This window comes from Cellulosimicrobium funkei (assembly GCF_001019615.1).
GTDB classification, from domain to species: domain Bacteria; phylum Actinomycetota; class Actinomycetes; order Actinomycetales; family Cellulomonadaceae; genus Cellulosimicrobium; species Cellulosimicrobium cellulans_E.
In genome coordinates, this window is sequence record NZ_JNBQ01000034.1 from 1 (window position 1) to 41,787 (window position 41,787).

Consider the following 41,787-nt stretch of genomic DNA (forward strand, 5'->3'; position numbering starts at 1 on the left):
GGCGGCGCGCCCCCGGCGTCGTGCGCCGCGGGACGCGGACTGCGCAGGCGCCGCAGCGCGGCCGAGACCCGGGGCGCCGTCCCGACGCAGGCGCGCGCGACGGGTCCGCGGACGGCGACCATGAGCCCGACGAGGTCGCGACGCCCGGGGTACAGGGTCGACGGGACGGTGAACTTGGGGTGGATGCACGGGTCGAAGAGGGAGACGTCGCCGCGCGCGGCGACGTGCTCCTGCGTCATGACCCGGCCGATCACGCCCGGCCCCAGGTCTGCGTGGTCCTCGTCGTAGGTGTCGAGGTAGCCGAAGAGCCCGCTGCCGGAGCGGATCACCGCGCTCGCGTAGACCGTGGTCCCGCCGCCCACGAGCTCGAAGACGTGCAGCCGCCCCTGCCGCCGCATCTCGTCCGTGGCCTCCTGGAACCACCCGAGCTGGTGCGGCTTGTTGCGCTGCGCGGCCCCCTTGCGCGACCGGTCGCCCTTCCATCCGGACGCCTCGAGGTCCAGCAGACGCTCGGTCGCGGCCGGGTCACCGCCGTTGTCGACGATCGTGAGCTCACCGCCGAGCCGCTCGGCCAGGGCGGCCGCGTCCTGCCGGACGTGCCGGCGCCGCCGCCTGCTCAGGTGCGCGACGGGGTCCTCGCCGGGGACCCGGAGGCACGCACGCTCCAGCCGGTAGCGCTCGAGGACCGGGAGCCGACGGTCCGCGCAGGCGTCGAGGAGCGCGGACAGGAGGGGGCCGTCCGGGAACAGCGTCAGCTCGAGCAGCCCGGGCAGGCCGCTGCGGCGGCGTCCCACGGCGTCGAGCACGGCCTCGAGTGTCGCGCGCGTGTCGTCGCGGTCCACGAGCGGGGCGCAGACGGAGGCGTTCCGCGCGAGGTACGGGGTCGCGGTCGTCGAGTACGCCACCGGGAGCCGGTGGAACCCCCGCTCCAGGCCGAGCGGCAGGACCAGGCGCACCCGGTCGGCGTCCTCGGCGAGGAGGAGTCGCAGGTCGCGCGCCGCGGGGAACCAGCGCGTCGCGGGCAGGAGCCAGCCCGGGTCGAGGAACGCGTTGGGCTCCGCCGCGCGTGCGGCGAGGTCGGACCAGCCCGCGACGTCCGCGGGCGAGAGGTCGTCGAGCGCGACGACCCGCACGGTGACCGTCATCGGTACGCCTCCAGCACCTCGTCGAGACGGGCCGCGGCCGCCGCCCAGGTCCGTGTCCGCGCGGTCGCCCGCGCCCTCGCCTGAGCCTGGCCGAGGGTGTGCGCGTCGCGCAGCCCGTCCAGCGCCTCGGCGAGCCGGTCGACGTCGCCCGGCGGGACCAGGAGCCCGCCGTCGCCGACGGCCTCCGGCAGCCCGCCGACGTCGGACGCGACGACGGCGGCGCCGGCCGCCATGCCCTCCAGCGCGGTGAGCCCGAACGGCTCGGGCCAGGTGGAGGGGACGACGACGACCGAGGCGGTCGCGAGGACGGCGGGCAGCGCGTCGCGGGCGAGGAACGACGCGAACCGGACCGGCGACCGCAGGCCGGCCGCTGTCCGGCGGAGCTCCTGCTCGTAGGGCGTCAGCGGGTCCCGGGCGTCGAACCCTGGGCGCCCGACGACCGTCACGCGGACGTCGGCGCGGTCCAGCGCCTCGACAGCGGCCAGCAGCACGTGGACGCCCTTGTCGGGGATGACCCGGCCGACGTACACGACGTGCAGGCCGTCGTCGGCGGAGTCCGCGCGCGGGACGTCGAGGAGCGTCGGGTCCACCCCGTTGCGGACGGTGCGCACCTGGTCGCCGAGCTCCCGCGGGAGCCGCGCCCGGACCTGCTCCGCGAGGAAGTCGCTCACGCACACCACCGGGGCGTGCGCCAGCGTCCGGCCCGCGTCGCGGGCCGTGTAGGTCCGCAGCACCTGGTTGTGCGCGTAGAGCACGGGCACGTGCCGCGCGTCGACCAGCGGCACCAGGGCCGGGGCGTTGTGGGCGAGCACGAACGACGGCCGCCACTCGTCCTGGCCGCCGACGACGGCGGCGAACGCGCGGCGCGCCGCCATCCGGGGGGCGCCCACGCGCGCGAGCGCCGAGTCGACGTAGCGGTCGCTCCGTCGGGAGCGCCGTGGCGCGTACTCGACGACGTCGGCGCTCGTGTAGCGGTCCGGGTAGGTCCCGCGCGCGACGAGGACCGTCGGCCGCGGGCTGCCCTCGGGCCGGTGCCGCGAGAGACCGTCGACCACGGTCGGGACGGCGCTGCCCGTTCGCGGGGAGAAGTGGTCGCCCGGCGTGATCGCGTGGACGAGCGGCCTGCCCGCCCCCGGGGTCATGGCGTCGCGAGCCCTTCCGCGCGGTCCTGCCGCGTCGCGCGCACGGCGGCGGGGACGCCCGCGGCCAGGCCGACCAGCTCCGCCACCGCCCGCGTGAGGACGACCGGGGCCGTGACCCGCTTGCGCAGGGACCGGCGCGTCCCGTCCGACTTGGTCGGCCCGAGGCGCCGCGCGGTGGTGCGCAGGTAGTCGCGCTGGTCGCGGACGGTCGTGCGGGCGTACCGACGCACGATCGGGTCCCGCCACCCGAAGTTGCGCACGAGCATGACGAGGTGGTTGCGGCGGGCGTAGTACAGGTAGCGCCGGTCGAAGCGCTTGCCACCGATCCCGTACGGCGCGGCCATGTGCCGCACGACCGCGCGCGGCGTGTAGAGCAGGCGCCCGCCCGTCGCGCGCAGGCGCAGCGAGATGTCGGACTCCTCGCACAGGCAGGTGCCCGGGTAGTTGCCGCGGATGCCGCCGATCGCGTCCAGGGCGCTGCGGCGGAACGACATGTTCGCCCCGAGCAGGTGGTCGACCTCGACGACGCGGCCGGGGTCGGCGGCGAAGCTGCCGGTGAGGCGGCCGTCGGGGAGCAGCCGGCCGATGCGGTCCAGCCCCTCGTGCTCCTCGCCGGGGATGCCGTTGTCGGCGCGGCCACCGACGGCGACGACGTCCGGGTCGGCGTAGGGCGCGATGAGCTCGTCGAGCCAGTCGGGCGCCGCGTAGGCGTCGTCGTCGACGAAGGCCACGACGTCGCCGCGGGTGACGGCGAAGCCCATCTGCCGCGACTCGGGCGTCGTGCCGCGCCCGAGCGTGCTGTGCAGGAGCCGCACGTCGGGGAACTCCTCGCGCACGAGCCGGCGCGTCGTGTCCGCGGGGGTCGAGTCGACGACCACCACCTCGAGCGGCGGGGTGTCGAGCCGCTCCAGGTGCTCCAGGCACGCGCGCACGCTCTCGGGGCGGCCGTACGTCACGACGACGACGCTCACGGTCGGGCTCACGGCGCGCCTCCCGGCGGCTCGGGGACGGTCACGAGGCGGAACCAGTCCTGGCGGCGGAGGGGAGTGGTGAGCACCGTGCGGCGCGGGCGTCGCGACCGCCCGACCCACGACTCGTAGACCCCCGGGCGCGAGTAGTGGGCCGTGTGCCCGGACCACCCGAACTTCTGCCGCATGGCCTCCGGGCGGCGGACCCAGGAGAAGTGGAGCACGGCCTGGTCGGGGCGCACGACCTCGTGGACGACGGTGTCGTGCGGGTGGCTCGGGTCGGTGTTCCAGGGCCGCAGGTCGACGCGGTAGAGCGGCACGTCGGCCTGCCGCGCGTGGGCGAGGGTCGTGCCGGCGCGCACCGCCAGCGGCCCGGGGTACGACGCCGCGGGCCGGCCGAGACGCGTGCTCGACTCCAGGTAGCGCCCCGGCGCGACGCGCGAGTAGAGCCAGCGCGCGGGGTAGTGGAGCCCGCCCGCCCCCGCCCGCTCGGCGGCGTCCAGGGACGCGCGGAACGCGGCCGGGTCCAGCATGACCTCGTCCGTGTCGAGCTGGAGCACCCAGTCGGCACCCTCCGACGCCGCGTCGAGGGCGGACTGGCGCTGGTACGTGTCGTTGTCGAGGGGGTGCTCGTCGAGCCGGGCGAAGCGTCCGGGGGCGTGCACGCACTTGCCGTCCGTGTCGATCTCCTCGACGACCGCGAGGCACTCGTCGACCGGCAGCGGGGTCCCCGTCCACGACGTGCTCGTCTCGTCGTAGGACAGGACGACCCGGTCGACGAGGTGGTAGTACGCGAGCAGGCTCGCGCGCAGGAAGCTCGGGTCGGCGAGGAGGACGTACGCGGTGACGCGCATCAGATGAAGTCCGCGAACTCGCGCTCGTTCTTCTGGAACACGAGCGTCCCGGCGAGGAAGATCAGCGGGGCGGCGACCACGAGCGCCACGACCTGCCACGTGGGCGGGAAGTCGGTGCCCAGCAGGGACCAGCGGAAGCCCTCGAGGAACCACGTCACCGGGTTGATGTCGAAGAGCCAGCGCAGGTTCTCGGGCACGGACGACAGCGCGTAGGCGACCGGGCTCGCGTAGAGGAGGATCTGGACGAGCCAGGGCAGCACGTACCCGACGTCGCGGTACTTGACCATGTACGCCGCGGCGGCGAGGCCGAGCCCCGTGCCGATCAGCAGGATGAGCAGCACCCAGACGGGCAGGAGCAGGACCGCCCAGCCGGGGTTGATGCCGTAGACGAAGAGCAGCACGACCGCGAGCGCGAGCGCGACGAGGAAGTCGAGCACGACGGAGGCGAGGCTCGAGATCGGGACCAGGAGCCGCGGGAAGAAGACCTTCTGCACGAGGGACTGGTTGCCGACCATCGAGCCGGACGCACGGCCGAGGGCACCGTTGAACAGGTTCCACGCGAGCATGCCCGCGAGCGTGAAGAGGAAGGTGGGGATATTCCCCGTCGACAGCCCCGCGATCTCCCCGAAGACGATGGTGAAGATGCCGGCGCTGACCAGCGGCTGGGCGATGACCCACGTGATGCCGAAGATCGTCTGGCGGTAGCGCACGATGACGTCGCGCAGCGCGAGCCGGACGGCGACCTCGCGCGCGTTCCACAGCTCGCGCCAGGACGGGAGGTTGAGGCGCCCCGGCGGCGTGATGACGGTGCGCTGCACGGTCTGCTCCACGTCAGGCCCCCTCGTACTCGAAGTTCACGAAGACCATGCCCTTCTCGGTGCTGGACGCCTCCGTGAACTCCGGGTAGGGAAGGTCGGGCAGCACCTCGAAGCGCCACGCACCCTCCCACGCGTCGAGCACGCCGGCCTGGCACGCGTACACGTCGACCGTGTACTGGCCGGGCTTGAGCCACAGGTCGCGGACCACGAGGCGGCCCTTCTGGGGCTGCTCCGGGTCGAACCACTTCCCGACGAGACGCGAGTCGCACTGCGCGATGACGGTCCCCTGGTCGTTGTTGATGTGCATCGAGACGAAGTAGGTCCCGACGAGCTTCTTGCTCGCAGGCGCCTCGAAGTCGACGACGATGTCCTGGGACGACTTGACGAACTCGTCCTCCATGCGGACCGAGGAGAGCCGGACCTTGCCGTTGCCGGGACGCTTCTTGGGGTCGGACTGCGCCGCGGCGAAGCTCTCGAAGCTGTCGCGGTAGGCCTGGAGCGTCCCCTCGACCGTGCCCGAGTACTTCAGGGTCCCGCGGTCGAGGAGGACCGCGGACGTGCACAGGGCCTGGACGGTCTGCAGCTGGTGGCTCACGTAGAGCACGGTGCGACCGCCCTGGGCGGCCTCGCGCATCTTCTGGATCGAGCGGCGCTGGAACTCGGCGTCGCCGACCGCGAGGACCTCGTCGATCGCGAGGATCTCCGTGTCGAGGTGGGCGGCGACCGAGAACGCGAGCCGCACGTACATGCCGGAGGAGTAGCGCTTGACGGGGGTCGCGAGGAACTTCTCGATGCCGGAGAACGCGACGATCTCGTCGTAGCGCTTGGTGATCTCCTTGCGCGTCATGCCGAGGATCGCGCCGTTGAGGAAGATGTTCTCCTTGCCCGTGAGCTCCGGGTGGAACCCCGTGCCGACCTCGAGGAGCGACCCGACCCGCCCGGTGAGCTCGATGCGCCCGCGCGTGGGCGCGGTGACGCGCGTGAGGATCTTGAGCAGCGTCGACTTGCCGGCGCCGTTGCGCCCGACGATCCCGAGCGCTTCGCCCTGCGGGACCTCGAAGGAGACGTCGTCGAGCGCGTCGAACAGCGTGTACTTCTGCTTGCCGGTCGACCGCACCCACTGGATGGCGGCGGCCGCGGCGGTGGACGGTCGCTCGCCGAACGCACCGAGCCGGTACGTCTTGCCCAGCCCGGCGACGCGGATCGCGGGTTCCGTGGTCGCCTGCACAGATGAAAGATAGTCGTCCTGCTCGCGCTCGCGGTCGGGTCGAACGGGTGAATCGAGCCCGGAACCGGACGAACGCGGGTGAAAGTGCCCGCCGGCCCTCGGTGTCGACCCCCCGCGGACCTACGCTCGCGGGAGCGGCACCCGAGCAGCAGGGCCCGACGACGACAGGGCGGCGAGATGGTTTCGGACGAGGACCGGGAGAGGCCCGAGGGCGGTGCAGACCTCACGGTCGTGGGTGGCGTCGTCGCCGCCGTCCTCGGGTTGGTCGCGGCCGTCGCGATCGGCGGCACCGGGGCGGGGCGCACGTCGGACGCGCCGCCGTTCACCGCGTCCCCGGTCCCCGCGGCCGCGCCCGTCACGCAGGCGGGCGCGCTGCCCCTGTGCGGGTTCCCCCGCCTCGAGCAGGTGACCGACGACGGCGTCGACACCGAGGCGCTGGACGGGGTCCGCACGGTCGTCGACGACGTCGTGACCCTCGAGGACGGCGAGCTCGTCACGTTCCGCGTGCTCGACGGCGCGGCGTACGTGCTGGAGTGGGACCGCGAGGCGACGTACACCGTGACGCGCTACGACCTCGCGACCGGGGACGTGGAGGCGACGACGCCGGTCGAGCTCGACTGGGACGGCGCGAGCGAGACGTTCCGCACCGACTCCTTCGAGGTCGACCCCGACGGGAGCGTCTACCTCCTCGACACGCTCATGCACCGCCGCGACCTGCTCAAGGTCGCGCCCGACGGGACCACGACCTGGTCGGTGACGATCCCCGAGGGGGAGCACACGGCGGGCGACCTGCTCGACCTGTACGGGACGGTGCGCTGGACGGGCGACGGCGGGACCGTCGTCGGCGTCCAGGAGGGGGGCGAGGTCCTGCACGAGGTGTCGGGCGACGGGGAGCTCCTCGCGGAGACCCCGTTCGAGGGCGCCGTCCTCGCCCAGCTCCCGGACGGCACGGCCCTGGTGCAGACCGACGTGCGCGACGACGAGCGCCGCACGCTCGACCTGCGCGCCGTGGGGCCGGAGGGCGACGACGCGTCCTTCCACCTCGGCGCCTCGTGGGAGCGCGGGCGACCGTTCGGCGTGCCGCGTGTGCCCTGGCTCGACGACACGACGGGCGCGACCACCGGGCCCTCCTCCGGGCCCGAGGGCGACGGCCTCGTCGTCGCCGACGAGAACCTCGGGTTCCGGTGGTGGGGGAGCGACGGCGTCTTCCGGGGCGTGTGGCCGGACACGCACAAGGACCTCGAGCAGCCGTTCGCGCTGTGGGAGAGCACGCCGGTGCTGCGCGACGGCACCGCCGGGGACGCGCCGTACTACGTGCTCACGCACGGCGAGGACGGCGGGTTCGCCGTCACCGAGATCACGGCCGACCGCATGGCGTACCAGCTCGGCGCGCCGGTGAAGTACAACGCGGCGAACGAGGAGCTGTTCGGCGGCCTCGGGCTCGGTGCCGGGCTGCTCGTGGACGCGCCCTACGGCGTCTTCCCCGACGGGACCGCGCCGCGCGTGGTCGCGGCGTTCGACGACGCGTGGGGCGCCTCCTCCGGGACGTACCGCCTGCGCTACCAGGTGCGCGGCGACCCGCGCGTGTGGGACCCGGTGGTCGGCGAGGAGACCGTCGTCGACCTCCCCGCGGACGGCGGCGACGTCCCACTCGACCTGCCGCCGACCCGACCGGGCGTGTACGAGGTCGACGCCGCGCTGGTCGACGCCGCGACGGGCGAGGCGGTCTCGGGGACGTGCCTGCGCTACACCGTGGCCGCCGCGGGCAGCGGGCTCGACCCGGCGGCGCTCGCGGACGGCGCGGACTGGGGCGGTGCCGGCCCGCTGCGCGGCGTGCAGCTCGCCGGCCAGCTCGGCGTGGGCAGCCACCGTACGCAGCTCGACTTCGGCGCGATCGTGCCCGACCCGACCGCCGAGCCGGACGCCGCCGCGCTCGTCTGGGACTCGCTGCCGAACGCGGCGTTCGCGCCCGACGAGGAGGAGGGCGAGGAGCCCGCCGACGTCGACCCGTTCACCGAGCTCGCGGCCGCCGCCGAGCTCGCCGAGGAGACGGGCGTGATCCTCACGCTCCAGCTCGGCTCGGGCGGCGAGGCGGAGCAGGCCGCGGTCGAGGCCGGCACCTGGGAGGGGTGGACGCGCGAGATCGTCGCCGCCGTCCACGAGCACGCGCCGCAGATCCGCTCCTGGCAGCCGTGGAACGAGCCCAACAACACGGGCTACGAGGACGCGGCCGCGTACGAGGAGGAGGTCGGCGCGCCGTTCGCGGCGGGCGCTCGCGACGCGTCGGCCGACGTCGTCGTGGTCGGGGGCAACACGCTCGGGATCGAGCCCGCGTGGTGGGCCGACCTGGTCGCGGCGGGCGGGTGCGACTCGCTCGACGTCGTCGGGATCCACCCCTACACCGGGTTCAACCGGTCGTGGGAGGAGGAGGGGTTCTCCGCGGACGGCGCCGAGCTGGACCGGCTGCGCGAGGCGATCGGTCCGTGCGGGGACGTCCCCGTGTGGGACACCGAGTCCGGGTGGTGGTCCGACGGCGTCGCGAACTTCTGGGCGGGCGGGTCCGACGTCGTGCGCAAGCTCCTCTGGTACGGGCTCGAGGGCGTCGACGAGTGGACGTACTTCTTCTCCGAGGGCGGGTTCGGCGAGGCGGGGAACTCGTGGTCGCTGCTCCAGTACGGGCAGTACGTGAAGCCCGCCGGCGCCGCCTTCGCGGCGAGCGCGGCGTTCCTCGACGGGTTCGGGCCGCCCGAGGCGGTCGAGACCGGGACCCCCGGGGTCCACGCCGTGCGCGCGCCCGGGACGGGCGAGGTCGAGGGCGCCGAGCTGCTCGCCCTGTGGGGCGAGGACCTGTCCACCACCGTGCGGCTGACGGCGCCGGACGGTGCGGTCACCGTGACCGCGCGCGACCCGTACGGCGCCGAGCGCGGCCTGGAGGTCCCCTCGGGGGGCGTCGAGGTCCCGGTGGACGGCGCGCCCGTGCTGCTCGTCGCGCCGGCGGGCACGGCGCTCGAGGTCGCCCCCGCCGAGCCGTTCGCCGACGACGTGCTCGAGGGCCGGCCGGTGACCGCGACGTCGACCCACGAGGACGCGAGCGGTCCCGACGTCGTGACGTCGGGGACCTTCGCCGTGCGCGAGCCGTGGCGGTCCGGGCGCCTGGCCGACGGGTCGGTCGACGAGGCCCCCGGCGTCGAGGTCACGACCGACGGCCCACGCACGATCGACCGCGTCGCCGTCGCGACGGCCGGCATCCGGTGCTGCACGTCGGGACTGCGCGACTACACCGTCTCCGTGCGGACGCCCGACGGCGACTGGCACGACGTCGCGCAGCAGACCGACCAGTTCCTCGACCGCGTCGCGCTCTTCACGTTCGAGCCCGTCGAGGTCACGGCGGTGCGCGTGACGCTCCCGATGACGACCGAGCGGGACGTGCCCGTGCTCGCGGCGAACTACACGGGGATTGTCGGCGGGCTGCACCCCGACTTCATCCCGCTCGCGACGGAGAGCGAGTGGATCGCGACGATCAGCGCGGTCCGGGCGTGGGAGCCGGCAGGGTGAGCGCCGTCGCCCGGGTGCGGGCGCGGTCAGCCGCGCGCGGCGACCGCTCGCCAGATCGCCGCGTGCTGCGCGGCGCTGCGCTCCCACGTGAACGTGGCGGCGCGCTCGCGCCCGCGCCCGACGAGCGCCTCGACCTCGGCGTCGCGCGTCGTCACCCACAGCAGCGCTTCCGCGAGGCTCGTGCCGTCCGGCTCGGCGAGCACGCCGCCGTCGCCCACGACCTCGGGCAGGGAGCTGGTGCGCGCCGCGACCACGGGGACCCCTGCCGCCATGGCCTCGAGGGCGGGCAGCCCGAACCCCTCGTAGCGCGACGGCACGACGACGGCCGCGGCGCCCGCAACGAGCCCCGGCATGAGCTCGCCCGGCAGCCGACCGACGAGCCGCGTGCCGGGCAGGTCCGCGAACAGCGCCGTGCGCCGGGGGTGCGGCGGCCCGCTCATGACGAGTGTGAGGTCGGGGCGCGCGGAGCGGACGGCGGTCCACGCGACCGCCAGCTCCTCGAGGTTCTTGCGCCGCGACGCACCGCCCGCGTGCAGCACGTACGGGCCGTCGACCCCGAGCGCCGCGAGACGCTCGCGGGGGAGCGGCTCGGCGGAGAAGTAGACCGGGTCGACGCCGTTGTAGGCCACGGACGGTCGCTCGGCGAGCCCGAGGACGTCGGCTGCCTCGTCCGCGCTGAACTCCGACACGCACACGACGGCCGCCGCGCGGCGGACCTCCTCGGCGGCAGCGCGCACCGGCGCGGACTCGTCGTCGTAGCGCCACGACACGACGTCCTGCACGGCGACGACGTCGCGCGTCGGGTGCGGCGGCAGGTCGAGCCCCACGCGGTGCACGACCGCGCCGCGCGGGTAGACCGCGCGGCCGACGGCCCGGCGCACCGCAGGGCTCGCGGAGCCGAGGCGTCCGAGCGGGAGCCGGTGGGTCCCGGCGAGCGGGGAGCGCAGCGAGCGGAAGACGGCCCGGTCGACGGACCAGCTGCCGGTCGCGCCGGTCGCGCCGGCGGAACCGTCCGCGAGCGCTCCCGCCGCGCGCGAGGCGACCTCCTCCTGGTACACCTGGGCCCCCATCGGGACCTCGACCGCGACGGTCGCGACGACGAGCTGCGGCATCGGGAGGGTCCCCCTCGGGGCGTGGTGCGCGGCGGGCGCGGCACGGTCGGGACGACCGGAGCGGTCGGTAGAGTGGCCCACTCTAGTGGCGCGGACGCCCCGCCGGACCTGCGGGAGCGGGTGATGAGCGGGTGATCGTGGACCGGGCGCGGGCAGTCCCGCGAGAGGGTGAGGGGCGCATGGCGGGACGTCGTGTGGCGCTGGTCGCGAGCTCGTTCGACCCGCACACCGGGGGCGTCGAGTCGCACGTGCGGCACGTCGCTCGGGTGCTGGCGGCACGGGGGACCGCGGTGGAGGTCTGGACCGTCGACCGCGGCGAGCGGCTCGGCACGCGCCGCGTGGACGGCGTCCTCGTGCGCTACCTGCCGACCCCGCAGCCGTCGAGCCGGCCCGGCGACGTCGCCCGGTTCGCCCTCGCCGCGCCGTCCGCGGCGGTCGCCTGGGGCCGGGCGTTCCGGGCGTTCCGGCCCGACGTGCTGCACGTGCAGTGCTTCGGCCCCAACGGCGCGTACGCCCTCGGCCTGCGCACGCTCACGCGCACGCCGCTCGTGGTCAGCTCGCACGGGGAGACCTTCGCGGACGACCACGCGGTGTTCGAGCACTCGCGGCTGCTGCGCGCGGCGCTCGAGCGCTCGATCGGCGTCGCGGGCGCGGTGACGGGGTGCTCGCGCGTCGTCGCGGACGACCTGGTCCGCTTCGGGGCGCCGGACGCCGTGGTCGTCCCGAACGGCGTCGACCTGGCCGGGCACGACGCGGCCGGGCACGGCGTGGCCGGGCACGACCTGGTCGAGCACCGTCCGCAGGACGCCGCGGCGGCGGAGGAGCCCGCGCGGTCGGGCCCGGTGCGCGAGCCCGTGGTCGTCGCGGTGGGGCGGATCGAGCACGTCAAGGGGTTCGACCTGCTCGTGGACGCGTTCGCGTCGTCGCCGTTGCGCGACCGGGCGCGGCTTGTCGTCGTCGGCGACGGGAGCGAGGCGGGCGCGCTGCGCCGCCGGGTCGCGTCGGCGGGGCTGACGGACCGCGTCGAGCTGCCCGGGCGGCTGGACCCCTCGGAGGTGGCGGCCCGCCTCGCGGCTGCGGACGTGGTCGTCGTGCCGAGCCGCGCCGACGCCGCCCCGCTCGTCGTCCTCGAGGCGTGGCGGTCTGGCCGGCCGCTCGTGGCGACGGTGCGGGGCGGGCCCCCGGAGATCGTCACCGACGGCGTCGACGGCGTGCTCGTGGACCCCCAGGACACCCAGGCGCTCGCGGCGGCCGTGCTCGGCCTGCTCGACGACCCGGAGCGCGCGGGGCGGATCGGGGCCGCCGGCCGCCGGCGGGTCGAGGACTTCACGTGGGAGCGCGTCGTCGACCGGTACGAGGACCTCTACGCGGGGCTCGCCGAGGTCAGGCCGAGGGGTCGCCGACCCGGGGAGGCTGGGGCGTCCCGTCGGTGACGGCGGGAGCCGCGGCCGGGGGTGCCCCCGCCGCGCGAGCCCCCCGCGGGACGTCGAGCAGCCACACGACGGCGACCGTGACGGCCGCCGCGACGAGCAGCGAGCCGACGACGTCGCTCGGCCGGTGCGCGTACGTCACGACGGAGGCGAGGGCGGCGACCGCCGTCACCCCGATCGCGGCCCAGCCCGCGGCCGCGCGCGACGACCGCCACGGCCACAGCAGCCAGATCGCGACGCACAGGCCGCCGACCACCGCGACGTGCCCGCTCGGGAAGGTCTGGTAGGCGTAGCCGTACCCCCCGAGGTCCGGCCGCACGAGGACCTCGCGGAGCCCAAGCGCGATCCCGACGATACCGAGCACGACGACGACGGCGGCGAGGAGGTCGCGCCACGCGCGGCGCACGACCGCGACCATGCCCAGGACGGCGACGACCGCCGCGCACGCCACCGGGAGACCCCGGCGCAGCGCCCCCGCGAGGTCGCGCCCGGCGTCGTGCAGGGGAGCGAGCGTCCGGAACGCCCCCGCGTCGGCACGCTGGCCCGCGACGGTGAGGTGCGAGGCGGCCCAGAGCGCGACGAAGGCCGCGACGAGCAGCACGAGCACCACCAGGAGCGCGGAGGAGCGGGGCCGGGCCGGCACGGAGGCCGGCGCCGCAGACGTGGACACGCCCCGAGCATGACGGAGCAGCGGGGACCGTGTCACCGGTCGCGAGCGGGAGACGCCGGGTGAAAACGTCGCGTCCCCGTCGCGCCGCCGCCGGTCGACGTGTGGGCGGCGGGGCGTACGCTGGGATCCGTCGTCTCGCACGACGTCAGCCCGGACCCGCTCGCCCCTCGGTGAGCCTCGGTCCGGGCCGTTCGTGCTGCCCCGTCGTGTCCTCAGCCAGCCCCGGTACCGTCCTCGACCCGGGCCCGCCCCCGCGCGCGGCCGCCAACGCTCCCGACCACCGTCCTCGGAGGGACCCCACCGCATGAACCTCACCGGTATCCTGCCCGCGCTGCTCGCCGACCCCGCCGCGACGGCGGCGGTCGAGCACGTGCGTGCCCGCGGCGAGGCGGACGTGGTCGGCCCGGCGGGTGCGCGTCCGCCGCTGCTCGCGGCGATGGCGGGGGCGCGCGCGACGGGTCCGGCGGACGAACCCGCGCCTGGGGGAGCGGCGCCGGCGTGGGCGCCGGGCGCGCGCCCGCTCGTGGTCGTGACGGCGACCGGGCGCGACGCGGACGAGCTCGCGGCGAGCGTCCGGGCGTACCTGCCGGACGAGCTGGCCGACGTGGTCGCGGTGCTGCCGAGCTGGGAGACGCTGCCGCACGAGCGGCTGAGCCCGCGCGCTGACACGGTCGCCAAGCGCATCGCCGTGTTCCGCCGCCTCGCGCACCCGGACCCGGAGGTCGGGCCGTCGGGCCCCGTCCGCGTGCTCGTCATGCCGGTGCGCGCGCTCCTCCAGCCGGTCGTGGACGGGCTGGGCGAGCTCGAGCCGGTCGAGCTGCACGCCGGGTCGACGGCGGACCTGACCGACGTCGCGGAGCGGCTCGTCGCGGCCGCGTACACGCGCGTGGACATGGTCGAGCGCCGCGGCGAGTTCGCGGTGCGCGGCGGCATCCTCGACGTGTTCCCGCCCACCGAGGACCACCCGCTGCGCGTGGAGTTCTGGGGCGACGAGGTGTCGGAGATCCGCTGGTTCGCGGTCGCGGACCAGCGCAGCCTCGAGATCGCGGAGCACGGGCTGTGGGCGCCGCCGTGCCGCGAGATCCTGCTCACCGAGTCCGTGCGGGCGCGCGCGGCGGCGCTCGTCGAGCAGCTGCCGGGCGCGGTCGAGATGCTCGACAAGCTCGCCGCGGGTGTCGCGGTCGAGGGCATGGAGTCGCTCGCGCCGGTCCTCGTGGACCGCATGGTCCCGGTGCTCGAGCTCGTCCCCGACGACGCGCTCCTCGTGCTGGACGACGCCGAGCGCGTCCGGCGTCGCGCGCACGATCTCGTCGCGACGACGGAGGAGTTCCTCGCGGCGGCGTGGACGGGCGCGGTGGCGGGCGGGACGTCGCCCCTCGACCTCTCGGCGGCGTCGTTCGAGACCTTCGCGGAGGTGCGCGCGGTCGCCCAGCGCCGTGGCCTGGGCTGGTGGACGCTTTCGTCGTTCGCGCTCGACAACCCGGACCTCGACCTGCCGGCGGACGCGGCCACCGACGCCGGTGCGCGGGACGCAGGCGGCGCGGGCGCGTCGTCGGGCACGACGGCCGCGCACGTGGGCGAGAGCGCGGACGGCGTCCCGACCTTCACGATCGGCGCGCGTGACGTCGAGTCCTACCGCGGCGACGTCTCGCGCGCTCTCGACGACGTGCGCGGGCTCCAGCACGCGGGCTGGCGCCTCGTGCTCACGACCGAGGGCCACGGCCCGGCCAAGCGCATGGTCGAGCAGCTCGGCGCGGTCGACACGCCCGCGCGCCTCGTGCCGCGCCTCGACGACGAGCCCGAGGGCGGCATCGTCCTCGTCACCCCCGCCATGGTCGGCAAGGGCTTCGTCGCGCCGGGGCTGCGCCTCGCCGTCTTCTCCGAGGCCGACCTCACGGGCCGTGCGGGGACGAGCACGCGCGACATGCGCAAGATGCCGAGCCGGCGGCGCAACGTCGTCGACCCGCTCCAGCTCAAGGCAGGCGACTTCGTCGTGCACGAGCAGCACGGCGTGGGCCGGTTCGTCGAGCTCGTGCAGCGCACGCTCGGCACGGGCGGCAACGCCGCGACGCGCGAGTACCTCGTCATCGAGTACGCCAGCAGCAAGCGCGGCCAGCCCGGCGACCGGTTGTTCGTGCCCATGGACCAGCTCGACCAGGTCACCAAGTACACGGGCGGCGAGTCGCCGAGCCTCAACAAGATGGGCGGCGCGGACTGGGCGAAGACCAAGACCCGGGCGCGTAAGCACGTCAAGGAGATCGCGGGCGAGCTCATCCGCCTGTACTCGGCGCGCATGGCGACGCAGGGGCACGCGTTCGGCGCCGACACGCCGTGGCAGCGCGAGCTCGAGGACGCGTTCGCGTACGTCGAGACGCCGGACCAGCTCGCGACGATCGACGAGGTCAAGGCGGACATGGAGAAGACGGTCCCCATGGACCGGCTCGTGTGCGGCGACGTCGGCTACGGCAAGACGGAGATCGCGATCCGCGCGGCGTTCAAGGCCGTCCAGGACGGCAAGCAGGTCGCGGTCCTCGTGCCGACGACGCTCCTCGTCCAGCAGCACCTCGAGACGTTCTCCGAGCGGTACGCGGGCTTCCCCGTCACGGTGAAGGCGCTCTCGCGCTTCCAGACCCCCAAGGAGTCCGAGGAGGTCGTGGACGGGCTGCGCAAGGGCACCGTCGACGTCGTCATCGGCACGCACCGGCTCATCACGGGCAGCGTCCGGTTCAAGGACCTCGGCCTCGTCATCATCGACGAGGAGCAGCGGTTCGGCGTCGAGCACAAGGAGACGCTCAAGCAGCTGCGCACCAACGTGGACGTGCTCGCCATGTCCGCGACCCCGATCCCGCGCACGCTCGAGATGGCGGTCACCGGCATCCGTGAGATGTCGACGCTCGCGACGCCGCCCGAGGAGCGCCACCCCGTCCTCACCTACGTGGGTGCCTACGAGGAGAAGCAGATCGCGGCCGCGCTGCGCCGCGAGCTGCTGCGCGAGGGCCAGGTGTTCTACGTGCACAACAAGGTCGAGACGATCGAGCGCACGGCGTCGAAGCTGCGCGAGCTGGTGCCCGAGGCCCGCGTGGGCGTGGCCCACGGCAAGATGAACGAGCACCAGCTCGACCAGGTGATCCGGGCGTTCTGGGAGAAGGAGCTCGACGTCCTCGTCTGCACGACGATCATCGAGACCGGCCTGGACATCTCCAACGCGAACACGCTCATCCTCGAGCGCGCGGACATGCTCGGTCTGTCCCAGCTCCACCAGCTCCGGGGCCGCGTGGGCCGTGGCCGGGAGCGCGCGTACGCGTACTTCCTCTACCCGCCGGAGCGGCCCCTGACCGAGACGGCGCACGACCGCCTCGCGACCATCGCGGCCCACACCGACCTCGGTGCCGGCATGCAGGTCGCGATGAAGGACCTCGAGATCCGCGGCGCGGGCAACCTGCTCGGGGGCGAGCAGTCCGGGCACATCGCGGGCGTGGGGTTCGACCTCTACGTGCGGATGGTGGGGGAGGCCGTCGCGAACTACCGGGGCGACGGCCCGGAGGAGCAGCCCGAGGTCTCCATCGAGCTGCCGGTCGACGCGCACCTGCCCGAGTCGTACATCGCGACCGAGCGGCTGCGGCTCGAGGCGTACAAGAAGATCGCCGCCGCCACGGACGCGCCCGAGCTCGCCGAGGTGCGGGCGGAGCTCGTCGACCGGTACGGCGCGCTGCCGGACGTGGCGTCCGCGCTGTTCGACGTCGCGGACTTCCGCAACCACGCGCGCCGCGCGGGCCTCACGGACGTCACGGCGCAGGGCAAGTTCATCCGGTTCGCGCCGGTCGACCTCGCCGAGTCCGCGCAGCTCCGGCTCAAGCGCCTGTACCCGGGCACGCTCCTCAAGCCCGCGATCCGCGCGTTCCTCGTGCCGTACCCGACGACGGCGCGCATCGGCGGCCGGCCGCTGCGCGGTGCCGAGGTGCTCGCCTGGGCGCGCCAGCTCATCGACGCCGTGGTCCTCGGCGAGGTGAGCGCGGCGGCGACCGTCGGGACGTCGGCGGCCGCCCGCTGACGCGTCAGCTCTTGCGACCGTCGAGGAAGTAGGCGATCGGGCCGACCCAGTTGACGAGCAGCGCGAGGCCCCACGCGAGCTTGGTGCCGTTGACCTGCTCGGCCGGGCGGCGCAGCAGGTCGCGGTACGCCGCGGCCGTGAGCGTGACCTGTGCCGCGCCCACGACCCCGACGGCGATCTTCTGACCCTTGGTCAGGTCCTTCCAGCGGCGCTTGGTCCCCATGTCGTCGTCTCCTCTCGTGGTGCGTACCGCTCGACGCTATGCCGTCCAGGCCTACGGTGCACGGCCCGCGGGCCGGCAGTGGTCGGTGGTGCACGAGCGGCGGGCTCGCGGCGAACGAGTGCGTCACGGGTCGTGACAGCGCGCACCGTGCTCTGTAAGGTTGCTGCAACATCCGGAAACTCTCTGCAACGCCGCTGGGTCCCGGACGCGCGCCCGACACCCCGGGGCGCCGGTCAGCACCGCGTGGCCTCCCGCGTTCGATGCCGAGCGCGCCGTCGGCCGCAGCACCTCGAAGGAGCAGCAATGACGCGCACCACCGACCCCGCCGGTCCGCCGGCACCCACCCCGACGTCCGTCGCCGGTCACGGTCCCCGGCGAACGTCCAGGCGCACGAGCCGCCGGGACGGTCGCCTGCGGCGTCTCGTCGCGGCCGCGACGTCGGCCGCCCTCGCGCTCGGGGCGGCGCTCGCCGCCACGGTGCCGGTCGCCGCGCCCGCCGCGGCGGCACCGCCCGTGCCGACGCCCGTCGTCGACTCCCCGAACGGCCGGGGCGACGTGATCCTCAACCTCTTCCAGTGGACGTGGGACGCCGTGGCCGCCGAGTGCACCAGCACCATCGGCCCCGCCGGGTTCGGCTACGTCCAGGTCTCGCCGCCGCAGGAGCACATCCAGGGCACGGCCTGGTGGACCTCCTACCAGCCCGTCAGCTACAAGCTCGAGTCCAAGCTCGGCACCCGCGCCGAGTTCCAGCACATGGTGAGCACGTGCCGGGCGGCGGGCGTCGGCGTCGTCGTCGACGCGGTCGTCAACCACACCGCGGGCGCCGACACCGGCTCCGGGACCGGCACGGGCGGGACGAGCTACTCGGTGGACAGCTTCCCCGGCGTCCCGTACGGCGCGAACGACTTCAACGACTGCCGGTCGAACATCAGCAACTACGGCGACCGGTACAACGTCCAGAACTGCCGCCTCGTCTCGCTCCAGGACCTGCGGACGGGCTCCGACTACGTGCGCGGCAAGATCGCCGGCTACCTCAACGACCTGCTCTCCCTCGGCGTCGCCGGGTTCCGCATCGACGCCGCGAAGCACATCCCGGCCGCGGACCTCGCGGCGATCAAGGCGCGGCTCACGAACCCGAACGTCTTCTGGGTGCACGAGGTCATCGGCGCGAGCGGCGAGCCGATCCAGCCCTCGGAGTACCTCGGCTCCGGCGACTCGCACGAGTTCTTCTACGCGCGCGAGCTCAAGTCCCGGTTCGACGGCCAGATCAAGGACCTGCGCACCATCGGCGACAACAAGCTCCCCTCGGACCGCGCGGGCGTCTTCGTCGACAACCACGACACCGAGCGCAACGGCGAGACCATGAACTACAAGTGGGGCGCCAAGTACCGGCTCGCCAACGCGTTCATGCTCTCGTGGCCCTACGGCGCGCCCAGCGTCTACTCCGGCTACACGTGGGACAACAAGGACGCCGGCGCCCCCGGCGCGTCCGCGACGTCCGTCCCCGACGCGAGCTGCTCGAGCAGCGCCTGGGTCTGCACGCAGCGCTGGACCGAGATCGCGGGCATGGTCGGCTTCCACAACGCGGTCGCCGGGACCGCGGTGACGAACTGGTGGGACGACGGGAACAACCACGTCGCGTACGGCCGCGGCAGCAAGGGGTACGTGACGATCAACAACTCCGCGAACGCCGTCACGCGCACCTACCAGACGTCGCTCCCTGCGGGCACGTACTGCGACGTCGTCGCGTCGAAGGACTGCGCGAAGACGGTCACCGTCTCCGGCGCCGGCACCTTCACGGCGACGGTCCCGGCGTACGGGGCGCTGGCGCTGCACGTCGGCGCCGTGGACGACGGCGGCACCGGTGGCCCTGGTCCCGTCGACCCGAGCGGCACGACGACCGTCTACTACGCGACCGACAAGGGCTGGAACGCGTACCACGTCCACTACCGCGTCGGCACGGGTGCCTGGACCGCGGTGCCCGGCGTCGCGATGACCGCGGCCTGCACCGGCTGGGTCGCGAAGGAGATCGCCCTGCCGACCGGCGCGACCGGCGCCGCCGCGACCGTCACGGCGGCGTTCACGAACGGCTCGGGCTCCTGGGACAACAACGGCGGCAAGGACTATGCCCTGAGCGGTGCCGCCGTCGCGGTCTCGGACGGGACGGTCACGGCCGGCGACCCGTGCGAGGACGGCGGCGAGGGGCCCGGTCCCGTCGAGGGCCAGGGTGACGCGTCGTTCGCCGTGACGGCGACGACCGCGTGGGGGCAGAGCGTCTTCGTCGTGGGGAGCATCCCCGCGCTGGGGTCCTGGGCGCCCGCGAACGGCGTCGCGCTCTCGGCCGCCGGGTACCCCGTCTGGACCGCGACCCTCGACCTCCCGGCCGGAACGACGTTCCAGTACAAGTACGTCAAGCGCGACGGCGGGGGGAACGTCGTCTGGGAGAGCGGCGGCAACCGCAGCGCGACGGTCGGCCCGGACGGCTCGGTGACGCTGTCGGACACCTGGAGGTCGTGACCTCGCACTCCCGGCCCCGCCCCGGTCTCACTCAGACCGGGGCGGGGCCTTCTGCCGTGGTGGTGATGATCTGCTGCCGGCTCTCGCCCACCGCCGAGGTAGAACCGTGGTCGGCCGAGGTAGAGCCGTGGTCGGCCGGTCGAGATGGAGCTGCGATTCACCAGAGCTCACCTCAGGTGCCGGTCGGCATGGTCGGAGGAATGGCGGGAAATAGTTCAACCATTGTTCGAACCGGGCGGGTGCCCCTAGGGTGTGGCCGGGCGCGCCGGTGCGCCCGGGGGCGCGATGCGCCCCGCGCAGCCGATCGCAAGGGAGCGACGACGATGAGACGCACGTGGAGGACCGCCGTGGCGGGGGTGCTCGCCACCCTCGTGGCGGGAGGGGGAGCGAGCGCGGCAGTAGGGACGGATGTGCAGACGCCTGCCCAAGTCGATAACGATATCGATATCGTTCTGGAGAACGATTTCGAATCGCCGGGGACGGCGCCGTGGACAGCGCGCGGTCCCGTCACCGTCGCCCTGACCGACGCCGAGGCGCACGGCGGGTCGTCGAGCCTCGCGGTGACGGGTCGGACGGCGGACTGGCACGGCGTCGCGACCGACGCGCTCGCGCTGCTCCAGCCCGGCGTCGCGTACGAGGTCGAGGCGTGGGTCAAGCTCCCCGCGGGCACGACGGGTTCCTCCGGGGTCCACTTCACGGTGCAGGAGACGGGCGCGTCGGGGACGGCGTACACGTGGGTCGGCGGGGCCGTCGCGACGACGGCCGACGGCTGGGTGGAGATCGGCGGGACGTACACCCTGCCCGCCGGCCTCACGTCGGCGTCGCTCTACGTCGAGGCCGCGCCGGTCGCCGGCGCGCACCCGTCGTTCCTGCTCGACGACGTCCGCGTGGCGACCGTCGCGACCGACCCCGGCGACGTCGTGCCCGGGGGAGCGGTGAACCCCGTCCCGACGCCCGTGCGTCTCGCGGAGGGGACAGGCGACGTCGCGGCCCTGACGTTCGACGACGGCCCGAACCCCGGCACGACGCCCGCGCTCCTGGACTTCCTCGCCGAGCACGACCTGCACGCGGTGTTCTGCGTCATCGGCCAGAACGTCCAGGCGCCGGGCGGCGCCGAGCTCCTGCGCCGCATCGTCGACGAGGGGCACGTGCTGTGCAACCACTCGACGGGCTACGCCGACATGGGCGCGTGGTCGGCCGACCAGGTGCGCGCCGACCTTGTCGAGAACCTCGGCATCCTGCGCGACGCGCTGGGCGACCCCGAGTACCCGGTCCCGTTCTTCCGCGCGCCGAACGGCTCGTGGGGCGCGACCCCCGAGGTCGCCGTCGCGCTCGGCATGCAGCCGCTCGCCGTCGTCAACACGATCTCCGACTGGGAGACCCAGGACGTCGAGACGCTCACCGCGAACCTGCGCGCCGCGATGAGGCCCGGCGAGGTCGTGCTCGCGCACGACGGCGGCGGCGACCGCGCGGGCACGCTCGCGGCGGTCGAGACGGTCGTCGCCGAGCGGCTCGCGGCAGGCTGGGAGTTCACGTTCCCCGTCGGCACGCCGCCGCGCGGGGGCGAGGTGCTGCTGGAGACCGGCTTCGAGGACGGCCTCGGCGGCTGGGTGCCGCGCGCGGGCGACGCGACGACGCCGTCGCTCGACCTCACGGACGTGGCGCACGGCGGCGCGCAGGCCGCGGTCGTCTCCGGCCGCGACGGTCAGGGCGACGGCATCGGGCACGACGTGACCGGGCTGCTCGCCGTCGGCACGACGTACGAGCTCAGCGCGTGGGTGCGCTTCGCCGAGGGCCAGCCCGCGGACGACGTGTGGCTCAGCATCGCGCGCACGGTCGACGGGGCGACGTCGTACTCGACCCTCGCCCAGCTCGCGGGGATCACGAGCACGGGGTGGACGCAGATCACCGCGACGTTCCCCGGCGCCGCCGCGGACGAGGCGCTGCTCTACCTGGAGACGGACTACAACGGCGACAACACGAGCGACCTGCTCGTCGACGACGTCGTGCTGCGCGTGCCGCCGCCGCCCGCGGTCGAGGACCTCACGGGCATCAAGGAGACCGTCGACGTGCCGGTCGGCGTCGCGATCGACAGCCGGGAGACGTCCGGCGCGGCGTCCGAGCTGCTGCTGCGGCACTTCGACCAGGTCACGGCCGAGAACCACATGAAGCCCGAGGCCTGGTACGACGAGGACCGCACGTTCCGGACGCACCCCGAGGCGACCGCGCTCATGGACTACGCGGCCGCGCACGACCTGCGGGTCTACGGCCACGTGCTCGTGTGGCACTCGCAGACGCCGGCCTGGTTCTTCGAGGGCGCCGACGGCGCGCCCCTGACGACGTCGGAGGCGGACCGTCAGGTCCTGCGCGACCGCCTGCGGACGCACGTCTTCTCCGTCGCGCAGGCGCTCGCGGACGCCTACGGCCCGTTCGGCGGCGACAACCCGCTCACGGCGTTCGACGTGGTGAACGAGGTCGTGTCGGACGGCGCGGAGAACCCCGACGGCCTGCGCCGCTCGGAGTGGTTCCGGATCCTCGGCGAGGAGTACCTCGACCTCGCGTTCGCGTACGCCGACGAGGCGTTCAACGACGTCTACGCCGACCCGGCGGCGACGGAGCGCGGGGAGCGGCCGGTCGCGCTGTTCATCAACGACTACAACACCGAGCAGGGCGGCAAGCAGGACCGGTACCACGCGCTCGTCGAGCGGCTCCTCGCGCGCGGGGTGCCCGTCGACGGCGTGGGGCACCAGTTCCACGTGAGCCTCGCGATGCCGGTCTCCGCGCTCGACGGCGCGATCGAGCGGTTCGCCGACCTGCCCGTGACGCAGGCCGTCACCGAGCTCGACGTCACGACCGGGACCCCGGTCACCCAGGCGTCGCTCGTCGAGCAGGGGTACTACTACCGCGACGCGTTCCGCGTGTTCCGGGCGCACGCCGACGACCTGTACTCCGTCACCGTGTGGGGCCTCACCGACGGCCGGAGCTGGCGCGTCGACAGCGGCGCTCCGCTCGTCTTCGACGACGCGCTCAAGGCCAAGCCCGCGTACCACGGCGTGGTCGACGGCGAGCTCCCGGCCCGCCTGCGCACGGCCGACGTGTTCGCCGGCGACGTCCCGCTCGACGGCGACGCCACGGCGTCCCCCGACTGGCAGCGGCTCCCGCTGCACACGTTCGCCGCGCCGGGTGGGGGCGCCGGGGGAGAGGTCGGGTTCCAGCTCCGCTGGTCGCCCGACCACCTCACGGCGTTCGCGAGCGTCGACGACGCGACCGACGACGCCGCCGACGCCGTGACGTTCGCGCTCGACGGCACGGAGCACGCCGTCGGCCGTGACGGGACGACGAGCGCGGGGGTCTCCGCGGAGGTGACCGAGCGTGCGGGCGGGTACGACGTCGTCGCGCACCTCCCGCTCGACGCCGCCACCGCGGGCGACACGCTCGCGCTCGACGTGCGCGTCACGGACGCGGGGACCGACGGCGGCGCGATCTCCGCGTGGAACACGCCCGGCGCGACGGGCACGCTGCGCCTGCTCGAGGAGCTGTCGTACCTCGAGGTCGCGCACGCGTCGGCCGCGCCCGCGGTCGACGGCGAGGTCGACGCCGTGTGGGCGGAGGCGGGTGCTCCCGTGACGACCGCGAAGGAGGTCCAGGGGAGCGGCGGCGCGGTCGCGACCGTCCGCACCCTGTGGCGCGACCGGACGCTCTACGTGCTCGCCGAGGTCGCCGACCCCGTGGTGGACGTGAGCGGCTCCGACCCGTGGGTGCAGGACTCCGTCGAGGTCTACGTCGACGCGGGCAACGCCAAGAACGGCGCCTACCGGGACCTGGACACCCAGATCCGCGTGAGTGCCGAGAACGCCGTGTCGTTCGGCACGGGCGACGAGGCGGCGCAGCGGGCGCGCGTCACGAGCGCGACGACGCGCACGGCCGACGGGTACGTCGTCGAGCTCGCGGTCGACCTCTCCGACCAGGGCGGCGAGGGGACCTTCCACGGGCTCGACCTCCAGGTCAACGACGCGTCGGACGGCGCCCGCACGGCGATCCGCAACTGGGCGGACCCGTCCGGTGCGGGCTACCAGTCGACGGCCCGCTGGGGCGTCGCACGGCTCGTCGGCGCGGACGCCGCGCCCGAGGTCGCGCTCGACGTCGAGGCGTCGGCGCGCTGCCTCGCGGGCAAGGCCTACGTGGCCGTCCGGGCGACGAACCGCGAGGACGTGCCCGTCGACGTGACGCTCACGACCCCGTACGGGTCGCGGACGTTCACCGCCGTGGCACCGGGCGCGAACGCATACCAGTCGTTCGCGGTCCGCGCGACGTCGGTCCCGGCCGGTACGGCCACGGTCTCGGCCGTGCTCGACGGCGGCCGGGTCACCTCGACGCGCGACGTCGCCGTGGAGGCACGCACCTGCTGACGCGCCGAGCGGGTGGTCGTGGCCCGTCCGGACGTCCGGGCGGGCCACGACCGCAGGGTCGAGCGGGGGGCGACGGACGGGGATCACCGGCTTCGCCGAACCTACGATGAACCGGTGACCGCACCCGAGCCCTCGGCCCCTCATCCCGCGCCCGCGCACGACCCCGCGACCGACCCGCTGAGCGACGTCGTCGGCGTCATGGACCGGCTCTACTCCCCGGGCGGGTGCCCCTGGGACCGCGAGCAGACGCACGAGTCGCTCGTGCGCTACCTGCTCGAGGAGGCGCACGAGCTGGCCGACGCCATCGAGACCGGCGACCGCGCGGGGATGCGCGAGGAGCTCGGCGACCTGCTGCTCCAGGTCCTCTTCCATGCCCGCATCGCGAGCGAGGAGCCGGACCCGTTCACGGTCGACGACGTCGCGGCCGACCTCGCGGCGAAGCTCGTGCGACGCCATCCCCACGTGTTCGCCGACGCCGACGTGACCGACCTGCACCAGCAGTGGGACGCGATCAAGAAGGCCGAGAAGCAGCGCTCGTCCGTGCTCGAGGGGATCTCGCACACCCAGGGCGCGCTCGCCCGCGCGCAGAAGGTCCTCTCCCGGGCCGGTCGCGGCGGCCTCGGGGACGTCGTCGGGGAGGCGCTCGCGACGCCGTCGGGCGGCGCCCCGGGCGAGGTCGTCGGGGACGGCGAGGGCGCGTCGGCGGACGAGCGGCTGGGGCGCGAGCTCCTCGCCCTCGTGGCGCGCGCCGAGGCGGACGGGCTGGACGCCGAGGCGGCGCTGCGCGGCGAGCTGCGGCGCGTCGAGGCGCGGATCGTCGCGGCGGAGGCGCGGCCCGCGGGGGAGCCGGCCTGACCGGGACGTTCGTCCCGATCGTCGACGCGCAGGTCCCCGGCCCGTGGCCCACGGAGCGGACGCAGCGGCGCAGGTCACATCCGGGCACTAGGCTGTGGTCGTAAACCCACCACCGTCGCGGGCGCGCACGCGGCGTCCCGGGTTTCCCTGCCCGGGTCGGCCACACCCCATTCGATGCGCCCGCAGCCCTGCCCCGAAGGAGCACCTGTGGCCAGCATCGAAGCCGTTGGAGCGCGCGAGATCCTCGACTCCCGCGGAAACCCGACCGTCGAGGTCGAGGTCGTCCTGGACGACGGGACGTTCGCCCGCGCCGGAGTGCCGTCGGGCGCGTCGACCGGTGCGTTCGAGGCCGTCGAGCGTCGTGACGGCGACAAGTCCCGCTACCTGGGCAAGGGCGTCGAGGGCGCGGTCAACGCCGTGATCGACGACATCGCCCCGGAGCTCATCGGCTTCGAGGCCGAGGACCAGCGCCTCATCGACGCCGCCCTCATCGACCTGGACGGCACCCCGAACAAGGGCAAGCTCGGCGCGAACGCGATCCTCGGCGTCTCGCTCGCCGTCGCGAAGGCCGCCGCGAAGAGCGCGGGCCTCGACCTGTACCGCTACGTCGGCGGCCCGAACGCGCACGTCCTGCCCGTGCCGATGATGAACATCCTCAACGGCGGGTCGCACGCGGACTCGAACGTCGACATCCAGGAGTTCATGGTCGCCCCGATCGGCGCGTCCTCGTTCCGCGAGGCGCTGCGCACCGGCGCCGAGGTCTACCACTCCCTGAAGTCCGTGCTCAAGGGCAAGGGCCTCGCGACGGGCCTCGGCGACGAGGGCGGCTTCGCGCCGAACCTGCCGAGCAACCGCGACGCGCTCGACCTGATCCTCGTCGCGATCGAGCAGGCCGGGTTCGTCCCCGGCAAGGACGTGGGCCTGGCGCTCGACGTCGCCGCGACCGAGTTCTTCAAGGACGGCGCCTACCAGTTCGAGGGCAAGGCGACGAGCTCGGACGACATCATCGCGTACTACGAGCAGCTCGTGCGCGACTACCCGCTGGTCTCCATCGAGGACCCGCTGTCCGAGGACGAGTGGGGCGCCTGGTCGCAGCTCGTGGCCGAGGTGGGCGACAAGGTGCAGATCGTCGGCGACGACCTGTTCGTCACCAACCCGGAGCGCCTCGCCAAGGGCATCGAGCTCAAGGCGGCGAACTCGCTCCTGGTCAAGCTCAACCAGATCGGCACGCTCACCGAGACGCTCGACGCTGTCGAGCTCGCGCAGCGCAACGGCTTCACCGCGATGGTGTCGCACCGCTCGGGCGAGACCGAGGACACGACGATCGCCGACCTGTCCGTCGCGACGAACGCCGGCCAGATCAAGACCGGTGCGCCCGCCCGCGGCGAGCGCATCAACAAGTACAACCAGCTCCTGCGCATCGAGGAGGCGCTGGACGACGCCGCGCGCTACGCCGGCCGCGGCGCGTTCCCGCGCTGGACGGTGCAGGGCTGACCTGCGGCTGACCGTCCGGTCACGCAGCAACTCCGCCGGGACGTCCCGGCACCCGGAGCCCGGTGGGCCGCTCGTCGGCCCGCCGGGCTCCGGCGCGTCCGGGACCGGTGCACGACGCGCGCACGACGCCGTCGCAGGTCACGGTCGCGGGTGAAGATGTCGTGTCGATCGGCTCACGTTCGCGGGCGCCCCGCGCGTGCTCCCCGGGCCAGGCCGGTCCCGGCAGCACAATCGGGGCATGCCGTCCTCGCGCCGCCCTCCGCGCCCCGGTGCCCCCGCGCGCCCGGGGACCGGGCCTGCGCGCGGGTCGTCCGGATCGAAGCCGGCCCGGTCGGGCTCGACGGCGTCCGGAGCGTCGTCCCGCTCGTCGACGTCCAAGCCCGCCGCGTCCCCGGGCGCGTCGCGCCCGCGGCCGACGACCGGGAAGAGCTCCACGACGGGCGCGAAGGCCACCGCGTCGTCGGGCGCACGCCGGCCGGCCACGCGCGCGCAGCGCCCGGCTCCGTCGCGCCGCGCCGCGGGCCCCGCGCCGGAGGACCGGCGCCGGAGCCGGTACGGCTTCCTGCTGCCCGAGGTGGTGACGGTCCGCACCCTGGTGCTGTCCGTCGTCGTGCTGCTCGCCGTGGTGCTGCTGCTGCCCACCCTGCGGGCGTACGTGAACCAGACGGGGGAGCTGCGCGAGCTGCGCAACGACCTCGCGCAGGCGGAGACCCGGCGCGACGACCTCCAGTCCGAGCTGGACCGCTGGGACGACCAGGCGTACGTCGAGCGCGAGGCGCGGGACCGCCTCAACTTCGTCATGCCGGGCGAGCGGCCGTGGCGCGTGCTCGACCCGGAGACGGTGGTCGACGACATCGACCCGCAGACCGGCCGGACGATCACCGACGGCCCCGTCCAGGGCTACGAGGACGGCACGCCCTGGTACGAGGCGATCTGGGCGTCGGTGCAGGTCGCGGGCGAGCAGCCGGTGTCGTCGGGCACGGGCGAGAGGTCCGGGGCGGCCGACGACGGGGCCGGCGGGGACGCCCCTCCGACGGGTGAGGAACCGACCGGCGGCGGCTCGGCGCCGTCGAGCGGGGAGAATGGGTGACGCGTCGCTCCGACGCGCCCGACCGACCCGAAGGAAGACCCGTGCCCGACGCCCGCCTGGCCATCCCCGCCGACGACCCGGACGCCGTCGTCACCGAGCGCGACCTCGAGACCCTCGCGGAGCAGCTCGGTCGCACCCCGCGCGGGGTCGTCGGCATCGCCGCCCGCTGCGCGTGCGGGCGCCCGCTCGTGGTCCGCACCGCGCCGCGGCTCGAGAACGGCACGCCGTTCCCCACGACCTTCTACCTCACGCACCCCGGCGCGGTGGCGGCCGCGTCGACGCTCGAGGCGAACGGCGTCATGAAGGAGATGTCTGAACGCCTCACCGAGGACGAGGAGCTCGCCGCCGCCTACCGGCGTGCGCACGAGCACTACCTCGCGCAGCGCGAGGCGCTCGGCCACGTGGAGGAGATCGACGGGATCTCGGCCGGGGGCATGCCGACTCGCGTCAAGTGCCTGCACGTCCTCGTCGGGCACGCCCTGGCCGCCGGTCCCGGCGTGAACCCGCTGGGGGACGAGGCGCTCGAGCGCGTGCGCGACGTCTGGCGCCCGGACCGCTGCACCTGCTGAGCGCGTGGCACGCTTGGTCGCATGACCTCAGGCTCCACCTCTCCCCTCACCCGTGACCCGGGCGCGCTCGCCGCGACGGCACCCTCGCCCGCCCCGGTCCCGCCCGGCGCCGCGCGCGTCGCGGCGATCGACTGCGGGACCAACTCGATCCGCCTGCTCGTCGCCGACGTCGACCCGGTCGCGGGCACGCTCGTCGACCTCGACCGCCGCATGGAGGTCGTCCGGCTCGGCCAGGGCGTCGACCGCACGGGCCGCCTCGCGCCGGAGGCGCTCGCGCGCACGCTCGACGCCGCGCGCCGGTACGCCGACGTGATCGCGGAGCTCGGCGCGTCGCGCACGCGGTTCGTCGCGACCTCGGCCACGCGGGACGCGGAGAACCGCGCCGAGTTCGTCGAGGGCGTCCTGGCGGCGCTGGGCGTGGAGCCCGAGGTCGTCTCGGGCGAGGAGGAGGCGGCGCTGTCGTTCCGCGGCGCGACGTCGACGGTCGCCGCGCTGCGTCCGGGCCCGTACGTGGTCGTGGACCTCGGCGGCGGCTCGACCGAGCTCGTGCTCGGCACGGCGACCCCCGACGCCGCGTTCTCCATGGACGTCGGGTGCGTGCGCCTCACCGAGCGGCACCTGCGCTCCGACCCCCCGACCGCCGACGAGGAGGCCGCGGCCCGCGCGGACGTGCGCGCCGCGCTCGACGAGGCGGCCGCCGTCGTCCCGCTGGGGGAGGCCGCGACGCTCGTGGGTCTTGCGGGGTCGGTCACGACGGTGACGGCCCACGCGCTGGGCCTCGCGCGGTACGACCGGGAGCGGATCGACGGCGCGGTGCTGCCGGTCGACGCGGTCCTCGCGGCGTGCGACGACCTGCTCCACCGCTCGCGCGCCGAGCGCACCGCGCTCGGGTTCATGCACCCGGGCCGCGTGGACGTCATCGGTGCGGGCGCGCTCGTGTGGTCGGAGGTCGTGCGCCGCGTGCGCGACGACGTCGCCGCCGCGGGCGGGTCGCTCACCGAGGTCGTCACGAGCGAGCACGACATCCTCGACGGGATCGCCTGGTCGATCGCCTGACCCGACCGCCGAACCCGGGGTCGGTCCCCACCCACGCTCGCGGGTGGGGAACGACCCCGGGTTCGGCGTCTCCGGGGACGCGATGCGGCGTGTCGCCGTGCGTAGTACCGCGCATCGCGCGGTAGTGTGCATCGCGTGAGCCTGCCGCGTCCGGCGGGCCGAGTGCCGGGACGGACCAGGGCCACGCCCGACGGAGGGTCGGATGGACACCACGCAGCTGCTCAAGGGGGTGCTCGACGCCGCGGTCCTCGCAGCGGTCGAGGCCGAGGACGGGTACGGGTACGACGTCGTGCGACGCCTGCGCGCCGCAGGGCTCGACGACGTGGGGGACGCGTCGGTCTACGGGACGCTGCGGCGCCTGTACGCGAGCGGGGCGCTGACGACGTACGTCGTGCCGTCCGACGCAGGGCCGCACCGCAAGTACTACGGGATCAACGCGCAGGGCCGGGCGATGCTCGACCTGCACCGCAAGGAGTGGCAGACGTTCGCGGGCACCGTGTCCGCGCTGCTGCGGACCGGAGAGGTGGCCGCCTGATGAGCACGACGACGTCCGCGCAGCAGCCCGCCGGGGCACCCGTGGGCCTGGCCTTCTACGGGCACGTCCACGCGTACGCGCAGCAGGTGCGCGCGCACCTCGCCGACCTGCGCCCGGAGCAGGTCGAGGAGCTCACCGACGGGCTCGAGGCCGACCTCGCCGAGGCGGTCGTCGACGCGCCGGGCGCGCTGCCGCGGCGCGGAGCCCCGGCAGGCGCGACCGGCGAGGGTCCCGCCGCGGGCGCCGACCCGGGCGCGCCCCTCGCCGCGGGCCCCGACGACACCGGCCTCGACCTCGTCGCGCTCTTCGGCCCGCCCGCGGAGTACGCCGCCGAGCTGCGCGCCGCCGCAGGGCTCCCGCCCGCCGCGCCGGGCGGTGCGCGCCGCCCCCGCATCGGGCTGCGCGGGCGGCTGCTCGTGCTCGGCGGGATCCTCTCGTCGGGGTGGCGCTCCCTGTGGCGGCCCGTGACGTCGACGCCCCAGTGGGCCTCCGTCATGGAGTTCCTGCGGACGCTGACGCCCGCGTGGTGGATCCTGCGCGGCTGGGTCGCCGCGACGCTGCTGCTCTGGATGTTCGGCGGGTACCAGATCGCGATGCTGCCCCCGGACCTGTCGGCGCGGGTCGTCGTGCTCGCGGCCGTCGTGGTGAGCGTGCAGTGGGGGAGGGGCCGGTGGCTGCCCACGACGTGGCTGCCGAAGGTCGTGCGCCCGCTGTCCGTCGCGGCGGCGGTCGTCGCGGCACCCCTCGTCCTGCACGCCGCGGCGGCCGGGGCGTCCTCCTCCGTATCGGGCTGGGAGAGCGGCTACCAGCAGGGCGTGGCCGACGGTCGCGTCGGGGTGAACCAGGTCGCGTACGACGGCGGGGGGCCCGGCGGCGACGGCGTGTGGGTCGACGGGATGCAGGTGTCCAACCTGTTCGTGTACGACGCGGCGGGCGACCCGGTGCGGGACGTCCAGGTCTTCGACGACCGCGGTCGACCGGTGCGCACGGTGACGGAAGAAGGCGCGTACGGAGTCTGGGCCGTCCCTGACGTCGAGGGGTCGTGGTACTTCCAGCCGACGCTCTCGACGGACGGCCGCGAGCGCTGGAACGTCTACCCGCTGCGCGCGGTCGCCGAGGAGGACGTCGAGTACGCCGACGGCGACGGGCGGCCCGTCCCGGCGACGGGGACGCGCACGCACGAGATGCCGTGGCCGTTCCTCAAGGCGCCCACCGCGGTGCCGTCGAGCGCGGGCTCGGGCGAGGCGGCGTCGGGCACCGGGGAGCCGAGCACCGGCGACGCCGGCGACCCGGACGGCCCCGCGCCGTCGGGCGACGCGCCGGACCCCGCGGACGGCACCGCGCCCGAGCCCGGGTCCACCCCGCCGGCGGGCGGCTCGCAGCCGCGGCCGACCGGCCCGACCCCCGTCGTCGGCGCGATCGGCTGACCGGGGGCCCTCGAACCCGGGATCGCTCCCCAGCGGGGGGTCGTCGTGAGGAGCGATCCCGGGTTCGGCGACCGCGGTGTCGCGTGGAATGTCGCGTCTGCCCCCTGGGCGGGGCGAGCGTGGGGCGCGTCACGCCCGTCTGGCGGACGCTCCGGCTCGCCTGTGCCGCAACCGGTAATACTCTGGAACCATGCCTCAGAATGACCTGACCTCGGTCAGCCGTGCCCAGACCGCTTCGCCGCGGCCCCGCAAGGTGCCCCGCGTCGTCGTCCTCGGCGGCGGCTCCGTGGGTCTGTACGCCGCGCGCCGACTGCGCAAGAAGCTCGGTCGCCGCGAGGCGGCGATCGTCGTCGTCGACCCGCGCCCGTACATGACGTACGCGCCCTTCCTCCCCGAGGCGGCCGCGGGCTCGATCGACGGTCGCGACGTCGTCGCGCCGCACCGCCGTGCGCTCAAGGGCGTCGACGTGCTCCAGGGCAAGGTCGTCGCGATCGACCACGGCGCGCGCCGCGTGACGATCCACCCGGAGGAGGGCGACGACTACTCGGTCACGTACGACCACCTGATCGTCGGCCTCGGCTCGGTGTCGCGCACGCTCCCCATCCCCGGGCTCGCGGAGAACGCGATCGGCTTCAAGAACGTGGAGGAGGCCATCGCGGTCCGCAACCACGTGCTCAACCGCATGGACGTCGCCTCGTCCACCTGGGACGAGCAGCTGCGCCGTCGCATGCTGACGTTCACGTTCGTCGGCGGCGGGTTCGCGGGCGTCGAGGCGATCGCCGAGATCGAGGACATGGCGCGCTACGCGACCCGCAACTACGCGACGATCGAGGAGAAGGACCTCCGCTTCGTCATGATCGAGGGCGCCGGGCGCATCCTGCCCGAGCTCAGCGAGCCCATGGCGGGCTACGCGCTCGAGGAGCTGAAGAAGCGCGGCATCGAGTTCCACCTCAACACGTTCCTGTCGTCGTGCGTGGACGGTCACGTCGTCACGTCGACGGGCGTGGAGTTCGACTCCGACACGATCGTGTGGACCGCGGGCGTCAAGGCGAACCCGGTCATCAAGGAGGCCTCGGACCTCCCCGTGGACAAGATGGGCCGCGTCACGGTGCTCCCGACGCTCCAGGTCGCGGACGCCGACGGCAACGTCGTCCCGAACGCGTGGGCCGCGGGCGACTGCGCCGCCGTCCCGGACGTGCTCAACCCGGGCAAGTTCTGCCCGCCGAACGCGCAGCACGCGATCCGCGAGGCCACGCGCCTGGCCGACAACCTCGCGCTCGAGCTGCACAGCGAGAAGCCGGTCGAGTACCGCCACAAGAGCGTCGGTACGGTCGCGTCCCTCGGCCTGTACAAGGGCGTCGCGGAGCTGTTCGGCGTGTTCAAGCTGCGCGGCGTGCTCGCGTGGCTCATGCACCGCAGCTACCACGTCATGGCGATGCCCACGGGCAACCGCAAGATCCGTATCTTCATCGGCTGGATCGGGCAGTTCCTCCTGGGCCGCGAGCTCGTGTCGCTCGGCTCCCTGCATGACCCGCGCGCGGAGTTCCGCGCCGCGTCGGTGCCGCCCAAGAAGGACGGCGAGCCGGTCAAGCAGACCGCGCAGGGCTCGGCGGCCGCGGCGGAGTCCGGCACGGGCACCGTCGACGCCGACGACCGGACGCCGGCGGCCAAGGCGTCCTGACGCCCGTCCGCACCCGCCGGGATCCCCGCACCTGCCCGACGACGAGGGGCGAGCCGCGCGTACGGCTCGCCCCTCGCGGCGTCCTGGTCGGGTCGAGCGCCGACGGCCCGGGGAGAGCCGCAGTCGCGGTAGATTCGGCCCGCGCCCCCATGGCCCAACTGGCAGAGGCGGCCGGCTTAAACCCGGCGTGTTCCGGGTTCGAGTCCCGGTGGGGGCACCCAGGTCACGAGAGCCCGGTCGGGCCGTCCGGCTCGGGCGGCGGCGCGGCCTCCTGGCCGAGGACCACGACGGTGCCGTCCGGGTCCTGCACGCGCGCGACGCGCTCGCCCCACGGCTGGTCCGTGGGTGGTTCGAGCACCGGCACGCCGGCGGCGGCGAGGTGCTCGACGGCGCGGTCGCAGTCGTCGACGTACACCCACAGCACGATCCGCGTGTCCGCGGGAGGCGGCTCGCCCTGGCCCAGGCCGAGCGGCGAGCCGCCCACGCGCAGGCTCACGTAGACCGGCGGCCCGTCGTCGGGGAACGCGTACTCGACGGTCCCGCGCAGCAGGTCGCGGTAGAAGCCGAGCGACCGCTCGAGGTCGGCCACGGTGAGGATCGGGAAGAGGCTGCGGAACATCGGCGTCGCTCCTCGGTGCGCACGGCGGGTGTGCTCCCATCGTGCGCGCCCGACGCCCGGCCCGCGCCCCGTGCCGCCCGCCCGGTGGGGCGTGACCCGGGGTGTCAGGTCGCCGCTCGCCCCACGACGTCGTCGAGGAACGCCCGGACGTCGGCGAGCTCGCGCGCGTCGATGCCGTGCGCGAGACCGGGGTAGACGCGCTCGACGAGCGTCGAGCGGTCCGGCAGCCACGCGGCGGTGCGGTCGACCGCGTGCGGCGCGATGACCCGGTCGTCGGCGCCGCGGCCCCAGAAGACGGGCGGGCGCGACGCGGCGAGCGCGGGGTCGGCGGGCTGCTCCGCCGCCTGGACGAACCCGCCGAGGACGACGGTCGCCGCCACGCGCTCGGGGCGCGTGCGCAGGAGCTGCGTGGCCATGAGCCCACCCTGGGAGAACCCGACGGGGACGACCGGCCGGTCGGTACCGAGCTCGGCGTCGACCCAGTCCCAGACGGCCTCGGTCGCGCGCGCGACGGGCTCGGGGTCGGGGTCGCCGGGCGTGACGATCGGGAACCACGCGAACCCGCCGTGGGGGAGGGCGAGCGGGGCGCGGAGCGAGACCCAGGGCGCACCGAGGTGCGGGCCGAGGCCGGCGAGGTCGTGCTCGTGGGAGCCGAACCCGTGGAGCAGCACGACGACGGCGCCCCCCGCGGGCGGGCTCGTCGGGTCCGCCTCGGACCGGACCGCGACGAGGGGGGCCGGAGCGCTCATCGCGCGAGCAGCTCGTCGGTCGTCGTGCCGGGCACGGCCAGCGTGACGCGCGTGCCCCACGGGTCGTGCACGACGACGGAGCGGCCGTCGTCGGCGTGCTGCAGGCCACGGGCGCGCAGGCGGGCGACGAGCGCGTCGAGGTCGTCGCGGCCGGGCACGGTGATCGCCACGTCCCCGAGGCCGAGGCTCGCGGCGCGCGGCCCGGCGCCGGCGCTGTTCCAGACGTTCATCGCGACGTGGTGGTGGTAGCCGCCGGCGGACGCGAACAGGGCGCCGCTGTACTCGGTGACCGTGGCCTCGAACCCGACGGCGTCGACGTAGAAGTCGTGGGCGGTCGCGATGTCACCGACCTGGAGATGGACGTGCCCCACGCGCCCGGCGAGCGAGGGCCCGGCGTCGAACGTCTCCTGGTCGAGGTGCGTGCGCAGGTACGCGTTCGGGTCCAGGAACTCGGTGGCCATGCGGATCTGCCCCCGCTCGCGCACCCACGTCTCGCGCGGCCGGTCGGTGTACAGCTCGACGCCGTTGCCCTCGGGGTCGGTGAAGTAGAACGCCTCGCTGACGAGGTGGTCGCTCGACCCGACGAACGACCCCCGGCGGTCCTGCGCGGCGCGGTAGACGGTCGCGGCGAGGCTCGCCGCGTCGTCGAACAGGAACGCGGTGTGGAACAGGCCGGCCTGGCGCCGGTCGACGGCGGGCAGGCCGGGCGTGTGCACGAGGCGCAGCATGGGCGTCGTGCCGCGGCCGAGGACGCGGTGCACCTCGGTGCCGCGGGAACGCTCCTCGAGGGGAGCGAGCGCGAACGCGCCCGTGTAGTAGGACGTCATCTGCTCGAGGTCGCCGACGCGCAGCGTGACGGCGTCCATGCTCGTGGACGGGGACAGGAGGCGGTCGGTCGCCGCGCCCGGGGTGCTCGTGGTCATGTCTGCTCCAACTTGTTGTCGCTACAACTATATTCCCACACGCCGTCGGACGCTCCCGACGGGGGAGGTGCTTCCTTGCTAGGGTCGCGGCGAACCACGCGGGGCGTCCCGCCCGGGCAGCCGGGCCGAGGGACTGAGACGAGCGGTACGGCCGCCCGGACCCGTCGAACCTGATCTCGCTAGCACGAGCGGAGGAACGTGGGCATGACGACGCCTGCTGCCATCACCCTGAACCCTGTCCTCGCGGACGACCCGACCGCGCTCGTCCGGCAGGAGGAGACCGGCTTCACCGCCGACCTCGCCCGCCGGTACGCGCACCTCTTCGACGAGTTCTACGACCACCCGTTCCTCGCCGGCCTGCGCGACGGCTCCGTCGAGCCGGCCGCGGTGCGGCACTACGTCGGCCAGGACCACCAGTACCTCACGGCGTACCTGCGCTGCTACGGCCTGGGCATGGCCCTCGCGCCCGACCGGGAGTGGGCCGCGTACTTCCACGAGAAGGCCGGGTTCCTGCTCGACGACGAGTCGCACGCCCACCACGCGATGTGCGACTTCCTCGGCGTGACGTACGAGGAGGCGCAGACGCACCGCCTCGCCCCGAGCGCGCAGGCCTACGTCGACCACATGCTCGCCGCGGGCCGCGACTCGCTCGGCGTGCTGCTCGCCGCGCTCCTGCCGTGCCCGTGGACCTACATCTGGTCGGCGCGGCGGTTCTGGCTCGCCGAGCGGGAGACGACGCCCGGTGCGATCGAGGACGACCACCCGCTCGCGGGCTGGTGGGAGTTCTACGCCGCCGAGCGCACCGAGGGCGTCCTGGCCGACCTCCGGGCACGCCTCGACGCGCTCGCCGCCGACGCGGGCGAGGCGGAGCGCGCCCGCATGGAGCGTGCGTTCGAGCTGAGCTGCCGGCACGAGATCCGGTTCTGGCAGATGGCGTGGTCGCTCGAGCTCTGGTGACGCTCACCGGCGCTCGAGGCCCGACGGCGGGCCGTTACGCCAGCAGCAGATCCTCGCCCGGGTGCCTCGGCACCCGGGCGGGGCGCGGGTAGCGTGACCGCATGGACGTGACGAGCGCGGTGCCGAGCGGAGCGCCGAGCGGAGCGCCGGCGAGCCCCCGGCCCCGGGCGGGTGGGCGGCCGGAGCCGCTCCTGCGCCACGTCATCGGGGGGATCCTCCGGCGGGCACGGCTCGCGCAGGGTCGCACGCTCGTCGACGTCGCGGCCTCCGCGCGCGTCTCCACCGCCTACCTGTCCGAGGTGGAGCGCGGCCGCAAGGAGGCGTCCTCCGAGGTGCTGGCAGCGGTCTGCGGCGCGCTCGGCCTGCGCCTCGTGGACCTGGTGGCGCGTACGGGAGAGGAGCTGCGCCCCGTCGCCCCGGTGCGCGTGCTCTCCTCCGTCCGGGAGCGCGGCGCGCTCTCCGCGCCGCGGCACCCCGCCCCGGCGGGCGAGCCCGTGCGCGACCTCCCGGTCGCGCGGACCACGATCGCGACCCCGACCCTCGCGTCGCGCCCGACCGCGCGCACCGCCGACGTCCTGCTCCTCGCGGCCTGAGCCCCGCGGACCCGGGGGTCGAGACGCACCTGACGGGTACCTGGTCGGCACCGCGTGTCGTGCCCCGGTGCGGGGGGAGGCGCGCGGCTACCGTCGAGGGATGACGGAGCCGCAGACCGCGCACGGCACGGCAGAGCAGACCGCCCCGGCCCTCCAGGAGCTCGTCGACGACGCCGCGTTCCTCTCGCACGAGCACCAGCTCCAGCTCGCCGACGACCACGGTGACGACGCGTGGGGCGCCGAGATGGCGGAGGGCACGTTCACCTTCACCGCCGCCTCCGGTGAGACGACGACGTGCCGGCTCCAGTTCCTCGGCACGGCCGCGCCCGGCCCCGGGAGCTGGATGTGGGCGTGGAACAACGTCAACGGCTTCTCCGACGACGTGCTGCGCGCCGCCGAGAAGACCCGCGAGACCGGCCTGCGCGAGGCGACCGAGGCGGAGCTGCCGCTCGCCGACGACCTCCCGTACCGCCTCGCGCTCGCGGCCAAGGCCGTCACCGGGTCCTGGACCCACTACAGCGCCCCCGTCGGCGGCGGGACGCGCGCGTGGTTCCTCCTCGACGCCGCCAGCCTCGCGCTGCCCGCGCCGAGCGTCCCGCGCGTCGTGCGGGTGCTGAGCGAGGGACTGCTGTCCGTCACGGTCGTCGACCACCGCCGTGCGGTCGCGTCCTACGCGGCCGCGCGCGGCCTCGAGACGACGGAGGACGGCGGCGCGCTGGCGCTCACCCTGCCCGACGGGAGCGTGACCGTCCGGTTCGACGAGCACGGGCGGATCGCCGGCATCGAGGCGACCGCGCGGCGTGCGGCGGAGCCCGTGCACGAGCCCGACCCGGACGCGTCGGGACCTGACGCCGACCCCGCGAGGGTGGACGCCGTCGTCGACCCGGCTCCGGCCGTCGAGGAAGCTGCCCCGGACGAGCCGGGACCGGGCACTCCGCCACCGGAGGAGGCAAGGTCGCCGGGCGAGCAGCCCGACGAGCCGACGGCGACGACGGACGAGCGGGCGACGGAGCCACGGCGCCGATCGTGGTTCCGGCGGCGCGGGTAGACCCGAACGCACGGCGGCACGCGGCGAGCGATGCGTCTGCGGCCGAGAGCTGCGTCTCGGGACGCATCGGTCGACCGCGGACGCAGCGCTCGACCGCCGGTCAGGCGGCGGCGGCGGCGAGCTTGCGCGAGGTGACGACGGCGTCCGCGACGCCGTACTCGACGGCCTGGCGCGCCGTGAGCACGAGGTCGCGGTCGGTGTCCGCGCGCAGGCGCTCGACGGTCTGACCCGTGTGGCGGGACAGCACCTCCTCCGTCTCGGACCGGATCCGCAGGATCTCCTCGGCCTGGATCGACAGGTCGGAGATGGTGCCCTCGCCGCCGCCCGAGGGCTGGTGCAGCAGCACGCGCGAGTGCTCGAGCACGAACCGCTTGCCCGGCGTCCCCGCCGCGAGCAGCACGGCCGCGGCCGACGCCGCCTGGCCCATGCAGATGGTCGACACGTCGCAGCGGACGAACTGCATCGTGTCGTAGATCGCCATGAGCGCGGTCGCGGAGCCGCCGGGGGAGTTGATGTACAGGCCGATCTCCTGGTCCGGAGCGTCGGACTCCAGGTGGAGGAGCTGCGCCATGACGACGTTCGCGACGCCGTCGTCGATCTCCGTGCCGAGGAAGACGATGCGCTCCGACAGGAGGCGGGAGAAGACGTCGAACGCGCGCTCCCCGAGCGGGGTCCTCTCGACGACGGTCGGGATCGTGTAGCTCGCCATCACAGGCCCACCTTCCGGGCCGCGCGGGCGGGACGGACGTCGTCGACGGACTCGACGATCCGGTCGACCATGCCGTACTCGAGCGCCTGCTGCGCCGTGAACCAGCGGTCCCGGTCGGAGTCGTCGGCGATGGTCTCGACGCTCTGGCCGGTGCTCTCGGCGGTCAGCCGGTGCATGAGGCCCTTGGTGTAGACGAGGTTCTCGGCCTGGATCGCGATGTCGACGGCGGTGCCGCCGATCCCCGCCGAGGGCTGGTGCATCATGATCCGCGCGTGCGGCAGCGCGAACCGCTTGCCCGGCGTCCCCGCGCACAGCAGGAACTGCCCCATGCTCGCGGCGAAGCCCATCGCGACCGTCGAGACGTCGTTGGGGATGAGCCGCATCGTGTCGTAGATGGCCAGCCCGGCGCTCACCGAGCCGCCGGGGGAGTTCACGTAGAGCGCGACGTCCGCGCGCGGGTCCTCGGCCGAGAGCAGGAGGAGCTGCGCGCACAGACGGTTCGCGACGGCGTCGTCCACGGCCGAGCCGAGGACGACGATGCGCTGGTGGAGCAGGCGCGTCGTGAGCTGGTCGTCGAAGGACGACGCCGCCGGGGCGACGGCCTCCGCGTGCGGTGGGCGTGACGTGTGCGTGGTCATGGCACCACCGTGGCCCGGGCGAGGCACGGACGGGCGAGGAATCTGCCGTCGGCTCATTCGCCGACGGCAGATCCCCCGCCCGCCGTCACCCGCCGAGGATCAGCGAGGTTCCCAGGTGCGCCGTTCCACCACGAGGTTGGCCGGCGCGGGACTGACGGTGATCCAGTTCTGCGGCGAGGGGTAGTAGTTGCCCATGATGCACGGGAGGTCGAACGAGGCGTTCGGACCGATAGCCCGCGAGTAGCCGCCCGTGATGGCGTGGTCGTACCCGCCCGCGTTCGTCATGCACTGCACCGTGTAGGTGCCGCTCGGGAACGTCGCGTTCGTGTTGAGGCGGTACCGCGTGCAGACCGAGGTGTTGCAGTCACCCAGGGAGCCGGTGTTCGCCTGGGCGCCGCGCGTCGCCCAGATCCGGGGCGGGTCGGGCCGGGGGTCGGTGGTGAACGTGGCCTGATTGCTCCACGCCCCGCACCCGGCCGCGTTGCACGCCCGCGCGATCAGCCGGAACGTCTGCTCGTAGTCGGAGCCGACGTTGACCGTCTGCCCCGTGCCGGACGTGTTCTGGCTGCCGGAGAGCTGCCACTCGTAGCGCGAGATCCCGTTGCCGCCGTTCGACGAGGGCGCCGAGATCGAGAACTGGCCACGGTTCACGCCCGTCCGGGACACCGAGACGCCCGGGGTCCCCGGCTTGTCGTAGGCGTTGATCGACGCCGACGCGGGGCTCGACGTCGACGTACCGCCGAGGTTGGTCGCGGTCACGGTGAACGTGTACGAGCCGGGGTTGAGGCCCGTGAAGTCCACCGACGTCCCGGACACCTGCCTGGTCGTCCCGCCCGGCGAGGCCGTCACGGTGTAGGCGGTGATCGGGCTGCCGTTGGCGTCGGCGGCGCCCCACGACACGCGCGGGATGCCGCTGTCCTGGGACGACGACCCGACGTTCTGCACGCTCGGCCGGGGCGGGGCCTCCGGACGGCCGTAGGGCACGACCGCCGCGGACGCCGAGCTCTGCGCGGTCACGCCCGCCTTGTTCTCGGCGGTCACGGTGAACGTGTAGGACGACTCGTTGTCGAGCCCGGTCGCCTTGTGGCTGAGCCCCGTGAGGGTCAGCGCCGCCCCGTCGGGCGAGCCGTTGCGGTACCGCTGGAGGTGGTACGCCTTGATGGCGTCACCGTTCTCGAACGGCTGCTCCCACGACACGTCGATCGACCCGCCGTTGAGCGGCGAGTCCGCGGCGCGGCTCGCGCTCGGCGTCTTCGGGACGTCCGGCAGCCCGGCGGGGATCTCCTCGGCGGAGTAGTCGCCCCACTCGGACGGGTCGGGCGCGAGGTTCACGGCCTGGACGCGGACGCGGTAGGCCGTGCCGTTCTCGAGCCCCGTCCACACGACCTGGTTGCCGGAGAGCGCCTGCATCTGGATCGCCCCGCTCGGCGGCGCCGGGGAGATCTCGAGATTGACGGTCTCGATGGGCGACCGGTCGGTGTAGGTCTTGTTGGTCCAGGTGACGGTGAGCGACTTGTCGCCGAACTCGAGGGTGGGTGCGGCGGGCGGGTCGGGCTTCTCGTCGGGGCGCGCCTCGGCCGAGGGCGGGGAGGCGGGGCCGTCGCCGACAGCGTTGGTCGCGAAGACGGTGAAGGTGTACTTCACGTTGTTGGTGAGGCCGTCGAGGGTGCAGGTGGTGGTGCCGCAGGCCTTCTCGTAGCCGTTCTGGGAGCGCACGGTGTAGCCGGTGATCTCGGCGCCGTTGTTGTTCGGCGGGTCCCAGGACAGCACGACGGTCTTGGAGCGGACCTCGTCGACCTGCGGGGTGGCTGGTGCCTCGGGCTTGCCGAGCACCTTGAGCTGGACGCGCCCCTCCACGAGGCGGTCCTGGTCCTTGGTGGCGTCCTGCACGCGGTAGACCACGACCATCACGCCGACGAAGTTCTCGTCCGGGGTCACGGTCACGCTGTCACCCGTGAAGGCGACGTCTCCCGAGCCGGTCTCGACCACCGCGCCCGTCACGACGAGCGGGGTGTCGGGGAAGGGGTTGGAGTCGTTGGCGAGCACGGGGACCGAGGTCGGCTTGCCCTGGTGGGCGTCGTCGACGGTGTCCTGGTTGGCGCGCGCGAGGGGTCGGGTGGAGGCCACGACGGTCAGGGTCGCGGTGCCCTCGACCGGGGGGTGCTCGCCGTCGGTGACGGTGATCGGGACCTGGACGACCGAGCCCTTGGGGACCTCGGGGGTGGCCTGGGCGTGCAGGGTGGTGCCCTCGACGGTGACGGTCAGGCCCTGGGCCTGGCCGGTGGCCTTGAAGGTCAGGGGGTCGCCGTCCGGGTCGGTGGCGAAGCGCGCGAGGTCGATCGACGCCTCCTCGCCCGCCGCGACGTCGAGCGTCGGGGTGGAGAGCTCCGGCGGCAGGTTCTCCGGTGGGATCACGCTGATCGGCAGCGTGAGCAGCGCCGTGTGCCCGTCGGGGTCGTCGGGGCCGGAGCCGTCGGTCACCTCGAACGTGACGGCGGCGGGACCGACGTAGTCGGCGTTCGAGGTGTAGACGATCTCGGTGGTCGAGGGCACCTCACGGGTCCCCTCGAGCGCGGTGACCTTGTCCTCGGTCGTCAGGCGCGGGGTCTTGCCCTCGACGACGAGCACGTAGTCGGTGATGTCGATCGGCAGCGGCTCACCGCTGACGACCTCCAACGGGGTGATGCCCGGACGCAGGGTCGGGGCCTGGTCCGTCATCCCC

Annotated in this window: 31 protein-coding genes, 1 tRNA gene and 1 riboswitch; of the genes, 17 read left to right on the top strand and 15 right to left on the bottom strand. The window is 74.5% G+C overall.

Going from position 1 to position 41,787, the window contains the following annotated elements; translation table 11 throughout:
• The 6 genes from FB00_RS17070 to FB00_RS17095 all read right to left on the bottom strand — a co-directional run.
• Window positions 1-1,145: GNAT family N-acetyltransferase (locus FB00_RS17070; protein WP_047234122.1), on the bottom strand; the 1,145-nt coding region annotated here is incomplete at its 3' end.
• Window positions 1,142-2,287: a glycosyltransferase family 4 protein gene (locus FB00_RS21280; protein WP_052877746.1), complete on the bottom strand. Its 1,146-nt coding sequence runs from the start codon at window positions 2,285-2,287 to the stop codon at window positions 1,142-1,144. The genes FB00_RS21280 and FB00_RS17070, both read right to left, overlap by 4 nt.
• Window positions 2,284-3,270, bottom strand: coding sequence for a glycosyltransferase family 2 protein (locus tag FB00_RS22445; protein ID WP_052877747.1), 987 nt, complete (start codon window positions 3,268-3,270; stop codon window positions 2,284-2,286). The genes FB00_RS21280 and FB00_RS22445 overlap by 4 nt, the downstream gene beginning before the upstream one ends.
• Complete coding sequence (locus tag FB00_RS22450) at window positions 3,267-4,109, bottom strand: hypothetical protein (RefSeq protein ID WP_047234123.1); 843 nt, start codon at window positions 4,107-4,109, stop codon at window positions 3,267-3,269. Before FB00_RS22450 ends, FB00_RS22445 begins: the two co-directional genes overlap by 4 nt.
• Window positions 4,109-4,939: an ABC transporter permease gene (locus FB00_RS17090; RefSeq protein ID WP_047234124.1), complete on the bottom strand. Its 831-nt coding sequence runs from the start codon at window positions 4,937-4,939 to the stop codon at window positions 4,109-4,111. Before FB00_RS17090 ends, FB00_RS22450 begins: the two co-directional genes overlap by 1 nt.
• 1 nt (window position 4,940) lies before the next feature.
• Entirely contained in the window at window positions 4,941-6,155 is a 1,215-nt protein-coding gene (locus tag FB00_RS17095; protein ID WP_052877748.1) for an ABC transporter ATP-binding protein, read from the bottom strand.
• A 177-nt stretch (window positions 6,156-6,332) separates the two neighbouring features.
• Between FB00_RS17095 and FB00_RS17100 the strand changes: the two genes are divergently transcribed.
• On the top strand, window positions 6,333-9,710 hold the full coding sequence (locus FB00_RS17100; protein ID WP_047234125.1) for a hypothetical protein: 3,378 nt from the start codon (window positions 6,333-6,335) through the stop codon (window positions 9,708-9,710).
• Window positions 9,711-9,736: 26 nt separating this feature from the next.
• On the opposite strand, the gene FB00_RS17105 is transcribed toward FB00_RS17100, so the two are convergent.
• Window positions 9,737-10,822: a glycosyltransferase family 4 protein gene (locus tag FB00_RS17105; protein ID WP_047234126.1), complete on the bottom strand. Its 1,086-nt coding sequence runs from the start codon at window positions 10,820-10,822 to the stop codon at window positions 9,737-9,739.
• Between the two features lie 179 nt (window positions 10,823-11,001).
• Between FB00_RS17105 and FB00_RS21290 the strand changes: the two genes are divergently transcribed.
• Window positions 11,002-12,255: a glycosyltransferase family 4 protein gene (locus FB00_RS21290; RefSeq protein WP_082141444.1), complete on the top strand. Its 1,254-nt coding sequence runs from the start codon at window positions 11,002-11,004 to the stop codon at window positions 12,253-12,255.
• On the opposite strand, the gene FB00_RS21295 is transcribed toward FB00_RS21290, so the two are convergent.
• The gene (locus FB00_RS21295; RefSeq protein WP_197088842.1) at window positions 12,206-12,922 is read right to left on the bottom strand and encodes a phosphatase PAP2 family protein; all 717 of its coding nucleotides are present in this window, start codon (window positions 12,920-12,922) and stop codon (window positions 12,206-12,208) included. The two genes, FB00_RS21290 and FB00_RS21295, sit on opposite strands and share 50 nt — an antisense overlap.
• 304 nt (window positions 12,923-13,226) lie before the next feature.
• On the opposite strand from FB00_RS21295, the gene mfd reads away from it, so the two are divergent.
• Window positions 13,227-16,973: a transcription-repair coupling factor gene (gene mfd, locus FB00_RS17120; RefSeq protein WP_047234127.1), complete on the top strand. Its 3,747-nt coding sequence runs from the start codon at window positions 13,227-13,229 to the stop codon at window positions 16,971-16,973.
• 4 nt (window positions 16,974-16,977) lie between these two features.
• On the opposite strand, the gene FB00_RS17125 is transcribed toward mfd, so the two are convergent.
• Complete coding sequence (locus FB00_RS17125) at window positions 16,978-17,196, bottom strand: PLD nuclease N-terminal domain-containing protein (RefSeq protein ID WP_047234128.1); 219 nt, start codon at window positions 17,194-17,196, stop codon at window positions 16,978-16,980.
• Window positions 17,197-17,499: 303 nt separating this feature from the next.
• Here FB00_RS17125 and FB00_RS17130 point away from each other — a divergent pair, with 303 nt between their 5' ends.
• From FB00_RS17130 to FB00_RS17180, 11 genes are all read left to right on the top strand, one after another.
• Window positions 17,500-19,713, top strand: coding sequence for a carbohydrate-binding module family 20 domain-containing protein (locus tag FB00_RS17130; protein ID WP_082141445.1), 2,214 nt, complete (start codon window positions 17,500-17,502; stop codon window positions 19,711-19,713).
• 323 nt (window positions 19,714-20,036) lie between these two features.
• A complete protein-coding gene (locus FB00_RS21300; RefSeq protein WP_082141446.1) occupies window positions 20,037-24,122 on the top strand; it encodes an endo-1,4-beta-xylanase in 4,086 nt (1,361 codons plus the stop codon).
• A gap of 114 nt (window positions 24,123-24,236) precedes the next feature.
• Window positions 24,237-24,977 (top strand): MazG family protein, encoded by a 741-nt coding sequence (locus FB00_RS17140; RefSeq protein ID WP_231581914.1) that lies wholly within the window; start codon window positions 24,237-24,239, stop codon window positions 24,975-24,977.
• Between the two features lie 207 nt (window positions 24,978-25,184).
• On the top strand, window positions 25,185-26,471 hold the full coding sequence (gene eno / locus FB00_RS17145; protein WP_047234129.1) for a phosphopyruvate hydratase: 1,287 nt from the start codon (window positions 25,185-25,187) through the stop codon (window positions 26,469-26,471).
• A gap of 238 nt (window positions 26,472-26,709) precedes the next feature.
• Entirely contained in the window at window positions 26,710-27,561 is an 852-nt protein-coding gene (locus FB00_RS22900) for an FtsB family cell division protein (protein ID WP_231581915.1), read from the top strand.
• A 41-nt stretch (window positions 27,562-27,602) separates the two neighbouring features.
• On the top strand, window positions 27,603-28,130 hold the full coding sequence (locus FB00_RS17155) for a DUF501 domain-containing protein (protein ID WP_231581916.1): 528 nt from the start codon (window positions 27,603-27,605) through the stop codon (window positions 28,128-28,130).
• Window positions 28,131-28,151: 21 nt separating this feature from the next.
• Window positions 28,152-29,186: a Ppx/GppA phosphatase family protein gene (locus FB00_RS17160; RefSeq protein ID WP_082141447.1), complete on the top strand. Its 1,035-nt coding sequence runs from the start codon at window positions 28,152-28,154 to the stop codon at window positions 29,184-29,186.
• 202 nt (window positions 29,187-29,388) lie between these two features.
• Entirely contained in the window at window positions 29,389-29,721 is a 333-nt protein-coding gene (locus FB00_RS17165; protein ID WP_047234130.1) for a PadR family transcriptional regulator, read from the top strand.
• On the top strand, window positions 29,721-31,148 hold the full coding sequence (locus FB00_RS17170) for a hypothetical protein (protein ID WP_047234131.1): 1,428 nt from the start codon (window positions 29,721-29,723) through the stop codon (window positions 31,146-31,148). The genes FB00_RS17165 and FB00_RS17170 overlap by 1 nt, the downstream gene beginning before the upstream one ends.
• Window positions 31,149-31,338: 190 nt before the next feature.
• Window positions 31,339-32,829 (top strand): NAD(P)/FAD-dependent oxidoreductase, encoded by a 1,491-nt coding sequence (locus FB00_RS17175; protein WP_047234132.1) that lies wholly within the window; start codon window positions 31,339-31,341, stop codon window positions 32,827-32,829.
• A gap of 143 nt (window positions 32,830-32,972) precedes the next feature.
• Window positions 32,973-33,046, top strand: a tRNA-Leu gene (locus FB00_RS17180).
• 6 nt (window positions 33,047-33,052) lie between these two features.
• Here FB00_RS17180 and FB00_RS17185 read toward each other — a convergent pair.
• The 3 genes from FB00_RS17185 to FB00_RS17195 form a co-directional block, all read right to left on the bottom strand.
• Window positions 33,053-33,448, bottom strand: a complete 396-nt coding sequence (locus FB00_RS17185; protein WP_047234133.1) for a VOC family protein — start codon at window positions 33,446-33,448, stop codon at window positions 33,053-33,055.
• Window positions 33,449-33,552: 104 nt separating this feature from the next.
• Entirely contained in the window at window positions 33,553-34,197 is a 645-nt protein-coding gene (locus FB00_RS17190) for an alpha/beta hydrolase (protein ID WP_047234134.1), read from the bottom strand.
• Window positions 34,194-35,120 carry a VOC family protein gene (locus FB00_RS17195; RefSeq protein WP_047234135.1) on the bottom strand — a complete coding sequence of 309 codons (927 nt, stop codon included), beginning with the start codon at window positions 35,118-35,120 and terminating at the stop codon, window positions 34,194-34,196. The genes FB00_RS17190 and FB00_RS17195 overlap by 4 nt, the downstream gene beginning before the upstream one ends.
• An 89-nt stretch (window positions 35,121-35,209) precedes the next feature.
• Window positions 35,210-35,334, top strand: a riboswitch (TPP riboswitch).
• On the opposite strand from FB00_RS17195, the gene FB00_RS17200 reads away from it, so the two are divergent.
• The 3 genes from FB00_RS17200 (at window position 35,325) to FB00_RS17210 (ending at window position 37,718) form a co-directional block, all read left to right on the top strand.
• Entirely contained in the window at window positions 35,325-36,077 is a 753-nt protein-coding gene (locus FB00_RS17200; protein ID WP_082141448.1) for a TenA family protein, read from the top strand. It overlaps the preceding riboswitch by 10 nt.
• Window positions 36,078-36,178: 101 nt before the next feature.
• Entirely contained in the window at window positions 36,179-36,670 is a 492-nt protein-coding gene (locus FB00_RS23145; RefSeq protein ID WP_052877752.1) for a helix-turn-helix domain-containing protein, read from the top strand.
• Window positions 36,671-36,770: 100 nt separating this feature from the next.
• Entirely contained in the window at window positions 36,771-37,718 is a 948-nt protein-coding gene (locus FB00_RS17210; protein WP_052877753.1) for a DUF6882 domain-containing protein, read from the top strand.
• Window positions 37,719-37,818: 100 nt separating this feature from the next.
• On the opposite strand, the gene FB00_RS17215 is transcribed toward FB00_RS17210, so the two are convergent.
• The 3 genes from FB00_RS17215 to FB00_RS17225 all read right to left on the bottom strand — a co-directional run.
• A complete protein-coding gene (locus tag FB00_RS17215; protein ID WP_047234136.1) occupies window positions 37,819-38,427 on the bottom strand; it encodes a ClpP family protease in 609 nt (202 codons plus the stop codon).
• The gene (locus FB00_RS17220) at window positions 38,427-39,065 is read right to left on the bottom strand and encodes a ClpP family protease (RefSeq protein ID WP_047234137.1); all 639 of its coding nucleotides are present in this window, start codon (window positions 39,063-39,065) and stop codon (window positions 38,427-38,429) included. The genes FB00_RS17215 and FB00_RS17220 overlap by 1 nt, the downstream gene beginning before the upstream one ends.
• A 99-nt stretch (window positions 39,066-39,164) precedes the next feature.
• Window positions 39,165-41,787, bottom strand: a 2,623-nt coding sequence (locus tag FB00_RS17225) for a fibronectin type III domain-containing protein (protein ID WP_047234152.1), incomplete at its 5' end; no start/stop codon positions are given.

Coding starts and splice junctions, on each gene's coding strand:
- FB00_RS17195 (WP_047234135.1), bottom strand. CDS start 35,120: ATGACCACGAGCACCCCGGGCGCGGCGACCGACCGCCTCCTGTCCCCG.
- FB00_RS17210 (WP_052877753.1), top strand. CDS start 36,771: ATGACGGAGCCGCAGACCGCGCACGGCACGGCAGAGCAGACCGCCCCG.
- FB00_RS17105 (WP_047234126.1), bottom strand. CDS start 10,822: ATGCCGCAGCTCGTCGTCGCGACCGTCGCGGTCGAGGTCCCGATGGGG.
- FB00_RS22450 (WP_047234123.1), bottom strand. CDS start 4,109: ATGCGCGTCACCGCGTACGTCCTCCTCGCCGACCCGAGCTTCCTGCGC.
- FB00_RS17220 (WP_047234137.1), bottom strand. CDS start 39,065: ATGACCACGCACACGTCACGCCCACCGCACGCGGAGGCCGTCGCCCCG.
- FB00_RS23145 (WP_052877752.1), top strand. CDS start 36,179: ATGGACGTGACGAGCGCGGTGCCGAGCGGAGCGCCGAGCGGAGCGCCG.
- FB00_RS17130 (WP_082141445.1), top strand. CDS start 17,500: ATGACGCGCACCACCGACCCCGCCGGTCCGCCGGCACCCACCCCGACG.
- FB00_RS22900 (WP_231581915.1), top strand. CDS start 26,710: ATGCCGTCCTCGCGCCGCCCTCCGCGCCCCGGTGCCCCCGCGCGCCCG.
- mfd (WP_047234127.1), top strand. CDS start 13,227: ATGAACCTCACCGGTATCCTGCCCGCGCTGCTCGCCGACCCCGCCGCG.
- FB00_RS21280 (WP_052877746.1), bottom strand. CDS start 2,287: ATGACCCCGGGGGCGGGCAGGCCGCTCGTCCACGCGATCACGCCGGGC.
- FB00_RS21290 (WP_082141444.1), top strand. CDS start 11,002: ATGGCGGGACGTCGTGTGGCGCTGGTCGCGAGCTCGTTCGACCCGCAC.
- FB00_RS17190 (WP_047234134.1), bottom strand. CDS start 34,197: ATGAGCGCTCCGGCCCCCCTCGTCGCGGTCCGGTCCGAGGCGGACCCG.
- FB00_RS17215 (WP_047234136.1), bottom strand. CDS start 38,427: ATGGCGAGCTACACGATCCCGACCGTCGTCGAGAGGACCCCGCTCGGG.
- FB00_RS21300 (WP_082141446.1), top strand. CDS start 20,037: ATGAGACGCACGTGGAGGACCGCCGTGGCGGGGGTGCTCGCCACCCTC.
- FB00_RS17175 (WP_047234132.1), top strand. CDS start 31,339: ATGCCTCAGAATGACCTGACCTCGGTCAGCCGTGCCCAGACCGCTTCG.
- FB00_RS17200 (WP_082141448.1), top strand. CDS start 35,325: ATGACGACGCCTGCTGCCATCACCCTGAACCCTGTCCTCGCGGACGAC.
- FB00_RS17125 (WP_047234128.1), bottom strand. CDS start 17,196: ATGGGGACCAAGCGCCGCTGGAAGGACCTGACCAAGGGTCAGAAGATC.
- FB00_RS17160 (WP_082141447.1), top strand. CDS start 28,152: ATGACCTCAGGCTCCACCTCTCCCCTCACCCGTGACCCGGGCGCGCTC.
- FB00_RS17100 (WP_047234125.1), top strand. CDS start 6,333: ATGGTTTCGGACGAGGACCGGGAGAGGCCCGAGGGCGGTGCAGACCTC.
- FB00_RS17185 (WP_047234133.1), bottom strand. CDS start 33,448: ATGTTCCGCAGCCTCTTCCCGATCCTCACCGTGGCCGACCTCGAGCGG.
- FB00_RS17165 (WP_047234130.1), top strand. CDS start 29,389: ATGGACACCACGCAGCTGCTCAAGGGGGTGCTCGACGCCGCGGTCCTC.
- FB00_RS17170 (WP_047234131.1), top strand. CDS start 29,721: ATGAGCACGACGACGTCCGCGCAGCAGCCCGCCGGGGCACCCGTGGGC.